This window comes from Enterococcus sp. DIV1314a, assembly GCF_051713805.1.
Lineage (GTDB): Bacteria > Bacillota > Bacilli > Lactobacillales > Enterococcaceae > Enterococcus_I > Enterococcus_I aquimarinus.
Genome location: NZ_JBIOQP010000001.1, coordinates 1,240,686 through 1,290,000, shown reverse-complemented (window position 1 = coordinate 1,290,000; position 49,315 = coordinate 1,240,686). Strand labels below are relative to the sequence as shown.

At 40.3% G+C, this 49,315-nt stretch carries 45 protein-coding genes and 2 rRNA genes (2 of these 47 only partly in view); 13 read left to right on the top strand and 34 right to left on the bottom strand.

The genetic code is table 11. The features are described from left to right. The 9 genes from IGI68_RS06150 to IGI68_RS06110 all read right to left on the bottom strand — a co-directional run. Window positions 1-1,894 (bottom strand): 23S ribosomal RNA (locus IGI68_RS06150) (it extends 1,021 nt beyond the left edge of the window). A 278-nt stretch (window positions 1,895-2,172) separates the two neighbouring features. Next, window positions 2,173-3,730, bottom strand: a 16S ribosomal RNA gene (locus tag IGI68_RS06145). The 16S and 23S rRNA genes sit together here, the layout of an rRNA operon. A gap of 623 nt (window positions 3,731-4,353) precedes the next feature. Beyond that, complete coding sequence (gene mutL / locus IGI68_RS06140) at window positions 4,354-6,306, bottom strand: DNA mismatch repair endonuclease MutL (protein ID WP_071875374.1); 1,953 nt, start codon at window positions 6,304-6,306, stop codon at window positions 4,354-4,356. A gap of 22 nt (window positions 6,307-6,328) precedes the next feature. Further along, on the bottom strand, window positions 6,329-8,872 hold the full coding sequence (gene mutS / locus IGI68_RS06135) for a DNA mismatch repair protein MutS (protein WP_438731405.1): 2,544 nt from the start codon (window positions 8,870-8,872) through the stop codon (window positions 6,329-6,331). Window position 8,873: 1 nt separating this feature from the next. After that, window positions 8,874-9,245 carry a YlbF family regulator gene (locus tag IGI68_RS06130; RefSeq protein WP_273229626.1) on the bottom strand — a complete coding sequence of 124 codons (372 nt, stop codon included), beginning with the start codon at window positions 9,243-9,245 and terminating at the stop codon, window positions 8,874-8,876. Between the two features lie 12 nt (window positions 9,246-9,257). Beyond that, window positions 9,258-10,055 (bottom strand): TIGR00282 family metallophosphoesterase, encoded by a 798-nt coding sequence (locus tag IGI68_RS06125; protein ID WP_273229624.1) that lies wholly within the window; start codon window positions 10,053-10,055, stop codon window positions 9,258-9,260. A gap of 181 nt (window positions 10,056-10,236) precedes the next feature. Then, window positions 10,237-10,659 carry a methylglyoxal synthase gene (mgsA, locus tag IGI68_RS06120; RefSeq protein WP_273229622.1) on the bottom strand — a complete coding sequence of 141 codons (423 nt, stop codon included), beginning with the start codon at window positions 10,657-10,659 and terminating at the stop codon, window positions 10,237-10,239. A gap of 19 nt (window positions 10,660-10,678) precedes the next feature. Next, window positions 10,679-11,458 (bottom strand): HAD family hydrolase, encoded by a 780-nt coding sequence (locus IGI68_RS06115; protein ID WP_071875434.1) that lies wholly within the window; start codon window positions 11,456-11,458, stop codon window positions 10,679-10,681. A 105-nt stretch (window positions 11,459-11,563) separates the two neighbouring features. Then, a complete protein-coding gene (locus IGI68_RS06110; RefSeq protein WP_438731400.1) occupies window positions 11,564-12,517 on the bottom strand; it encodes a Gfo/Idh/MocA family protein in 954 nt (317 codons plus the stop codon). 278 nt (window positions 12,518-12,795) lie between these two features. Between IGI68_RS06110 and IGI68_RS06105 the strand changes: the two genes are divergently transcribed. Continuing rightward, entirely contained in the window at window positions 12,796-13,764 is a 969-nt protein-coding gene (locus IGI68_RS06105) for a linear amide C-N hydrolase (protein ID WP_438731397.1), read from the top strand. A 274-nt stretch (window positions 13,765-14,038) separates the two neighbouring features. Here the strand turns inward: IGI68_RS06105 and udk are convergent, their stop codons facing one another. The 3 genes from udk to IGI68_RS06090 all read right to left on the bottom strand — a co-directional run bounded on the left by udk (window position 14,039) and on the right by IGI68_RS06090 (window position 16,185). Next, on the bottom strand, window positions 14,039-14,671 hold the full coding sequence (gene udk / locus IGI68_RS06100; RefSeq protein ID WP_071875381.1) for a uridine kinase: 633 nt from the start codon (window positions 14,669-14,671) through the stop codon (window positions 14,039-14,041). Between the two features lie 86 nt (window positions 14,672-14,757). After that, complete coding sequence (locus IGI68_RS06095; RefSeq protein WP_438731394.1) at window positions 14,758-15,441, bottom strand: YjjG family noncanonical pyrimidine nucleotidase; 684 nt, start codon at window positions 15,439-15,441, stop codon at window positions 14,758-14,760. 24 nt (window positions 15,442-15,465) lie between these two features. Then, window positions 15,466-16,185 (bottom strand): pseudouridine synthase, encoded by a 720-nt coding sequence (locus IGI68_RS06090; protein WP_438731391.1) that lies wholly within the window; start codon window positions 16,183-16,185, stop codon window positions 15,466-15,468. Between the two features lie 295 nt (window positions 16,186-16,480). On the opposite strand from IGI68_RS06090, the gene IGI68_RS06085 reads away from it, so the two are divergent. Beyond that, complete coding sequence (locus IGI68_RS06085) at window positions 16,481-17,068, top strand: 50S ribosomal protein L25/general stress protein Ctc (RefSeq protein WP_071875384.1); 588 nt, start codon at window positions 16,481-16,483, stop codon at window positions 17,066-17,068. A 66-nt stretch (window positions 17,069-17,134) separates the two neighbouring features. Here IGI68_RS06085 and IGI68_RS06080 read toward each other — a convergent pair whose 3' ends face one another. The 4 genes from IGI68_RS06080 to ispE form a co-directional block, all read right to left on the bottom strand. Continuing rightward, entirely contained in the window at window positions 17,135-17,473 is a 339-nt protein-coding gene (locus IGI68_RS06080) for a glycine cleavage system protein H (protein ID WP_071875385.1), read from the bottom strand. Beyond that, window positions 17,470-17,829: an arsenate reductase family protein gene (locus IGI68_RS06075; RefSeq protein WP_071875386.1), complete on the bottom strand. Its 360-nt coding sequence runs from the start codon at window positions 17,827-17,829 to the stop codon at window positions 17,470-17,472. Before IGI68_RS06075 ends, IGI68_RS06080 begins: the two co-directional genes overlap by 4 nt. Next, a complete protein-coding gene (locus tag IGI68_RS06070; protein ID WP_071875387.1) occupies window positions 17,826-19,031 on the bottom strand; it encodes an FtsW/RodA/SpoVE family cell cycle protein in 1,206 nt (401 codons plus the stop codon). Before IGI68_RS06070 ends, IGI68_RS06075 begins: the two co-directional genes overlap by 4 nt. Before the next feature lie 445 nt (window positions 19,032-19,476). Continuing rightward, on the bottom strand, window positions 19,477-20,334 hold the full coding sequence (gene ispE, locus IGI68_RS06065) for a 4-(cytidine 5'-diphospho)-2-C-methyl-D-erythritol kinase (protein ID WP_071875388.1): 858 nt from the start codon (window positions 20,332-20,334) through the stop codon (window positions 19,477-19,479). A 302-nt stretch (window positions 20,335-20,636) separates the two neighbouring features. On the opposite strand from ispE, the gene IGI68_RS06060 reads away from it, so the two are divergent. Continuing rightward, window positions 20,637-20,873 carry a hypothetical protein gene (locus tag IGI68_RS06060; RefSeq protein WP_071875389.1) on the top strand — a complete coding sequence of 79 codons (237 nt, stop codon included), beginning with the start codon at window positions 20,637-20,639 and terminating at the stop codon, window positions 20,871-20,873. Between the two features lie 33 nt (window positions 20,874-20,906). Here the strand turns inward: IGI68_RS06060 and upp are convergent, their stop codons facing one another. From upp to lepB, 9 genes are all read right to left on the bottom strand, one after another. Continuing rightward, window positions 20,907-21,536 carry a uracil phosphoribosyltransferase gene (gene upp, locus IGI68_RS06055; protein WP_071875390.1) on the bottom strand — a complete coding sequence of 210 codons (630 nt, stop codon included), beginning with the start codon at window positions 21,534-21,536 and terminating at the stop codon, window positions 20,907-20,909. A gap of 247 nt (window positions 21,537-21,783) precedes the next feature. Next, a complete protein-coding gene (glyA, locus tag IGI68_RS06050; RefSeq protein ID WP_071875391.1) occupies window positions 21,784-23,025 on the bottom strand; it encodes a serine hydroxymethyltransferase in 1,242 nt (413 codons plus the stop codon). Between the two features lie 152 nt (window positions 23,026-23,177). Beyond that, a complete protein-coding gene (locus tag IGI68_RS06045; RefSeq protein ID WP_438731383.1) occupies window positions 23,178-24,212 on the bottom strand; it encodes an L-threonylcarbamoyladenylate synthase in 1,035 nt (344 codons plus the stop codon). A gap of 203 nt (window positions 24,213-24,415) precedes the next feature. Next, window positions 24,416-25,246: a peptide chain release factor N(5)-glutamine methyltransferase gene (prmC, locus tag IGI68_RS06040; RefSeq protein WP_438731380.1), complete on the bottom strand. Its 831-nt coding sequence runs from the start codon at window positions 25,244-25,246 to the stop codon at window positions 24,416-24,418. Next, entirely contained in the window at window positions 25,239-26,312 is a 1,074-nt protein-coding gene (gene prfA, locus IGI68_RS06035; protein ID WP_071875394.1) for a peptide chain release factor 1, read from the bottom strand. The genes prmC and prfA overlap by 8 nt, the downstream gene beginning before the upstream one ends. 17 nt (window positions 26,313-26,329) lie before the next feature. Continuing rightward, complete coding sequence (locus tag IGI68_RS06030; protein WP_071875395.1) at window positions 26,330-26,908, bottom strand: thymidine kinase; 579 nt, start codon at window positions 26,906-26,908, stop codon at window positions 26,330-26,332. A gap of 233 nt (window positions 26,909-27,141) precedes the next feature. Next, window positions 27,142-27,708 (bottom strand): GNAT family N-acetyltransferase, encoded by a 567-nt coding sequence (locus IGI68_RS06025; protein ID WP_071875396.1) that lies wholly within the window; start codon window positions 27,706-27,708, stop codon window positions 27,142-27,144. Window positions 27,709-27,918: 210 nt separating this feature from the next. Then, window positions 27,919-28,311, bottom strand: coding sequence for an OsmC family protein (locus IGI68_RS06020; protein ID WP_071875397.1), 393 nt, complete (start codon window positions 28,309-28,311; stop codon window positions 27,919-27,921). Window positions 28,312-28,344: 33 nt separating this feature from the next. Next, window positions 28,345-28,914 carry a signal peptidase I gene (gene lepB / locus IGI68_RS06015; protein WP_071875398.1) on the bottom strand — a complete coding sequence of 190 codons (570 nt, stop codon included), beginning with the start codon at window positions 28,912-28,914 and terminating at the stop codon, window positions 28,345-28,347. A 174-nt stretch (window positions 28,915-29,088) separates the two neighbouring features. Here lepB and IGI68_RS06010 point away from each other — a divergent pair, with 174 nt between their 5' ends. From IGI68_RS06010 to IGI68_RS06000, 3 genes are all read left to right on the top strand, one after another. Then, the gene (locus IGI68_RS06010; protein ID WP_438731375.1) at window positions 29,089-30,498 is read left to right on the top strand and encodes a TrkH family potassium uptake protein; all 1,410 of its coding nucleotides are present in this window, start codon (window positions 29,089-29,091) and stop codon (window positions 30,496-30,498) included. 146 nt (window positions 30,499-30,644) lie between these two features. Next, window positions 30,645-31,988, top strand: coding sequence for a Mur ligase family protein (locus IGI68_RS06005; protein ID WP_071875400.1), 1,344 nt, complete (start codon window positions 30,645-30,647; stop codon window positions 31,986-31,988). A gap of 3 nt (window positions 31,989-31,991) precedes the next feature. Continuing rightward, window positions 31,992-32,669 (top strand): type 1 glutamine amidotransferase, encoded by a 678-nt coding sequence (locus IGI68_RS06000; RefSeq protein WP_071875401.1) that lies wholly within the window; start codon window positions 31,992-31,994, stop codon window positions 32,667-32,669. Between the two features lie 61 nt (window positions 32,670-32,730). On the opposite strand, the gene IGI68_RS05995 is transcribed toward IGI68_RS06000, so the two are convergent. Beyond that, the gene (locus IGI68_RS05995; protein WP_071875402.1) at window positions 32,731-33,546 is read right to left on the bottom strand and encodes an endonuclease/exonuclease/phosphatase family protein; all 816 of its coding nucleotides are present in this window, start codon (window positions 33,544-33,546) and stop codon (window positions 32,731-32,733) included. 267 nt (window positions 33,547-33,813) lie between these two features. Here IGI68_RS05995 and IGI68_RS05990 point away from each other — a divergent pair, with 267 nt between their 5' ends. Beyond that, on the top strand, window positions 33,814-34,851 hold the full coding sequence (locus tag IGI68_RS05990; protein WP_071875403.1) for a LacI family DNA-binding transcriptional regulator: 1,038 nt from the start codon (window positions 33,814-33,816) through the stop codon (window positions 34,849-34,851). A gap of 64 nt (window positions 34,852-34,915) precedes the next feature. On the opposite strand, the gene manA is transcribed toward IGI68_RS05990, so the two are convergent. After that, on the bottom strand, window positions 34,916-35,863 hold the full coding sequence (manA, locus tag IGI68_RS05985; protein WP_071875404.1) for a mannose-6-phosphate isomerase, class I: 948 nt from the start codon (window positions 35,861-35,863) through the stop codon (window positions 34,916-34,918). A gap of 148 nt (window positions 35,864-36,011) precedes the next feature. Continuing rightward, on the bottom strand, window positions 36,012-36,794 hold the full coding sequence (locus IGI68_RS05980; RefSeq protein ID WP_438731368.1) for a CppA C-terminal domain-containing protein: 783 nt from the start codon (window positions 36,792-36,794) through the stop codon (window positions 36,012-36,014). Between the two features lie 188 nt (window positions 36,795-36,982). Here IGI68_RS05980 and IGI68_RS05975 point away from each other — a divergent pair, with 188 nt between their 5' ends. The 5 genes from IGI68_RS05975 to IGI68_RS05955 all read left to right on the top strand — a co-directional run bounded on the left by IGI68_RS05975 (window position 36,983) and on the right by IGI68_RS05955 (window position 40,158). Beyond that, window positions 36,983-37,408 carry an HIT family protein gene (locus IGI68_RS05975; protein ID WP_438731366.1) on the top strand — a complete coding sequence of 142 codons (426 nt, stop codon included), beginning with the start codon at window positions 36,983-36,985 and terminating at the stop codon, window positions 37,406-37,408. Continuing rightward, complete coding sequence (locus tag IGI68_RS05970; protein WP_438731363.1) at window positions 37,409-37,762, top strand: YtxH domain-containing protein; 354 nt, start codon at window positions 37,409-37,411, stop codon at window positions 37,760-37,762. A 129-nt stretch (window positions 37,763-37,891) separates the two neighbouring features. Beyond that, entirely contained in the window at window positions 37,892-38,899 is a 1,008-nt protein-coding gene (locus IGI68_RS05965; RefSeq protein WP_438731360.1) for a peptidylprolyl isomerase, read from the top strand. A 282-nt stretch (window positions 38,900-39,181) separates the two neighbouring features. Continuing rightward, on the top strand, window positions 39,182-39,475 hold the full coding sequence (locus IGI68_RS05960; RefSeq protein WP_438731357.1) for a hypothetical protein: 294 nt from the start codon (window positions 39,182-39,184) through the stop codon (window positions 39,473-39,475). Beyond that, on the top strand, window positions 39,451-40,158 hold the full coding sequence (locus IGI68_RS05955) for a sensor domain-containing diguanylate cyclase (RefSeq protein WP_438731354.1): 708 nt from the start codon (window positions 39,451-39,453) through the stop codon (window positions 40,156-40,158). The genes IGI68_RS05960 and IGI68_RS05955 overlap by 25 nt, the downstream gene beginning before the upstream one ends. Before the next feature lie 209 nt (window positions 40,159-40,367). On the opposite strand, the gene IGI68_RS05950 is transcribed toward IGI68_RS05955, so the two are convergent. The 6 genes from IGI68_RS05950 to IGI68_RS05925 form a co-directional block, all read right to left on the bottom strand. Further along, a complete protein-coding gene (locus tag IGI68_RS05950) occupies window positions 40,368-41,309 on the bottom strand; it encodes an HD domain-containing protein (protein WP_273230263.1) in 942 nt (313 codons plus the stop codon). A gap of 41 nt (window positions 41,310-41,350) precedes the next feature. Further along, window positions 41,351-44,002 carry an AAA family ATPase gene (locus IGI68_RS05945; RefSeq protein WP_438731351.1) on the bottom strand — a complete coding sequence of 884 codons (2,652 nt, stop codon included), beginning with the start codon at window positions 44,000-44,002 and terminating at the stop codon, window positions 41,351-41,353. Next, a complete protein-coding gene (locus IGI68_RS05940; protein WP_438731348.1) occupies window positions 43,977-45,194 on the bottom strand; it encodes a metallophosphoesterase family protein in 1,218 nt (405 codons plus the stop codon). The genes IGI68_RS05945 and IGI68_RS05940 overlap by 26 nt, the downstream gene beginning before the upstream one ends. A 328-nt stretch (window positions 45,195-45,522) precedes the next feature. Then, on the bottom strand, window positions 45,523-46,188 hold the full coding sequence (locus tag IGI68_RS05935) for a non-canonical purine NTP pyrophosphatase (protein WP_438731345.1): 666 nt from the start codon (window positions 46,186-46,188) through the stop codon (window positions 45,523-45,525). Window positions 46,189-46,287: 99 nt separating this feature from the next. Further along, window positions 46,288-46,632: a YlbF family regulator gene (locus IGI68_RS05930; protein ID WP_071875412.1), complete on the bottom strand. Its 345-nt coding sequence runs from the start codon at window positions 46,630-46,632 to the stop codon at window positions 46,288-46,290. Between the two features lie 66 nt (window positions 46,633-46,698). After that, window positions 46,699-48,858 carry a PBP1A family penicillin-binding protein gene (locus IGI68_RS05925; protein WP_438731342.1) on the bottom strand — a complete coding sequence of 720 codons (2,160 nt, stop codon included), beginning with the start codon at window positions 48,856-48,858 and terminating at the stop codon, window positions 46,699-46,701. Window positions 48,859-49,047: 189 nt separating this feature from the next. Here IGI68_RS05925 and IGI68_RS05920 point away from each other — a divergent pair, with 189 nt between their 5' ends. Further along, window positions 49,048-49,315 carry the 5' end (the start) of an RluA family pseudouridine synthase gene (locus IGI68_RS05920; RefSeq protein ID WP_438731339.1) on the top strand. It continues 587 nt past the right edge of the window, so the window shows 268 of its 855 coding nt (coding positions 1-268); it begins with the start codon at window positions 49,048-49,050; its stop codon lies off the right edge, out of view.

Below are 49,315 nucleotides of genomic sequence, written 5' to 3'. Positions count from 1 at the left end.
CCTTCGCTTGCGCTAAGCACTCCTCTTAACCTTCCAGCACCGGGCAGGCGTCAGCCCCTATACTTCATCTTTCGATTTTGCAGAGACCTGTGTTTTTGATAAACAGTCGCTTGGGCCTATTCACTGCGGCTGTTCTTGCGAACAGCACCCCTTCTCCCGAAGTTACGGGGTCATTTTGCCGAGTTCCTTAACGAGAGTTCTCTCGCACACCTTAGGATACTCTCCTCGACTACCTGTGTCGGTTTACGGTACGGGCCGTTGTTTTCTAACTAGAAGCTTTTCTCGGCAGTGTGACATCAGAAACTTCGGTACTTAAATTTCCCTCCCCATCACAACTTGTCCTTAATGAATGAAAGCATTTGACTCTCACTCGGACTTATTGCTTGGACAGACATTTCCAATCGTCTGCATTTCTTAGCCTACTGCGTCCCTCCATCGCTCAAACAAAAACAACGGGTACAGGAATATCAACCTGTTGTCCATCGCCTACGCCTATCGGCCTCGGCTTAGGTCCCGACTAACCCTGGGCGGACGAGCCTTCCCCAGGAAACCTTAGTCATACGGTGGACAGGATTCTCACCTGTCTTTCGCTACTCATACCGGCATTCTCACTTCTAAGCGCTCCAGCAGTCCTCACGGTCTACCTTCGACGCCCTTAGAACGCTCTCCTACCAGTGTACATACGTACACTCCACAGCTTCGGTAATATGTTTAGCCCCGGTAAATTTTCGGCGCAGGGTCACTCGACTAGTGAGCTATTACGCACTCTTTAAATGATGGCTGCTTCTGAGCCAACATCCTAGTTGTCTGTGCAACCCCACATCCTTTTCCACTTAACATATATTTTGGGACCTTAGCTGGTGGTCTGGGCTGTTTCCCTTTCGACTATGGATCTTATCACTCACAGTCTGACTGCCAGATATAAATGTATGGCATTCGGAGTTTATCTGAATTCGGTAACCCTAGACGGGCCCCTAGTCCAAACAGTGCTCTACCTCCATCATTCTTAAAATCTGACGCTAGCCCTAAAGCTATTTCGGAGAGAACCAGCTATCTCCAAGTTCGTTTGGAATTTCTCCGCTACCCACACCTCATCCCCGCATTTTTCAACATACGTGGGTTCGGTCCTCCAGTGCGTTTTACCGCACCTTCAACCTGGACATGGGTAGATCACTTGGTTTCGGGTCTACGACCACCTACTCATTCGCCCTATTCAGACTCGCTTTCGCTACGGCTCCGTCTCTTCGACTTAACCTCGCAGATAATCGTAACTCGCCGGTTCATTCTACAAAAGGCACGCTATCACCCATTAACGGGCTCTAACTTGTTGTAGGCACATGGTTTCAGGATCTATTTCACTCCCCTTCCGGGGTGCTTTTCACCTTTCCCTCACGGTACTGGTTCACTATCGGTCACTAGAGAGTATTTAGCCTTGGGAGATGGTCCTCCCGGATTCCGACGGAATTCCTCGTGTTCCGCCGTACTCAGGATCCTCCTAGGTGCTTTTCAAATTTCGTCTACGGGGTTTTTACCCTCTTTGACGGACTTTTCCAAATCCTTCGACTATCTGAAAAAACTACCATATCGGAGTCCTACAACCCCAACAAGCAAGCTTGTTGGTTTGGGCTGTTCCCGTTTCGCTCGCCGCTACTAAGGGAATCGAATTTTCTTTCTCTTCCTGCAGGTACTTAGATGTTTCAGTTCTCTGCGTCTACCTCTAATCAGCTATGTATTCACTGAAAAGTAACATCCTATAAAAGATGTTGGGTTTCCCCATTCGGAAATCTCTGGATCAAAGCTTACGTACAGCTCCCCAAAGCATATCGGTGTTCGTCCCGTCCTTCATCGGCTTCTAGTGCCAAGGCATCCACCATGCGCCCTTATTCACTTAACCTTCTCAACCTTACGGTTGGGTTTTTGACTTTGTTTCTAGCGATAGAAACGCGATCAAAGATAAAATAAATAAAGTAATTGGAATCATGTAACAATCATCCAACACAATGTTCTTGGTTTGTTATATTTCTTTTCTTCAATATCCAGTTTTCAATGAGCAAAATACAATTAAATTGAGAGTAAACCTCTCAAAACTGAACAAAGAGCAAACGATGTGTAGTTTCCGTGATGTTTGATTGGCAAATGATGAAACATCATTGCGTCAAACAAATTCCTTAGAAAGGAGGTGATCCAGCCGCACCTTCCGATACGGCTACCTTGTTACGACTTCACCCCAATCATCTATCCCACCTTAGGCGACTGGCTCCAAAAAGGTTACCTCATCGACTTCGGGTGTTACAAACTTTCGTGGTGTGACGGGCGGTGTGTACAAGGCCCGGGAACGTATTCACCGCGGCATGCTGATCCGCGATTACTAGCGATTCCGGCTTCATGTAGGCGAGTTGCAGCCTACAATCCGAACTGAGAGAGGTTTTAAGAGATTAGCTCAGCCTCGCGGCTTGGCGACTCGTTGTACCTCCCATTGTAGCACGTGTGTAGCCCAGGTCATAAGGGGCATGATGATTTGACGTCATCCCCACCTTCCTCCGGTTTGTCACCGGCAGTCTCGCTAGAGTGCCCAACTAAATGATGGCAACTAACAATAAGGGTTGCGCTCGTTGCGGGACTTAACCCAACATCTCACGACACGAGCTGACGACAACCATGCACCACCTGTCACTTTGTCCCCGAAGGGAAAGCTCTATCTCTAGAGTGGTCAAAGGATGTCAAGACCTGGTAAGGTTCTTCGCGTTGCTTCGAATTAAACCACATGCTCCACCGCTTGTGCGGGCCCCCGTCAATTCCTTTGAGTTTCAGTCTTGCGACCGTACTCCCCAGGCGGAGTGCTTAATGCGTTAGCTGCAGCACTGAAGGGCGGAAACCCTCCAACACTTAGCACTCATCGTTTACGGCGTGGACTACCAGGGTATCTAATCCTGTTTGCTCCCCACGCTTTCGAGCCTCAGCGTCAGTTACAGACCAGAGAGTCGCCTTCGCCACTGGTGTTCCTCCATATATCTACGCATTTCACCGCTACACATGGAATTCCACTCTCCTCTTCTGCACTCAAGTTCCTCAGTTTCCAATGACCCTCCCCGGTTAAGCCGGGGGCTTTCACATCAGACTTAAGAAACCGCCTGCGCTCGCTTTACGCCCAATAAATCCGGACAACGCTTGCCACCTACGTATTACCGCGGCTGCTGGCACGTAGTTAGCCGTGGCTTTCTGGTTAGATACCGTCAAGGGATGAACTTTTTACTCTCATCCTTATTCTTCTCTAACAACAGAGTTTTACGATCCGAAAACCTTCTTCACTCACGCGGCGTTGCTCGGTCAGACTTTCGTCCATTGCCGAAGATTCCCTACTGCTGCCTCCCGTAGGAGTCTGGGCCGTGTCTCAGTCCCAGTGTGGCCGATCACCCTCTCAGGTCGGCTATGCATCGTGGCCTTGGTGAGCCGTTACCTCACCAACTAGCTAATGCAGCGCGGGTCCATCCATCAGTGACGCAAAAGCGCCTTTCACTTCCTCTCCAGGCGGAGAAAAAGATTATGCGGTATTAGCACCTGTTTCCAAGTGTTATCCCCCGCTGATGGGTAGGTTACCCACGTGTTACTCACCCGTTCGCCACTCTTCTTTTCCGGTGAACCGAAGTTCGATGAAAAAGAAGCGTTCGACTTGCATGTATTAGGCACGCCGCCAGCGTTCGTCCTGAGCCAGGATCAAACTCTCATTAAAAAGTTGAAACAATCTTTCGATTGTTAAGCTCAAAAATTTTGCTAGCTAAATTGCTTGCTTGTAATGTTCACTTCTATCGAATAGAAGTGTCCTACACTTTTGGTTCGTTTTGCTTGCTTTGTTCAGTTTTCAAAGGTCTACGTTTTTTCGTTTAAGTTGTAACTTTTATATCTTAACAAATTCACTGCTTCATGTCAATAACTTTTTTTATTTTTCTAAATTACTTAGAATTTATTATTTGTCATCGCCATTCGCAACTTAACCATCATAACAGACAACGTTGTTATTTGTCAACAACTTTTTGAGTTATTATTTCAAGCTTTTGAAAGTCATGTTTATTTATAATTTGTTATTTTATCGTTGAACTTCAAATGACTTTTTCAAAACCAACGTTAACTAATTTACCACTTAAAATTCACAATGTCTAGCTTATTTTCTTATTTTCCTTAATTTATTTTTAAACATTAGGAATAGTCGATATTCTTTCATTCCAAAAAAACGTTTCCCTCTTTTAGGTATTCCGTTTTTTTGGAAGAATGAATTCTAGCGGCAAGTACGCTACTTAAATAAAGCGACACTCATTAAACACTCTGCTACTTACTTTTCAGTAATCATAACTTTATTTAATGCGAATCTTGAATTCGTTTAAACATCCGCTCCATTTCACGATTGGTAAAATGAATGAGTACTGGTCGCCCATGCGGACAATTAAATGGATTCTCACACTGTGCTAGATCCGCTAACAGTGCTCTTCCTTGTTCCGGATTTAAATAGTGATTCGCTTTAATTGATTTTTTGCAACTCATCATAATAGCCGTGTCTTCTCGAAACTTGGCAAGATCAAATCGGCCGGTTTCTAAAACAATGGTGATTATTTCTTGGACAAGCTCTTCTTCTCTTCCTGCTTCGTACCAAGTAGGGTGCTCTCTGATGATGAAACTCTGTTGACCAAAATCTTCTAAATGAATCCCCACTTCGGCTAGTTGAGTTCGTTTTTCATTGATTTTCAGCCATTCATCTTGAGGGTATTCAAGGACTATTGGGACTAGTAAATGTTGCAAGTCGCCCGCGTCTTCTCCAATTTTACGTCGATAGTATTCATATTTAATCCGTTCTTGGGCAGCATGTTGATCAATAATGTATAATCCTTCTTCACTTTGGGCAAATAAATAGGTTCCGTGCATCTGACCAAAATAAGCTAATTGTGGAAACCCTTTTTGCGTTTCGTTCATATCGTCATTAGATTGCGACTCTTCTATTTGAGTTTTTTGCTCTGGTGGTATAGATTGTACTAATTTTGAGTCGCTCTGGTCGATCACGGTGGACATATTTGATACGTGACTTGTCGTCTCCTCAGTAACAGGTGGTTTACTATTTTGCGAGAGGGACTCTTGCTTCGTGTTTAACTCATCCGACTTTTCGCTAGGCGTCACTTCTTTGATATAAAATTGCCCGGTCGTTTGATCAAATGCTAAATCAGTATTGGTACGTGCAGGTTCCTTTAATGATAAGGCTAACTGTTCTGTTGGCTGAGTAAGATCTTTTTTCTTTTTAAACAATTGATTGTAGTCCACTTGAGGGATTAGACGCTCATCTTGTAAACTTTCTCGAATGGCTGTTGTAATTAAGGTGGAGAGTTCTGCTTCTTTTGATAATCGCACTTCTTGCTTTGTCGGATGAACGTTCACATCTAATAGAAGCGGATCCATATCGATCGTTAAAATCACAATAGGAAAACGCCCGACCATCAATTTTGAACCATACCCACTTATAATCGCTTTATTTAATAGAAAGTTTTTAATATACCGACCATTGATAATCAAAGACATGTAATTTCGGCTTGCTCTTGTCACTTCTGGTAACGAGATATACCCATGAATGTTAAAATCGAGGTCTTTTGCTGTCACTTCGCGCATTTTTTTCGCCAGCGCGACACCATAAATCCCTGCTATGCTTTGTTTAAGATCTCCATTCCCCGTCGTTTGCAACATCTTATTATGATCATGGACTAAGCGAAATGCCACTTCGGGATGACTTAGCGCGAGGCGATTAACGATATCTCCTATATTAGCGAGTTCTGTCTGTAAAGATTTGACATACTTCAAGCGGGCAGGCGTATTAAAAAATAGATTTTCTACGGTGATTTTCGTTCCGCGGCGAAGTGCACTCGGTTGTTCTTGTGTAATTTTACCGCCTGTTAAGACGAGTAAAGTCCCTTCTTCTTCGTCCTTGAGCGCGGTTTCGATTGTCACTTGAGAAACGGAGGCGATACTAGGTAGCGCCTCGCCTCTAAAACCAAGTGTTCTTATTCGAAATAAATCATGTTTGGTATGAATTTTACTTGTGGCATGTCGTTTAAAGGCATTTCTAGCATCTTCTCGGGACATCCCTTCCCCATTATCGATGATTTGGATCTTTTTCAACCCGGCTTCTTCAAGAAAGATATCGATTTGAGTGCTCCCGGCATCGAGAGCATTTTCGATCAATTCTTTGACAACAGAAGCAGGTCGCTCCACAACTTCTCCGGCGGCAATTTGGTTCGCTAAACTTTCCGATAGTTCTTGGATCTTCCCCATTTTCTGTTCCCTCTTTCTATTATCATTTTACTTTCTTTTGTAATTGGTGTAAGACATTCATCGCGTCTAACGGTGTCATCTCTAAAACGTTTAATCTTCTGAGTTCGTCAAGGACCCGTTGCTCTTCCTCATTCCCTTCGTGAAAAAGCGAGAGTTGTTCAACTGGCAATGGCGCTTTTTGTATCGGATGGCCATTTTCTAATTGAACTAACAAATCATCAGCCCGTTCCAACAGTCTTTTTGGTAATCCCGCAATTTTCGCCACATGTATCCCATAACTTTTATCAGCGGGACCAGGAAGCATTTTGTGTAAGAAAACGAGCTCCCCTTCTTTTTCTACTGCGCCAACGTGCACATTTTTTAGTTGCGAGAGTTCTTCTTCTAGCACGGTGAGTTCATGATAATGGGTTGAAAACAAGGTCTTACCCCGTACTTCGCGATGAATGTATTCAATAATGGCTTGTGCTAATGCCATGCCATCATAAGTGGCCGTTCCTCGCCCAAGTTCATCAAATAAAATCAAACTATTCGTTGTCGCATGTTGTAGCGCATGGTTCGCTTCAATCATTTCCACCATAAACGTACTTTGACCGGCAATTAAATCATCACTAGCACCAATTCGAGTAAAGATTTGATCGAAAAGAGGCATCTCGGCACTTTCGGCTGGAATAAAACAGCCAATTTGGGCCATAATTACCGTCAAAGCTAATTGTCGCATATACGTGCTTTTCCCGGACATATTTGGACCGGTAATTAATAAAATCAAACTATCTTGATCCATTTCAATTGAATTGGGAATGTATTCTTGATGACCTAACACTTTTTCTACCACCGGATGACGTCCGTCAATAATGCGTAAGCGCCCCTCTTGATTGAATGTCGGGCGAACATATTGATATTTTTCGCTGACTGTCGCAAAACTTTGCAAGACATCGATTTCACTGACTGCTTGGGCTAGTTGTTGCAAGGACGCAATACTTTTTTTGACTTCTTCCCGAATGGCTAAAAACAATTGGTATTCTAAGTCTACCGATTTTTCTTCTGCTTCTAAGATTAATGTTTCGATTTCTTTTAACTCTGGACTGATAAAGCGTTCTGCGTTGGCTAACGTTTGTTTTCGCTCATAGCGATTCTCAGGTAAATGAACCAGATTCGCTTTTGTGATTTCAATATAATAACCAAACACGCGATTAAAGCCGATTTTCAAGGTTTTAATGCCGGTTGCTTGGCGTTCTTTCGCTTCGAGCTCCGCTAACCATTTTTTCCCAGACGACATCGCTTCTCGATACTGATCAAGTTGCTCGTTAAAGCCTGTCTTAATGACTTTCCCTTCTGTTATTGCGAGGGGGGCATCTTCGCTAATCCCTGTTTCGATTAATTGTACGAGGTCTTCCATCGGTGACAAGCGTGAAAGTAATCCTTGCCACTCCCCTTGATCGATTCCTTGGAGAATATGACGCAATAGCGGAATTTGCTGCAAGGATGTTTTTAGTTGAATTAAATCACGACCATTGACATTTCCAAAGGCAACTCTTCCTGCTAGTCGTTCTAAATCATAGACTTTTTTTAGGGCTTCTTGTAAATCACCACGTTCAAAAAATGCGTGGACGAAGGAGGCAACTTGATTTTGGCGCGTCTCAATGGCTTGTTGCTGAATTAACGGTCGGTCAATCCATTGTTTTAGTAAGCGACCCCCCATTGCTGTTTTTGTTTCATCTAATAACCATAATAATGTTCCTTGTTTTTTTCCGGTACGAAGCGCTTGAATCAATTCCAAGTTCGCTTTTGAATGGTAATCTAATTTTAAAAAGTGATCGACTTGATACATCCGCGCTTGCTGCAGATGATCTAAACTTCTTTTTTGTGTTTCATTTAAATAAGTTAATAGTTTTAATGTAACCTCTTTTAATCCTTCATCCAGTTCATTCGTTAACGATTCAAAATGCGATGGACAAATCATCGTTTCTTGATAAGAAAAAACGAGTCCAAGTCTTTTTTCTAACAACTCTTTCGTCGATTCGGAGATGTCGTTGGTTAACAGTACTTCTTTGGCTTGTAGAACAGAGACCTCATTTAGGACGCCTTCTTCGTCTGCGATAAGGGCGACTTTGAGCTCACCGGTACTTAAGTCCACATAGGCGAGTTGAAAATCCGAGATCCCTTGCGCTAAAGCGACTAAGTAGTTATTATCTTTAGCGGAAAGGTTTTTTCCTTCCATCACCGTTCCGGGAGTGACTAATTGCACGACTTCCCGTTTGACCATCCCTTTGGCTGTTTTTGGATCTTCTACTTGTTCACAAATTGCGACTTTATACCCTTGTTCGACTAACGTATCAATATAAGCTGCCGCCGCGTGATAAGGCACGCCACACATTGGTACTGGATCCACTGCGTTTTTATTCCGACTGGTTAACGTCAATTCTAATAATTGCGAAACTTCAATGGCATCCGTATAAAAGAGTTCATAGAAATCACCTAAACGATAAAACAAAAAAGCATCGGGATAAGCCGCTTTAATCTTAAAATACTGTTCCATCATTGGGGTTAATTTGGTTTCTGGCGGCATGTTATTCCTCCTCTCCCTCAATTACTCGATTGACGTTTTTTTGAATCATCGTCGAGACATGTTGCAATAACTCATCCGCTTCAATTAAACTTTGACGATAACTTTCAACTAAAGGATGACTTTTATATTCTTTATTTAAGCGATTAATTTCAGCAACCGCCTGCCTTTGCGCTTCTGGTTTCCCATAATGTTCAAAATTCACGGCATCTTTTTGCGCTGCTTTAATTTGCGCTTCTAATTCTTTTAGTTTTGGATGGTTTTCGGCGCGATCACGCACCGTTTGGAACTGTTGCACACTTTCATGATTTTTTAATAAGTCTAACAATTTCTCGACTTCTTGTTCTAATTGTTTTTCTTCTTCTAAAAATGTCACAATTTTTCTCCTTTACTCCATGAATGGGCGATCTTCACTAATTTGAAAAGCTTGAATCGACTTCGCTTTCCCGGTCCGATCGTCTATTTCAATCACACATGCTGACACAATCATACGCCCACTTTCGACAACTTCAAAACGACGAGGTAAAGCCGTCAAGAATTTCTCGATGACTGCATCGCGCTTCATTCCTAAAATCCCATCGTAAGGACCTGTCATCCCAACATCCGTTAAGTAGGCTGTTCCTTGAGGTAAAATCCGCGCATCGTTTGTTTGAACATGGGTATGGGTACCAACGATGGCCGAAACCCGACCATCCAAATACCAGCCCAATGCTTGTTTTTCACTTGTCGCTTCGCCGTGAAAATCAACAAAAATAAAGGGCGTCCGTTCGCGAACCTCCGCTAACAACTGGTCCATGGTGGTAAATGGATCTTCAAGCGCCACCATAAACGTGCGCGCTTGTAAGTTAATGACGGCTAGTTCGACTTGATTGACTTTAATGTAGACGATTCCGACACCAGGCGTTCCCGCCGGAAAATTCACTGGTCGAACTAATTTTTTGGCATCTGCAATAAATTCAAAGATTTCGCGATTATCCCAGGCATGATTACCTAACGTGACGACATCCGCTCCGTCTTGTAAAAAGCCTTTATAAATTTTTTCCGTAATCCCGCGACCCGCTGCCGCATTTTCACCATTAATAATCGTCACTTGAGGGCGGTATTTTTTCTTTAATTTTGGGACATATTCTGTAATGGCCTCACGTCCTAGAGATCCTACGACATCGCCGATAAATAAAATTTTCATGTTTTTCCTCTTTCCTCACACACGTTCATTCGCTGCTTCTTCTATTATATCGGTTTTAAGGTGTAAAAAAAAGGTTTGCCGTCTTGCCTTATTCATAAAAAGTGATTGGGATTGCTCTTTTGAAGACGGAACAAAAGAAAAAAACTGTTGCCTAGTACGAAGCCAGGAACAGTTTGTGTTTTTATAAAGCAATTGGTCGGCGATCGCCTTCATGGATGACTTCACGAAAATCAGCAAAACCAGCATCGAGACCACGCAGTAATATTTCAGCCGTCCCGATATTCGTTGCCAAAGGAATTTCATAAACATCTGATAAGCGAATCAACGCCGTCACATCTGGTTCATGTGGTTGTGCTGCGAGTGGGTCTCTTAGAAAAATCACCATATCGAGATCATCTTCTGAAATCATCGCACCAATTTGTTGATCGCCACCTAAAGGGCCTGATTTAAAGCGATGAACCGGTAATTGCGTCGCTTCAGTAATTCTTGTTCCTGTCGTTCCTGTTGCATACAATTCATGTTTTTCTAAAATAAAACGATAAGCCGTCACTAATTTAACCATCAAATCTTTTTTTCGATCATGAGCAATTAACGCAATTTTCATTTTATCTCCTCCGCAACTTTTAATCGATTAAGTGTAATTCTTTTAATGCATGCCAAATTCCGTCATGATTGTGATCTTTGGTGACTAGATCTGCTTCTTGTTGTACGAGCAGCGAAGCATTACCCATTGCCACACCAATTCCTGATTCGCGCAACATCTCACGATCATTTAAGCCATCCCCAAAACCGATAATATCTGCCCGATCAATCCCTAAGCGTTCTGCTAGCGCTAAAAGCGTCCGGGCTTTTGACCCATTAGCTGGAATAACATCGACACATTTTTCATGCCAACGAACAAAATTAAAGGCTGGATGTTGACCTTCAAATAATGGATCGCAGTCTTTTTCGTAATAGGCCAATGCCTGATAAACTTCATCGTCATGAGAAAATCCGCCTAATTCAGAAGCCGTTGACCCAAATGATGTCATCGCGTCTTGCATTTTCTCCAAATCAAATGAGCTCAAACGTTTCGATTGATCGAGTTGCACGATGGCAGTATCAATCCCTCTTGCTTGGCACACTTCAATTAAAGTAGTTAGCGCCTTTTGATCCAGTGTTTCTTTAAATACTTGTTGGTGATTAAAAAAACCAGCCGCGCCATTACATAAAATATAATTTTCAAATTGTAACTCGCGAATAACGGATTCCGCTAAAAACCGACTTCTCCCCGTTGCTAAGGTAACAAAATGTCCGGCTTTTCGTAACGCATCTAACGCTTCTAACGTACTTGGCAACGGACGTTTATTCGAATCTAAAATTGTCCCATCAATATCAAATGCTAATAATTTTCGACTTCCCACTATTAAAAAGCTCACTTTCTTTGCATCATTTTTTTCATTCCTTCTTACTTAATCATAGAAAAGGAATTTTTTCAATTGTTTGTGCTCTGTTTATAAAGGCATTTCTTAAGATAACCATTGTTGGTACATTTTTTCGACTAACTCGACACATTGCATGGTCATATCAGGTGTCGCAATCGGACTTGCTTGTAACCCTTCTTGTAAACACTGATTGACATGCGCGATTTCAAACACAAATTCACTTTGGTGAGCATACGTGATTTCTTCTACTGATTGATCACGGATGATGGTTGCTGTTTGTTTTTTCCAAAAATCAGGAAGATGAATGCGCCCTTTCGTCCCATAAATCGTCAACTCACTTGGTCCTTCAAAGAGGGTTGAAATCAATAAATGACCTTGAAATCCTTCTTTAAATAAGATACTAACGTCACATTGACTATCAGACTCATCAGGCGAGAACATAGCCGTCCCTGCAACTTCTTCAATCTTGCCTTCTGTCACATACTGGAAATATTCAATAGGATAACTTCCTGAACCATATAACGCGCCACCTCCGGATGCTAAATCCTTAAACCAAGGAATGTGATCGGCGTTCGTATGCATCATACGACAATCCAAGTACTTGACTTCTCCAATTTCCCCATCTGCAATTAACGTTTTGATTGTTTGTGTTAAGGGATAAAATAAGGCTTTTTGCGCTTCCATCAAAAATACCCCTTGTGCTTGCGCAAGCGCAAATAAGTCTTCCGCTTCATCCAGCGTTAGTGTAAAGGGTTTTTCGAGTAATACCGATTTTCCAGCTAGCAAGGCTTCTTTTGCAACAGCATAATGGGCTCGATTATAGGTAGCAATGTAAATGACATCAATTTCTTCGTCTAAAAATAATTCAGCATAACTCGCATAAACGTGTGGAATCTTTAAAGCGTCCGCCATTTTTTGAGCTTTTTTTTGCTCACGTGCCGCAATTGCCCAAACTTCTGCGTCAGCGCATTCAACAATTCCTGCGACAAAACGCGGAACGATGGTTGCAGTACTGATAATGCCATATTTAATCGTCATGTTTTTTCCTTCTCTCCTAAGGTTGTGAAATCGCATCACTTTTTTAGGTGCTCTTTCTTTCTTTTTATACTAGCATATTCTGCTAATGGATTCATTATAATCTGTGCCGATTGCTCAAACTCGTGACTTTTTCTCTAAATGTTCCCCAATACTTCTTACGTCCTTCTTCCTCTGATGAAGAAGGACTCGTCGTATAACGGTTCATGGCAATCGAAGTTTTATCGCTATGTTATACTAAAGTCATTAGGTGAAACAAAGAAAAGAAAGGGGAAAAAAAGATGTGTACAACCATTGGATTTCATTACAAAGAGGGACACGTATTTGGTCGAACGTTAGAAATCACGCAAGCGTTAACGCACCAAATTCTCTATGTTCCAAAAAACACGCAAGATTTTTTTAAAACGAGTGAGGGACGCACGTACGAAACGCGTTTTTCAACAATCGGGACAGGCTTTTTTGACCAGCCTTCCTTTGGAGATGGGATTAACGAAAAAGGGCTGATGGGTTCAAATAATTTCTTTCCTGCTTATGCGACTTTTGCCAAAGAGTGTAGCGAGGATCGGATTAATCTAATCAGTTCAGAAGCGTTTGATTTTTTATTGACCCGTTGTCAAGATGTCGAAGAAGTAAAAGCGACGGCTGCCACAATCAATCTACTCGCGCAAAACGCAGCCGGCGTCAAATCGATGAGTATGCACTTCTTTTTTATGGATCAACAAGGTGCGACTGTTGTCTTAGAACCAAGAGAGGGTTCCCTCATTGCACATGACAATCCTTATGGCGTTTTAACCAATGCGCCAGATTTTTCATGGCACGCGACCAATTTGAAGAATTATTTGCATCTAAAACCTGAAAATATTGAATCTAGCCATTTCAACGACGTCACCCTTACAAAATTGGGCGAAGGCAATGGACTGGTGGGGCTTCCTGGAGATTTCACACCGCCTTCACGCTTTATTCGTGCCGCTTACTTTGTCGCACAAACACCAAAAGACCTCGATCGTCAAGCAGCTATCCGACAAGCTTTTCGAATTTTAGGGCAATTTGATATTCCTACAGGTGCAGTGGGCGACGCTACGAATGGTCATTGCGATGAAACGTTATACACGAGTGTCATGGATACGAAACAAAAAGCCTATTTCATCAAAGGACACAATCATTCTTTTATTCAAGCCTTCCAACTTGAGGATTATCTCACTGAAACGGACATTCAATTTGTTCCTCTTCAACAGGAGAAAAACCTCTAGGTCAAAAAAAGAACCCACGATTCTTTCATTTTCATTTTAGCTAGACCCTCATAAGGATAAAAAAAAAGGAGTTAAGACAAATGAATGTCTTAACTCCTTTTTTATCCAGTACTATTGCTAGTAGAATCTCTCTTCTCCACAAAAAAAGATTCCGACACCCTACAAATCCGGTAGGTGAATCACTTCATGTGCCTCTGTTTGAGTTAACTAGACGAACTAGTTCTCCTCGGCTCTGTCGCATAAAATAGATAGTAACATATTCTTTGACAAATAACTAGGCTTTGCTCTCAAAAATTGATTGGATTTTCGTATTAATTAAATCAATCGCTACGTAATTTGCCCCACCCTCCGGCACAATCACATCGGCATAACGCTTTGTGGGTTCGATAAATTGGTGATACATTGGCTTAACGACTGATAAATATTGATCAATCACGGAGTCCAAAGTCCGACCACGTTCTTCCATATCACGCTTAATCCGACGAATAATCCGAATATCGTCATCGGTTTCGACGTAGATTTTAATATCCATTAAATTCCGTAAACGTTCATCTTCTAAGATTAAAATCCCTTCAAGAATAATGACTTCTTTTGGCTCTTGTAAAATGACTTCAGCGCTTCTTGTATGTCTGACATAATCATATACCGGTTTTTCAATCGTTTCAAAGCGGCGCAGTTGTTCTAAGTGTTCGATCAATAAATCGGTATCAAAGGCAAAAGGGTGATCATAATTCGTATTTAAACGTTCTTCAAAGACTAGGTGATCTTGATTCTTGTAATAAGAATCATGTTCTAGCATCATAATCGAATGATTCGGAAACTGATCCAAAATCGCACGACTAATACTTGTCTTCCCACTCCCGGATCCACCCGTCACGCCAATAATGATTGGTCTGTTATTTGTCATTTTAAAAAGCTCCTTCTTTCCCTTGTTTCGTTATCCTTTTTTATTATAGCCAAATTCAATAAAAATTCTAGCGATTTCGCCATTTTCTAAGAAAGTAGCGAATAAAGGTCTTCTAATTGACGAATTTGATGGGTCGGTTCAATCGCAAGTGGTGTTTTCGGTGTATCTGGCCGCAACCAAATGGTATCAATTTCGGCATTGATGCCCCCTTGAATATCAGACGATAAAGAATCACCAATAATGACGGTTTGTGCTTTGTTCAAATTCGGAATTTTCGCAAATGTATACTCAAAAAATTCAATCATTGGTTTTTGGTAGCCCGTATCTTCAGAGACAATGACTTCTTTAAAATAAGGAAGTAATTTTGAGTCTTCCAACCGTTTAAATTGTGTTTTAGAGACGCCATTCGTCACAATATATAAATCAGCTTTTTCGGCAAAATGCTGCACGACTTCTAAGCTGTTCCCTAACAGTTGATGGCCTTCATTTAAGAATTCACGGTACGCTTGTTCCATCGCGAGACTATCGACTTCATGATTCAGTAGTTGAAAAAAGGCTCCAAAACGACCATTGACAACTTCATCGCGACTCATTTCTCCCGTTTCGAAGGCGCGCCAGCGTGCTTCGTTGACTTCTTTATAAAGCTTTTCTTTATCTGAAGTAAAATTAAGGCCTTCTTTTTCAAATAACGCTTTTAACGCTTGGCTTTCAGCTGCTTGAAAATCAAGCAATGTATCATCGACATCAAATAATAGTGTGGTATAACACATGAACATTCTCCTTTTTTGTAAACCTTAACGAAAATAAGGTTTGAGTTGTTGTAATTCTGTTAAACTGAGCGCTCGATATTGACCTTCCGGAAGCGTCCCTAATTCAAGTGGCCCCATCGCGACCCGTTTTAAGGCAACGACTTTTTTACCACGAGCTAAAAACATTTTTTTCACTTGATGAAATTTTCCTTCTTGAATCTGCAAGCGAACATCACTCGTTTGACTTTGTACGTCATAACTGACGATCGTAAGTGGCGCACTTTGACAAACCGTTCCATCTAAAAAGACAATCCCATCGGCAAAAGCGGCAATATCTTCTTGCGTTACCTCTTCGTTAATGCACGCTTCATACGTTTTGATCACTTTTTTCGTTGGATGAAGCAAATCATAGACTAATTGGCCGTTACTTGTTAGGAGTAATAACCCTTTTGTGTCTCGATCTAAACGACCGGCGGCAACTAAATCTGAGCGAAAATCAGCCAGATGCAAGAGATCAAACACTGTCAGATGCTCCTGATCTACGTTCGCTGTCACCACACCTTTAGGTTTATTTAATAAATAATAAACGTCGTGCGTCTGAAGAACTTGATCAGCTACCGTGATTTCGTGCAAAAAGCTATCAACATTTTTGTTTTGTTGGAAGCAAACTTCCCCGTCAACCCTCACTTGACGCGTACGAAAGAGTTGCTTCATTTCTTTTCGCGAAGTTTGTAATTGTTGTTCTATTAACTTGTCTAAACGCATCGAATCCCTTTCTTTCTTTTTCTATTATAGCGTACTTTTTCGAGTGGAAAAAGGAGAAAACTTGACAGATGAAGGAATTCGTCCTATGGTTATAGAGTAAAGTAAATATTTGTTTCTAACTACACACAGTGTTATGAACTGGTGGAGAAAGTGACTAAACCCTTTCTAGGTAATGTTTTTTATTACCTTATCACGTACATGTCTTGTACGCACCCTTAACCTTTAAATGTGAAAGAGTAACACGATTTACTTCGAAATGACTGTCTCAGACAGAAAAATTAGGAGGAATTTAGTTATGTCAGTATCATTAGAAGTCAGCAAAAGAGCGCTCCGTCCCCGTGCCAACCGCAACAAGTTACGTCACGAAGGTCAAATCCCTGGAATCATCAATGGGTATCAAATTGAAAGTACCCCGATTTCGGTCGCTACTTCCGCTTTCAAACGCATTTTAAAAGACGAAGGATTAAACGCAGTTGTTCGTGTATCAATTGAAGGTAAAGAGTATAATACCTTAATTCATCAAATCACGACAGAAACATTTACCAAAGAAATCAACCATATCGAATTGTTATCAGTGAACATGTCCGAAGAAACAGAAGTAGAAGCTGAGATTGTTTTAGTTGGAGAAGCACCTGGCGTAAAACTTGGTGGAGCCTTAACACAAAACTTATACAGCGTGATTGTTTCAGCAACACCTGATAAATTACCAGAGAAAATCGAAGTCGATATTTCTGAATTAAGCATCGGTCAATCGATTACAGTAGCTGACTTAGAAACTACAACAGATTTCACGATCGTGACTGACGGCGTAGAACAAATTTGTGCGATTTCTGAAGCTCGTGCAGCAGAAGAAACAGTAGAAGAAGCTCCAGCAGCTGAATAATATATAAAACGCAAAAGCTCGAAATCTTGATTGATTTCGAGCTTTTTTTGATTGATTCAATTTGATTTATAAGGCATGAAACTCTTCAGCTGAGACATTTTTATAGCTCAGAATCCAAGCACACAATTCGTCTTGGTCATTCAAGACGGTAATATCTTGATCAATTTTTTCATTTATCGAAGAAATCACACCCGTTAAAGGACTTGAAAACTCACTCACGGCTTTTTCTGCTTCAACTTCAAGCAACGTTTCACCTTGTTTTAACTCTTGGCCTTCTCCTGGCAAGTCAATAAATGTGATTTCACCTAATTCTTCTTGCGCTTCACTTGTTAACCCAACAACATATTCCGATCCATTAAACAAAATCCATAAATTATCTTTTTTCTTTAAACATGGTGTTTTCATTTTAACAAAATCCTTTCATATGCATCTGCTTTAAAGCCATTCGCTAAAAATTGGTGGTCTTTGACTAAAATCGGTCGTTTTAACAACATCCCATCACTGTTTAACTGTTGACTGGCCTCTTCTATTGTATAGTCATTCACCAAATCTTTCAAGCCTAGTTCCCGATACTTCATCCCACTTGTATTAAAAAAACGACGAATAGGCAACTCACTTTGGGTCATCCACTGGGTTAATAACGTGACACTTGGCGGCTCTTTCACTAAGTCAATCGTCTCAACTTCAAATCCAGCTTCTTCTAACCATTTTTTTGCATCTTTACACGTACTACATTTTGGATACCAATACAGTGTAATCATCGATTTCGCTTCCTTTTTTCATTCATTTCTACTTCTGGTGTCGCTTGATATCGCATCGATAAAATCAAGCCAATCCCAATCATATTACTAAGCAAGGCCGATCCCCCTTGACTGATAAACGGTAAGGGAATTCCGGTTAACGGTAGCAAACCAATATTTGCCCCAATATTTTCAAAAACGTGAAATAAAATCATCATAATAATCCCTGTGGCAATGTAGGCATAAAATTCATTGTTCGTGTCAAAACAAACGCGAATCATCCGATAAATCAAGACAAAATACAGCAAAATAACGAGGGTACTTCCAACAAAGCCAAAATTTTCGCCAATGACGGAAAAAATCATATCCGATTCTCTTACTTGGACGTAAACATCGCTCACATTGAAGCCCTTACCGAGCATGCCACCTGAGCCAATCGCCATCATTGAATTGGCGACTTGCATCGAACTACCTTGCATATCATGGAAAGGATCAATCCATGCATCAATCCGCGCGAACTGATAAGCGGAGAATCCAAATTTGGATAATATCTCTCGGCCCGTATCACTCAATACGAGAAAAATCATGGTCACTCCAAGTAATAACATCACCACAACTGTCGGCACGATAATCTCCCAAGAAATTCCTGACATTAAGAAGATCCCACCAAAAATAGCTAAAAAGACTAACATAGACCCAAAGTCATCTTGTAACATAATTAAGACAATCACCGGTAGCATCACTGCTAACATCTTGGCAATCAATAAGCCATCTGTCTTTAAGGTGGCCACTTTGCGATAAGTCGCATTATGTTTGGTAACGACGAGCGCCAACATTAAAATCACCGCGATTTTCATCAATTCCGCCGGTTGCACACTAAAGCCACCTAAGCGGAACCAGTTGCGCGACCCCGTTGCTTCAAATGTTGCTTGGTCATAAAACTTTAAAAGTAACCCCATGACAATTAAGCCTAACCCATAAATAAAGGGAGTGAGTTTCCAAAGCCATTTTGATTTCATATGCATAATAATGACGACGGCTACGATACCAATGACATACCATAATACTTGACGCCACACTTCTATGGCTGGATTCCCAGTAAAAATAGGACTTTGATCATACGCCACATAAACAGCGGCTAAACCAAATAAACACAAAATAAAGACGGGCAAAATCACCCCGTAGTCAATTCGATTATCATTTCTAAATATATTTTTATTCATCGCTTCGCTCTTTTCTTAAGAAATACTTCTCCTATTATAGAGGGCTTTTCTAATAATTGAAAGAGAAGGGAACGACATTCAGTAAATTTTTAAGTTTTTAACAACAATAACCAATCATTTAAATAAGTTAGTGCTTTATTTTTTTAACTATTCTCTTCTTTTTCAACCATCTAATCAAATGCACCTTAGGAAATGAGGTTGTCTGAATGGATAACGGACTCTGAGCCTTGATGCCCCGGTGAACTTACAGAACTTTTGAGCAACTAAGCGTACAAAAAAAGCAAATTGAAACTTTCTATGCAAGTCAACAATTTGCTAATTCCTTCAATTCGTCGAATCAAGTGTCCGAAACATACCCGACGGACAAAATAAGTCCTAGTTGGTTACCAAAATACGAGAAGAAGCCTTCGTTTTCGTCCGCTCTCACCAAGAGGTTTGTCTCTTATTATTTGAGCGTTCGAACCAAATAAACTTCTTCGCAAAAACCTTTTAACCCATTATAGATGCGTTGCGCGCGCGAATGTTGTCGACACAAAGCAAAAACGGTCGGGCCACTCCCACTCATTAAAGCGATATCGGCACCATACTTGATCATCCGATCTTTAATTTGTTGCACAACCGGGTATTTAGGAATCGTAATATCTTCTAGACTATTCCCCATGTGACAAAGCATCTCTTCATAGTCTTGCGCTAAAATCGCTTGTGATAAGCTCGCCATATCCGGATGACTCAATTCGTCAATCTTTGAGACTTGTTGAAAAATTTTCCTAGTTGAAACACTAATACGCGGTTTCACTAACACAACCCAACATTGAGGCATCGGGACAAGTGGTTGAACAATCTCTCCCTTACCTGCAATAAAAGCCGTTGTACCATATAAGCAATACGGGACGTCTGTTCCAATCGTGACCCCAATTTCAATGAGTTCTTCCATGGAAAGATTCAAATTCCATAAGCGATTCATCCCACGCAAAGCTGCGGCACAATCAGAACTTCCCCCACCAAGTCCAGCAGCGACAGGAATGTTCTTTTCGATTGAAATTTTTAAGCCTTTCGTGATGCCGTAACGTTGTTTGATGATCGAGGCAGCCTGGTACACATTATTTCGTTTATCAATGGGTAAAAAAGCTTTATTCGTCTCAATCAGAATCTTGTTTTCTGGAATTTCTTCGAAAATTAAGCGATCGGCTAAATCGACACTCGACATCACCATCTCCAATTCGTGATAGCCGTCTATTTCCCGCTTATACAACACATCTAAGCCTAAGTTGATTTTCGCTGGTGCTTTTTCTATAATTTCCATTTCATCACCCACCACTTAAAATCATTTGATTCATTCTATCATAGTAAAAAAAAACTGTATAGTTCGTCCGTTTAGAATACCGTCTATATTTTTCGACTTTGACAATTGACCTTGCAAAATCTCATCCAATCTTATCATGCGCAATATCTGGCAAGAATCGAAACGGAGCACGGGATAAGGTCGTTTTTTTTCTACCTATTATTTTTAAAATAACATAATATATTCTTTGTTTTCTCGTAGATTTCTCATTTTATTAAAAGTGTGCTATAATAAGATTATAGAAAAGGGAGGTTTTTTAGAACATGGCAACATTTGGCAAGTTTGAAACTACTATTGTCCCGTCGGAATTTGGTTTAGAGTTTGAAGTCGATACCCCTGTTCGTTTTAGCTTTCAAGATCAAGCAGAAACAGGCGAAGTCGTGAAACAATTGCGTAACTCGGCAATTATTAAAATTAAGGAAACACAAGAAAATAGTGATCTTATGAGAAGAAGCAATGGTGTAATCATTATTAACTATAAACAGTTACAAAAAATTTAAGCAAAAAGGCTATCCAATTGGACAGCCTTTTTTTTATTTTGTACCGAATAAACGATCGCCGGCATCCCCTAGACCAGGAACGATGTAGCCATTTTCATTTAAGCGATCATCTAATGCTGCCGTATAAATATCAACATCCGGATGTGCTTCTTGTAATACTTTGACTCCTTCAGGTGCCGCTACTAAACAAACAAATTTAATGTTTGATGCGCCACGTTTTTTCAAAGCGTCAATTGCCATCACTGCGGATCCACCTGTTGCTAACATCGGATCGACCACTAATAATTGGCGGCTCGTAATGTCATCTGGTAATTTCACAAAGTACTCATGTGGTTCAAGTGTTTCTTCGTCACGGTATAATCCAACGTGTCCGACTTTAGCAGCTGGAATCAATTGTAAAATCCCATCAACCATGCCTAATCCCGCACGTAAAATTGGAATAATCGCAACTTTTTTCCCTGCTAATTGTTTTTGAACACTCTTCATCATTGGTGTTTCAATTTCAACTTCTTCTACTGGTAAGTCGCGTGAAATTTCATACGCCATTAGCATCGCAATTTCATCAACGACCTCACGAAAGACTTTAGTCCCACTATTTTTATCACGGATAATTGTTAACTTGTGTTGAATTAATGGATGATCAATTACTTGAAATTTTCCCATTTTAATCGCTCCTTTTCGTTGTTGCTATTATTGTAAAACAAATTCCATTTTCAAACAAGGAATCTTATAAGACTTTCGTATATTTCCTATAAAATCAGGTCTTGTTCTCATTTTTTTTGAAGGATTCGCTGCTACAAGATCAATAAAAAAGAAGAGGTGACCGACATTTCCTGTCATTCCCTCTTCTTAGACTTTATTCATTGAATGCCGTTAGCGAATCCCCGCTGCTAGCATCGTCTCTTCATCATTATTTGATTTTTAAAGGATGAGCATCGGTCAAAGCAATAACTTCTTCTTTTACTTGTGCCAATATTTCTGCGTCGTCTTTATTTTCTAAGACTTTCAGAATTAGTTTTGCTACTTCAACGGCGCTTTCTTCTTTAAAACCACGACTCGTAATCGCTGGTGTTCCGATACGAATACCACTTGTTTGGAACGGACTTAATTTCTCGAAAGGAATCGAATTTTTGTTCACGGTAATGCTAACGGTGTCTAACAACTGTTCCGCTTGTTTACCTGTCATTCCAAATCCTGTTACTTCAATTAATAACAAATGATTATCCGTCGCACCAGAAACAAGACGTGCTTTACCTGATTGATTAAAGACTTTTGCCATTGCCTGCGCATTTTTAATTACTTGAGCAGAGTATTCTTTAAATTCTGGTTGTAATGCTTCTTTGAAGGCAATCGCTTTTCCGGCAATCACGTGTTCTAATGGGCCACCTTGAATTCCAGGGAAGACGGCGCTATTGATTTTTTTCGCTAGGGCTTCATCATTCGTTAAAATTAACCCACCACGCGGACCACGCAACGTTTTGTGAGTCGTTGATGTCACAATATCAGCGTAAGGGACTGGATTCGGATGTGCACCGGTAGCCACAAGTCCCGCAATATGAGCCATATCCACCATTAATTTTGCGCCAACTTCATCCGCAATTTCTTTAAAGCGTGCAAAATCAATCGTTCTTGAGTAAGCACTCGCTCCAGCTACAATTAATTTTGGTTGATGTTTGCGTGCTAAAATACGGACAACGTCATAATCAAGAACTTCCGTCGCTGGATCAACACCGTAAGCCACAAAGTTATAGGTTTTCCCACTAAAGTTAACCGGAGAGCCGTGCGTTAAATGGCCACCAGCCGATAAATCCATTCCTAAAACGGTATCACCAGCTTCAATTAGAGAAAGATAAGCTGCTGTATTGGCTTGTGAACCAGAGTGTGCTTGAACGTTGGCAAATTTTGCCCCAAAAATTTCTTTTGCTCGTTCAATCGCTAAATCTTCCACCACATCCACAAACTCACAACCGCCATAGTAACGACGACCTGGATAACCTTCTGCGTATTTATTCGTTAAGATACTTCCTTGAGCAGCCATAACGCCCTCAGAAACAATATTTTCTGATGCAATTAATTCAATATTATTTTGTTGACGAATCCCCTCATTCTTGATTGCTTCCCATAATTCTTGGTCAAATTGCTTATAATCCATCTAACACAAACATCCCTTCAAAATAAGATAATCCGATTGTATCACAAAGCGAATAGACTTTGAAATGCTTTCCCTTAATAAACCTTGTTTTTTAAATGATTTCCTTGAAATTATCGATTAAAGACGAACGTTAATCTAAATAAAACGAAATATTATTCAGATGTTAGCTGTTCTAGAAAATTCAGTTGATTCGTTGCTTTTTTCAAACGATTCATATAAGCCACACCTAAGCCTTCTTCAGGGAAGGTTGGGACTAAGATGACGTCGATTGCTGCTTCATCTAAGGCGCGTAAGCCCGCAAACAAGCCTTTCGCTGCTGCTTCCACGCCTTCGCCTTCATAGGCAAACGTCGCTTGCGCTGACGCTTGGTATCGTTCAATCATTTGAGGACTTCCTAATAATCCCAGGCGGATCTCTTTGGCTATGACTAAAGCCATAACCGCTTCCCACTCATCAGGATTGACCATCAATGCAGGCGTTTTAGGGGCGTAATGCTTATATTTCATGCCAGGAGACTTCGGTGCTTGTTCTTCATGGGCTAGATGGGGATCTACTAAGATTTCAATTCCTAGAATCGTTTCTAACGCTTCTTTTGTAACAGCACCTGGACGTAAAATCATCGGGGGTTTCGTTGGATCGCTTAAATCAAGCACCGTCGACTCAACACCAATTGCTGTCGCGCCCCCTTCAAGTATGCCGGCAATTTTCCCTTGTAAATCATGATAGACATGTTGACTATTGGTCGGACTCGGTCGTCCAGAAGTGTTCGCACTGGGACCGACAATCGGAACACCGGCTTCTTTGATCAGTTCTAACGTTAGCGGATGATTGGGCATCCGAAATGAAACGGTCGGTAAGCCGGCCGAAACAACGCTTGGTAATGCCCCGGGTTTGATCGTAAAGATTAAGGTTAATGGCCCTGGCCAAAACGCGTCAACAATTTCTTGCGTCAACGGATGGAAGACCTCGACATAATCTTTTACTTGTTCAAAACTTTCGACGTGAACAATCAGTGGATTGTCACTTGGACGACCTTTCACCGTAAAGACCGATTGAACGGCATCGGCTATTTGGGCATTGGCTCCCAAACCATAGACCGTTTCTGTGGGAAACGCCACAATTTCACCCTCTCGGAGTAACCGGGCCGCTTCTGTTAAGTCTATTTTATTAAATATTTTTGTTTCCACAAGTTATACACATCCTTTTTCAAAAAAGTTGGCGAGTTATCAACATTCCTTGCGTTGTTATCCCCATTCTGTGGACAACTTATCCGTCAAGAGGGGATAACTCTGTGGGTAATCGAATAAAAGGCTCCCATTGTCACTCTATCAAGGATTCATTCACTTATTAAAAGTAAAAAATAAATAGTTATGCACAAAGCTGTGTATAACTATTCCACGACAATCATCCGATCTCGCCCACTTAAATCTGGATAAATCGTTACTTTTTTATGTGGAAAAGCCGTTTGAAAAAGTGTTTGTACTGCTTTTCCTTGTTGAAAACCAATTTCTAAAAAAATTTTTCCAGAAGGTTTCAACTTTTCCTTTGCTTGCTGTGCTAATTTTTGATAGATCGCCAGGCCCTCTTCTTCTGCAAACAAGGCCATTTTCGGCTCAAAGGTGCGCACACTTTCGTCCATGACAGACCACTCATCAGCCGCAATATAAGGGGGGTTCGAAATTAAGATATCGATTGGTTGGTTAATGGGCGCTAACGTATCTCCTTCATAAAACGATAATGGGGCGTTTAACGTCTCGGCATTTTCTTGTGCGACTTTAAGCGCGGCTGGCGATAAATCGACAACGGCTACTTCCCAAGTGGGCCGCTCCAATTTTAATGAAATCCCGATTGCACCTGTCCCTGTCCCGACATCGACCACGTACAGTGGCTCATCTGGACATGTTTCTAAACAAAGAGCCACTAATTCTTCCGTTTCAGGACGAGGAATCAAGGTGGCTTCCGTAACTTTCAAACGATGACCATAAAATTCTTCAAATCCAAGAATATACTGCGCAGGATAATGCGCGGCTAGTTGTTTTAAATCTTGCTGAAGTTGCTGTTGTTCCGATTCCGGCATCTCTTTGTGCCAATTCAGCAACCAATCCGTCTTCCGCCAATTCTTACGGCCAAGTAAGACATATAAAATGCTGTGTCCTTCTACCCCTTGTTCTTCTAAAAAAGAAGAAGCCCAGGAAAGGACTTCTCGATACGTTTTAGCCATTTTGGAGCTCTTCTAATTTCGATGTTTGGTCGTAAATGATTAAAGAATCGACAATTTCATCTAATTTTCCGGCTAAGATTTGGTCTAGCTTTTGAATCGTTAACCCAATCCGGTGATCGGTGACGCGATTTTGTGGGAAGTTATAGGTCCGAATCCGCTCTGAACGATCGCCCGTTCCAACAGCCGATTTACGTTCGGAATCATAGGCACTTTGCGCTTCTTGTTGCAATTTGTCATAGACACGCGCGCGTAACACTTTCATCGCTTTCTCACGGTTTTTAATTTGGGAGCGTTCATCTTGCATTGCGACTGCAATGCCAGTTGGTATATGCGTCAAACGTACAGCTGAAGCGGTTTTGTTGACGTGCTGACCACCGGCACCAGAGGCATGATAAATATCAATTCGGATATCTTTATCTGCCAAGTCAATTTCGACTTCTTCTGCTTCTGGTAAGACGACAACCGTTGCCGTTGACGTGTGAATACGCCCTTGCGATTCGGTTGAAGGCACACGTTGTACTCGGTGAGCACCACTTTCATATTTTAATTTTGAAAAGACGCTTTCGCCGGTAATCATCATGATTACTTCCTTGTAACCACCAATCCCCGTTACGTTCGCATCCATCACTTCGACTTTCCAACCTTGTGCATCGGCATAACGTTGGTACATTTCGAATAAGTCACCGGCAAATAGCGCGGCTTCATCGCCACCTGCTGCGCCACGAATCTCCATAATGATATTTTTATCATCATTCGGATCTTTTGGTAAAAGCAAAATTTTAATTTGTTCTTCTAAATCAATTTTTTCTTTTTTCAGTTCACTGAGTTCTTCTTTTGCCATCTCAGCCATGTCTGCATCGAGGTTTTCACCAAGCAGTTCTTCTGTTTCTTCGATGCCGCTTACCACGACTTTATAACGACGGTAAACAGCAACTGTTTCACGTGTATTGGCTTCTTCTCTAGACAAAGCCATAAAGCGTTTCGTATCGGAAACGACAGCGGGGTCACTTAATAATTCCCCTAACTCTTCATAACGGTCTTCAATCGATTGTAACTGATCGTACATAGGTATGCTCCTTTTCTTTAATTGCTCTTCATTTTTGGATTAACATAGTGTTGTCGACAAACAGGGTAATACGTTTCATTTCCCCCAATTTGGACTTGCTCCCCTTCGTAAACTGGAACGTGATTCACATAACGTAAATTCATGATTGCTTTTTTATGACAAAACCAACAAATGGTCTTCATTTCTTCAATCTTGTCCGCGTATAACAAGAGGGATTTTGACCCTTCAAACAGTTCGTTGCGAAAATCATTTTTCAGCCCAAAGGCCATCACAGGAATCTTTAATTCATCGACAATTTTCGTTAAGTCTAAGACGTGACGCGCACTTAAAAATTGCGCCTCATCAATTAAGACACAATACGGCGTGTAGCCCAACGTTTGCACGACAGAAAAAATATCCGTTTCTTCAAAAATTGGTAGTGCTTCTTTTGAAATCCCAATGCGACTTTTCACTTGACCTAAGCCTGAACGCGTATCGATTCCGCTCGTCATCAAGACAACCGGCTTGTTTTGTTCTTCATAGTTATGGGCAACTTTCAAAATTTCAATTGATTTCCCACTATTCATCGCGCCATATTTAAAAAATAATTGTGCCATCTCTCATCCTCCACTTACTCCTTTGGTATTATACTTGAAAAAGCAAAAATTTTACAGTAAAAGAAAAGAGAAAACGTATTTTCCATTAAAACGCTCACCAGACGGTCTCGTCTCGTTAAGATTTCAAGCGCTAACAATCTCCGCGCATCTTTTGCCGCTAAAAAAAGCGATGTCAGAACCTTAAAGGAACGGACTCGCTTTCAATCGAACGTTTGATTTATTTCAGTCGTTACTTACCTTGCTTCATGCTTAAAGCGGCTGACTTTTGTTTCTTCTAGTAACCTCCATTCGCTTTGTAAAAATCCAAAATCTAATTGATCGTACCACTTACCACTTTGATACACACTTTCGCGATTGATCCCTTCTTGCACAAAGCCGAGACTGCGATACATCTCAATCGCGTTTTGATTAAAACTATGAACATGTAGTCGCACTTTATGTAAGCCTAAATGATCAAAGGCATACGCGAGTAGCAAGGAAACAGCTTCTTTTCCATAACCTTTTCCCCGGTAAGATTCATGGGGAATGCCAATCCCAATCACGGCTAAACGGTTTTTCATCATCACACCGGTTAACGAAATAAACCCGACTAAGGCATCATCTTTTATTTGACGAATCGTAAAGAAAAATGCTTCGTTACTATCCGGGTCGCCAAACATATCTTCCCAATCATCCACACCAAAAGGATGAAACACATCGTCACTAATTCCGCGCATAAACTGAGGATCCCATTGCCACTCCGCAAATAACTCTGTGTCCCCCTCTCTCAACTCCGCCAAATACACTTTTTTCCCACGCATGATGTTAACTCCTTTTCATTTTTTGTTTCTTTTGAATACGCTCGTTCCCACACGAGCCTACTGCTTTCATCGCAATATTTTCTACCCTTGCAACTAATACTCTCCAAATTGCAGCACGCAAAGTGGCGTCATACAGCGACGATTTAACCTAAACGCTTGAAAAAACTCACACGAGTCACGTTCATCTCGGACCTAGTGTGAGCTTAGGATTTACAAAAAGACAACTTGTTCGACAACCTCAATGTTAGGGTCTAGCGACTGGATGACCGGACAATTCGGTGAAATCAATTTGACACAACGTTGTGCTTTCTCGTGGTATTCGGTCGCAATCTCCGCATAAATTGTCACGTTGATTGACTGAATCGGATTGGTTTTTTTCGCCATATCCCGCGTATAACTCACCGTGACCTTTTCAATTTCATGCGGAACGTTCGAATTGTTCAACACCGAAATATAGACATATCCCGCACAGGCAGCAGCGGCTGTCACAAGTGATTGCACAGGAGAATAGCCTTCTCCTCTGAGTAAAATCCAAGGTTCTTCAGGTGTATCGAGTGTAAATGCTGGTCCTACTTTATTTAATGTAAATGTTTCAATTGACATGTTAAACAACCTTTCTGTGTTCCCTTATTGATGTTAAAAAAAAGACATATCTGGAATTGGCCAGTAACGCCAAATGACTTTTCCTTCAACAGCCGTTTGCGCTACAAAACCGAAACTACGGCTATCTTTTGAAACTAAGCGATTATCGCCTAATACAAAATAATATCCCTCTGGCACAACCACACTAAAATCATCGGTAAAATTCGTTGCTTCACGAGCAATTTCTTGAAAAAGTTCGTTATAGCTATACGTTTCAACGAGTTGGTCTTGAGCAAACAAGGCTTGAAATTCAGCAAGATACGTTTCTTCTAAGGGATCGCCATTAATCGTTAATTGATCATTGCGCATTTCTACCGTTTCACCTGGTAAGCCAATGACCCGTTTTACCGCTAGTTTATCGGGATCGTCTGGTTCTTGCAACGTAATAATATCAAGACGGGAAATACTGTCCGTTTTGAGTGTTAATAATTTTTGTCCATCTGCCAACGTTGGATCCATTGAGTGTCCCTTCACCGAAACAGGCGTCACAAAATAAAAACGAACAATAGCAAATACGGCGATAATGACTAAAAATGCACCCCAGTTTTTGATAAATTCTTTCACATGATCCCTCCTTTTTCATAATACTTCGAACTAAAATTAGTATAACATAGCTCTCTCAGCAAAGTCCTATCCTGATCCTGAATTTTTTAGGAATTTTCCTATCGAATTAAAGGCATTTCTCACTTGATTATTTGGTATACTAGAGATGAAATCTATTTTAAGGAGGGTGTCTTCATGTCTTGGGACCGAAAATTAAGTCTTTTTTTCCGACGTAATCGTATTTTTTTATACCAACATGTTTCATCAATTCAAATTATTGTGATTTATTATTTACTCGTCACTCTTCTTTCTTTGGGACTTTTTTACTTACCGTTTTTCCGACAAACCGGCAGTGACGCGTCCTTTATTGATTTGTTATTTATGGCGGTCAGTACAATTAGTGTGACCGGGTTAACGACGTTTCCTATTAACAAAATTTTCAACCAAAACGGTGTGATTTTGTTGACGATTTTATTTCAAGTCGGTGGATTAGGGATTATGATGATTTCGACTTTCTTTTTCATTCTCTCTAACAAACGGATTTCCTTAAAACAGCGGCAACTGATTATGACCGATATGAACCAGCCTCGTTTAAGTGGGATTGTTAATTTAATTCGTACCACTTTTTTGATTTTAATTAGTTTACAAGCGCTTGGTGGCTTACTCTTTAGTTTCTATTTTAAAGTCACTGGTTACTACGATCGTTGGTCAGATGCCTTCTTCAACGGTTTTTATCAAGCGATTTCGGCAGTCACTAATTCTGGCTTTGATGTTACAGGCCATTCGATTCTCCCGTATTCAACGGATTATCCTTTTTTATTTGGGATTATGTTTTTAATTTTTATTGGAGGAATTGGGTTTCCAGTTATCATGGACTTTCGCTCTTGGCTCATCGATAAATTAACGAAGAAAAAATTGCATCAAATCCCGTATCGCTTTTCATTATTTACGAAAATTGCTTTTTTCTCGTTCCTGATCTTGTTTGTGACTGGAACGATTACGATTTTCTTATTGGAAAGAAACCATTTATTCCAAGGAGCGTCCCTTTTAAACCAGGGCGTTACGAGTATGTTTTATTCTGTGACAACGAGAAATGCTGGTCTACAAATCCATGATTTAAATGATTTTCAAACAACGACCTTGCTCGTTTTTTCGTTATTAATGTTTATCGGTTGTAGTCCGAGCTCTGTTGGTGGTGGTGTGCGAACCACAACCATTGCCATTATCGGTCTTTATTTATTTTCTTTCTTAAAAAGCGAAAGCCGCGTCAATGTCTTTGGACGTCAAATTGACGATGATGATTTACAAAAATCAATTGTAGTCTTTATGTTGTCGTTATTTATGTGCTTTAGTAGCGTGATTTTTTTGACGGCGACAGAAGATTTTCCGTTGATTTCCATTGTCGTGGAAGTTGCTTCGGCCTTTGGAACCACAGGAATGTCACTGGGTATTACTGCTGCCCTTTCGCCAATTGGAAAAATCGTCATTATTGCATTAATGTTTATTGGTCGCATCGGGATGCTTTACACATTGTTACTCTTTGTTCCAAAAGAAACACGCGACTTAGGTTACGAATACCCAACTGAAAAAATCATCATTGGATAGCTATTCACGGTTGACTAACTCTTAAAAAAAGGCATAAAATCAGACAAGGATTTCTGCTCTTCACCTGATTTTATGGTATGATTAATTGAATTTGACTACTGCCAAAAAGAGAAAAAAGTAGTCCTTTAGATAGATGGAGGTTTTATATGAAAATTCGTCATTATTTTGCGACAGCTGTCGGCAAAACATCCCAATGGCTTTTACAAACATTTTTCAAAGGTGGTTCCAGTTATCCTGGAAAAATTGCCTTAACACTTGATCCCAATATTTTAGATTATTTAGCCAAAGACTATGAAGTCATTGTGGTTACTGGCACGAATGGTAAAACCTTAACCACGGCCCTGATTGTCAAAATCTTACAACAAGAATTTGATGATGTCTTAACCAATCCAACCGGTGCTAATATGGTGCAAGGGATTGTTTCGACTTTTTTATCGGCTCATGGCAAAAAAGGACGCAAAAAATTTGCGGTTCTTGAAATTGATGAGGCGAGCTTAAGTAAAGTGACGCGATACATTAAACCAAAATTGTTTGTTTTCACGAATATTTTCCGTGATCAAATGGATCGTTACGGTGAAATCTATACAACGTATCAAATGATTTTAGACGGTGCAGCCCAAGCACCAGAAGCTACGATTTTAGCTAATGGCGATTCGCCAATCTTCAACTCAAAAGATACGCCAAATCCTCGTATTTATTATGGCTTTAATCATCAAGCAGATCATGAGCAATTCGCGCATCCAAATACTGATGGCGTCTTATGTCCGCATTGTCAACATATTTTGCATTACAAGATGATTACGTATGCGAACTTAGGCAAATATTACTGTCCAAATTGTGATTTTAAACGACCAGAACTGGCATACCAACTCACTCAACTCGGTGAGATGACCAATGTTTCTTCTGTTTTTACGGTCGATGAAGAATCTTACAAAATTGAAGTCGGCGGTCTTTATAATATCTACAATGCTCTGACCGCTGCAGCAGTTGGCCAGCATTATGGTGTTTCGCCTGAAAAAATCCGTCTTGGACTTGGTTATGACGAAAAAGTCTTTGGCCGTCAAGAAGTCATTACGATTGGCTCGAAAAAATGTACACTGGTCCTCGTTAAAAACCCTGTTGGTCTAAATCAAGTCATTGATACGATTACCTTATCGCCAAATGATTTTTCACTTGTCTGCTTGCTGAACGCCAATTATGCAGATGGCATTGATGTGAGTTGGATTTGGGATGGTTCCTATGAGCACTTAACAAAACGTGCCATTCCCCAAGTCCTAACAGGCGGTGATCGTCGAGAAGATATGACTTTCCGCTTGCAGGTTGCCGGAATTGCTGAAGAAACGATCCACGAATGTGCGAATTTAGATGACGTCATTGCCCAAATTCCACAGCTTCCGACAGAAGAAGTCTATATTTTAGCAACTTATACGGCAGTGCTTCAATTGCGCCAAAAATTAACAGAAAAAGGAATTCTAAAAGGAGGGAACTAAACCATGGCCAACTATCAATTACGTGTCGCCCACCTTTATGGGAATTTACTAAACACCTATGGAGATAACGGCAATCTCCTTGTACTCGATTATTTAGCGAAAAAGATGGATGTTGAAATGACGACGACGATTGTGAGTCTTTATGAACCTTTTGTGGCGGACGAGTACGATCTAGTCTTTTTCGGTGGCGGACAAGATTATGAACAAAAAATCGTCGCCCACGATTTACAAAGTAAAAAAGAAGCCCTCACTTCCTATATTGAAAACGATGGCGTTCTCTTAGCGATTTGCGGAGGGTATCAGTTGCTGGGGCATTATTACGTGACCGCAAATGATGAAAAAATCATGGGAATTGGCGCGCTTGATCATTACACGACGCGGCAAGAAAATCACCGTTTTATTGGGGATATCAAAATCGTCAATGAAACGTTTAATGAAACCTATATCGGATTTGAAAACCATAACGGCCGGACGTTCTTAGGCAAAGGCGAGCGTCCATTAGGGATTGTCGTTGATGGACATGGTAATAATGGCGAAGATCAAACCGAAGGCGTGATTTATCGCAATGTGTTTGGTTCGTATTTCCACGGTCCCTTGCTAGCACGCAATACAAATTTAGCCAAACGAATTTTGAATCTCGCTTTAGCTAAAAAATATGGATCCGATTTTTTAATAAAGTAATCCATACTAAAAGTTAGACAACTAAAAAAAGGCTGACGCATCAGACGTCAGCCTTTTTTTGTTACTCTGCCAATCGAATTCGAACGCCAAAGTGATCGCTCACGACAGGTTCTGTGTGCCCGTCAAACATGACGTCATGTTGCGTGACACGAAGACCGTCGCTCACAAACAGATAATCAATGCGTAACGATCCTTGTTGATCTTGCCAACCGTCAATCGGCCCTTCGATCGTCGCTTCTCCCCTTCTTTTTTCGGCTACTAAAAAGCTATCTTGAAGTGCTAAGGGACTGTCGAGTACTCGCTGATGGCCGATCGTTCCCGCAATCTGGTTAAAATCACCACCTAAAATAATCGGGTATCGCGTGTCTGATAACAGTTCTTCTGCTCTCGCCCATTCCGTCTCAAACGCACCGCCTTCCCACCAGGAATGATGGACATTGCCAATTGTATACAGATTACCCGCACTTTCTGTGACGCCACTTAATAAAATACGGCGCGCGGCCTCTTGAATATCATCACACGTCGACATTAATGAAACCTTAGCTAACAAGGGTTCTTTGGATAAAATGGCCAGCCCTTCTTCGTACTTCCCATAGCCAATATGACTAAATCCCCACGTCCAGTAGTAGGGTTCATCCTTTATTTGAAGCGCTTGGGATAAAACAAGCGCAAAATTATCAGCTAATATCGGCCAAGGGTCATTATTGAAACAATACCATTCATCTAAAATTGCGGGTTCACTACCGATTCGTTGATTCACTTCTTGTAACAAAACGACATCAAATTTTTCTTTTACGATTGTATCGACGAGCTGTTGTAATTTCTCGAGACTATTTTCTTCTACCCAACTGTGGCAGTTCAGGGTTAATACATGCATTTAGAAACTCCTTTTATTTCATTTTTTACTTTATTATAACATAATTTGATTCTTCGCTGATTCGCTCTTGACGATGCAACCGATTGCGTCTATGATAGAGCTAGCATCTACTAGTGCTAGCATACGACTATAATGAAAGCGATTTACTAATTAATCGTTCTTGATTTTTCTTACAAATTTAATCAACGAATCCCCTTTTTACTTGTATGCTAGTATTTACTAGTTGATTATGATACGATATTTTTCGTTAAAGGAGTTGAACGTCCAATGAGTATTACAGTGAAAGATGTTGCAAAAAAAGCAGGGGTTGCTACATCCACTGTTTCACGAGTGATTAATAATCACTCCAGCATATCAGAAGAAACAAAAAAGAAAGTCCGAAAAGTAATGGACGAACTAGGGTACACTCCGAATCTGGCGGCTCGCAATTTAGGGAAACGAAGTGCTAGTGCGATTGGTGTTATTTTGCCACCCTTAAATTCGAAGGAGCGTTTAGGCAATCCTTTTTATTTAGAGACGATCGAAACAATTAATGAGGAAGCGCGTAAATCAAATATGTCGGTCGCCGTAGCTTCTGCTAGAGATTTTGAGACCTTATTAGCCAATGTTGAACGTATGCATCGGCAAAAACAAGTTGATGGCTTTATTCTTACTTATTCCGATAAATATGATCCAATTATTACCTATTTAGTTGAAGAAAACATTCCTTTCACGTTAATTGGACAACCTTATCAACAAGAAGAAAAAATCATTTATGTCGATAACGACAATCAACTATTAGGTAAACAAGCCACCGAGCATTTGATTGAAAAAGGACATCAAAAGATTTTATTCATCACGAATACAACGCATGAAAATTTATATTATGAACGCTTTTTTGGCTATCAAAAAGCGTTAATGATGACAGGATTACCTGTTTTCCCAGCAGTTTCCTTTGAAAAAACAGAAGATTATCCGAATTTCGCGGAAGTTTTAAAAGAAACGCAAGCAACGGCTCTCGTCGTTATCGATGATTTGTTTGCCGTTCGTATTATGCAGCTTGCGACGCTCTTAGGGTACAAGGTCCCCGACGATTTATCGGTCATTAGTTTTAATAATTCAATTTTTACAACGTTAATTCATCCTTACTTAACGAGTATCGATATTGATGTTGCTTCCTTAGGTGAGATTGCGACGCAACAATTAATGACGCAACTCACTAAAACCGAAGCACAAAGCAGTCTACGAGTTGTTGTACCGCATGAATTGATTCAGCGTGAAACCGTCTTAAATAAGCACAATATGAATAAAACCTATCCTCTCTAAACTGAAAGGATAGGTTTTTTCGTATTCGTAAAATAATCAATTCGTTACAGAAGATTAGCTAAACTTATTTCCCAGGTTCAGAGGCAATCAGTTTGAGTTCCCCTTTTATTTCCCAACGCTCAATTTGGTTTGGTAAAATGAAACTCGTTCCCATTGTTAATGGATACGTCTTTTCATCCACGATTAATTCCCCTTCACCCGTAATCACAGTCACTAAGGTATAAGGAGCCGCTTTTTCCATGCTCAAAAGACCGTTAACTTGCCATTCATACACATTAAAAAAGTCAGTTTTTAAGTACGTAACGACGGTCGAGTCACCGATTTTTTCTTCCACAATCGCATTTTCAGGGCGATTTGATGGGACCGTTGTGACATCGATTGATTGTTGAATATGTAGTTCACGGGTTTGTCCCGCATCATCTTTACGATCATAGTCGTATACGCGATAAGTTGTATCAGAACTCTGTTGCGTTTCTAAAATCATAATCCCTTTGCCAATCGCATGAATTGTCCCACTTGGAACAAAGAAAAAATCACCTTTTTTTACCGGTACGCGGGTTAATAAGTCTTCCCAACGACCTTCTTGAATCATCGTTGTTAATTCTTCTTTGGTTTGTGCATTGTGTCCATAAATAATTTCAGCTCCTGGTTGAGCATCAATAATATACCAGCATTCTGTCTTCCCTAATTCACCCTCGTGTTTCAAGCCATAGGTATCGTCTGGATGAACTTGTACCGATAAATCGTCTTCGGCATCTAAAATTTTAATTAATAATGGAAAAACGTCTTCCGTTGGTTGACCAAAAAGCGCCTTCTCGTTTGCCCATAATTGATCTAATGTTTGGCCTTTGTAGGGACCGTTTTCAATCATACTCACGCCATTAGGATGCGCACTAATTGCCCAGTCTTCCCCGATTTTATCACTTGGAATGTCATAGCCAAATACCGTCTTTAACCGGCTACCACCCCATATTTTTTCTTGGAATACTGGCTTCATAAATAATGGTTGCATACTCACACTCTTCTCCTTTTGATTGCGTATTTCTTGGTTATTATAACATGGTTCACTAATTTATTTCAGCTAAATAAAGGGTTTTTATAAAAGAGAGTCGAATAACTGGGCTCTTAAAAAAAGAAGAAGCATGCTTCTTCTTTTAAAGTTATTTATTCTTTTTGAGGATAAACCACCATTCAATCCCCATTGGATCAAAAATCGTTAAAATTTGTTTCTTTTTATCGATGTAAAAGTCTTGTTCTTTTTCGATTAAATGCTGTTCTAAGGCAAGTAAGTCTGCTTCTTCAATCGTAAATTTCAAGAAATCCAGTCCTAAGACTTCATCTTCAGCTGTCATAAATTGCTTCCCAGCCGTATCAGTCAATGTTAATAATGGCACTGTCGCAGCTACCCCTAAAATATCATTGAAAAAAAGTTGCGCTTTTGCTTGATTCGGAACATTCAAATGAATCCCCGTAATCTCAGTTTCTGCCGTTAACAAGGTTGTTTCATCGCCTTGTTTTAATAATTCTTCAGAAGTGGCTACTGCTTCATTTGTGGGTTCAAAATAGATGACTAATTGATTTCCTTCTGGATCTTCGATGATTAATTGAATAGAATCTTCCTTCAGTGTCAATCCGATAACAGGACTTTCATGTTTTAAGACACGAGAATAAATACTCGCAATTTCTGCTAAACTTGCTACTTTTAACGTATAATGTTGTAATTTTTTGATTTCTCCAAAATGAGGATACGCTCGTGGACTTTCTTCTAACCATAGATGTTCTTTGTTACTTCCCTTAATCCCCATCATTGCTAAGGCATTCTCTTCTTGTATTAGAGAAAAACCGACGATTCCTTGATAGAAAGCAATCATTTTGTCGCGATCTTTCACCCGAATCGTAATTGTTTCTAATGTAGCCGTTTCTCCTAATGTAAAACTCGACATCGCAAACTTCCTCTCTTTAACTTCTTTGACTATTGTACTGTTGAACGCTTTATTAGGCAACTAAAAACCTAACACTTTTTGATAGAAAATAAACAACAATCGCCGGCAAAAAGGAAAAATTCGCATCTTTATCTCTTTTTAGTCAATCTATGATAAAGTAGTAGAAAGAGGAAAAGGAGGAATTCCCTGTGGAAAATTGTATTTTTTGTAAAATTATCGCGAAAGAAATCCCGAGTTACCCGATTTACGAAGACGAGGACGTCTATGCTTTCTTAGATATTTCTCAAACAACTCCTGGCCATACGCTACTCGTGCCTAAAAAACATGTATCTGATATTTTTGATTATGATGAGACACTCGCTAGCGCTACATTTTCTCGTCTACCAAAAGTAGCACGCGCAATCGAGTCCGCTTTTCCTGAGTTAGCAGGATTAAACATTATTAATAACAATAAAGAACTGGCTTACCAAACTGTTTTTCATTCACATATCCACTTGGTTCCACGCTTCACGAGAGCAGACGATTTTGCGATTCACTTTGGTAACCATACTGGAAAAGCGACTGCGCAAGAAATGACGGACTTAGCTCAAAAAATTGCAGAGCAGGTGAAATAAATGATGAAACAATTTATCAAAGGACTTTTTGTCGGCGGAACAATTGGCGGTGTCGGTGGTTTATTATTTGCCCCACGTAAAGGATCAGAAACGCTTAAAATATGGGAAGAACCGATTAAAGAAACGGCGGCAACCATTCAAACCGTCAAAGAAGATTACGAAACGGTGAATGACAATCTCGCTAAGACTCAAGAAATCGCGAAGACAAGTTTACCAGCCTTTCAGAAATCATTAGAAGAAGATCTGAGAGCGTTCCAATTTCAAGCAACGCCTCGTATTAATCGGATTAATGAACAGTTAACTTTACTCCAACAACACCTAGAAAACTCGCCTTTGAATAAAACGACGAAATAAGAAGTTTCTTTGAATTTCCAGAGTTTTTTTTTTGAATGCGTTCTTTTCTAAAATAGAGTGTGGTATAGTAGGAACTGTTAATCGTACCGTAACGAAAATAGAATTTAGATAACAGGAGTGCAACTATCCATGACAAAGAAAAAAATTATTTTAGCATTAGCAACATCAATGAGTATCCTGGCCTTAGCAGCTTGCTCTAGCGAGACTAAAAACACTGAAATCGCAACAATGAAAGGCGGTACTATTACTGCACTTGATTTTTACGATAATGCTCGTACGCAACAAAGTAGTCAACAAATCGTATTTGACATGATTTTATCGAAAGTCTTCACGAAACACTATGGCGAAGACATTACGGATAAAGAAATTGAAGAAGAATTAAAAGCGGTATTCGGCGATGCTGATATCGATGAGCAGTTAAAACAAGCTAACATGACACGTGAAGAAGCGAATAAATTAATGCGCGATCGTCTTTCTTTTGACAAAGGTTTACGTTCACATGTTGAATTAACCGATGCGGACTTAAAAGCAGCTTGGGAAGCTTTCCATCCTGAAGTTGAAGCACAAATCATTCTAGTGACTTCTGAAGAAGAAGCAACTGATTTGTTAAAACAAGTGAATGAAAAAGATGCGAACTTTGGCGAAATTGCAAAAGAAAATTCATTGGATGCGTCAAGCGCCGAAGAAGGAGCTGTAACATTTAGCTCTGCAACGGATACCACAACGATTCCTGCTGAAGTAAAGCAAGCAGCATTTGCTTTAAAAGATGGCGAAATCTCTGAGATTATCCCGGTTCAATCTGCTTATGGCACACCAACTTACTACATTGTGAAAATGGTGAAAAATACACCAAAAGGCAATGACATGAGTAAATTTGAAGATGAAGTGAAAGAAGCGGCAACGAATGCAAAACTAGCCGATCAAACATTCATCAATCAAGTGATTGGTGAAGAATTAATTAAAGCCAACGTAAAAATTAAAGATGATGCTTTTGCAACTATCTTAACAACATTCATTGATGCAGCAACACCAACGGAAGAAACAGAAGCAACCGATGACACGACAGATACTAAAGCAACAGAAGACAAGGAAACAGAAACTTCTGAATCCGTAACGACTGAAACAGAATCTAAATAACTACATTTTTAAACCGTCAATAATTGGTGGGTTTGCCTACCACTATTCGGAATACAAAAACTAAAAAATAACAAAAAGACTAATCAATGAAAGGATTTCCCATTACATTGATTAGTTTTTTGTCGTATACTTAACATGAATATTCCTATAAAATGTTCATCACTTTTTTCTGAGATATGATAACATCCCCTTGATTGTATCACTGATTAATATTTATGTGAAAAAATCACATAAATTAATACTTAGCTTTTTATTAAAAATGAATCCGAGGAGGTAGCGATGATGGACGAACGCTATGAAGCATTATTAAAAGAAAATGCGGCATTAAAACGCCTTAATAAAGAACTATCCGCACAAATTTATAAAGAAGATGTCACTCAATATCCTTGGATGGGAAATTTAGGACACTGGTACTGGGATTTTCCTGAAAATAAAGTTACCTTTAATCCATTAAAAGCTGAAGCCATTGGATATAGAAAAGAACATTTACCAGAAGAAGTTGGTTTTGAATTTTTCACAGAAAAAATCATCCAGAAGACTATGAAGATGTTATGGACCAAATGCGTGCGCACTTAAGAGGTGAAGTACCTGTTTGGGAAGTAAAATATCGAATCCAAGCTAAAGATGGAACTTGGAAAACATTCTATGATCGAGGAAAAGTGACTCAACGTAATGCCGAAAACAAACCACTCTTTCTCTCTGGAATTGTCTTTGATATCACAGAAAGCGAACGGAGTCTACAAGAAGAAATCAAAAAATCTAGGTATTGGCAAAATCAAGCACAATACGATCACTTGACCCAACTCTATTCTCGTTATGAGTTAGAACGACAAATCAAAATACTTGATGAAAGCACACGTAAGTCAGATTCATTTTATACCTTTTTATTATTTGATGTTGATTGTTTCAAAAATATCAATGATACTCATGGTCATTTAATGGGCGATTATGTGTTAAGTCAAATGGGGGTTGTGATTACGAATGCTTGTCGTTCTTCTGATATTACTGGTCGCTATGGTGGCGATGAATTCTTAATCGCACTCCCGGAAACAACAAAAGAACAAGCGTTGAACATTGCTCGACGAATTCAAAGCGAACTCAGGAACATTCCATTTCCATCCGGATTAAAACCTTCAATTAGTGGAGGGATCGCAACGAGCGCAGAAGCCTCTGAAATCCAAAAATTAATTTCTTTAGCAGATGAAAGACTCTATTTAGCAAAGAAAAATGGGCGTAGTCAAATTTCAATAGCTTCATAAACCTATTACTCCCTATCTAATTGAATGAATACCTAAAAAAAACCGTATTTCCTTTATTCGTTTGAATAAAGAGAATACGGTTTTTCGTCTAAGATTAGCTTAATATTTTTTAGTAAAGTCATGAACTGCTAGCAATTCACGGCATCCAAACAATCGTTTTTCCCAATTAAAACCATTGTCCGCACGTCAACAAGTATGTACCTTAGCTATTAAACATCTTTTGGGACATAAAAACTACGATTATCCATACCAAAAATCCGATCCGTATATTCCCCTGGTGTTGTTTGGCGAATAGAGGTTAACATCATTTGCATGGAAGCATCGAGATTATCAATTTGATGCAAGATTTCTGCTTCTAAAAGACGCGGTCGCACCGGTGAACCATATTCTAATAAACCGTGGTGGGATAAGACCATGTGTCGCAAAATCACGACATCTTCTACTGTATCATCAATTTTTAAAGCGAGACAAGCTTTCGTAATTTCTTCATCCACCAAGACCAAATGTCCTACGAGATTCCCGATTAACGTATATTCCGTCGTCATTGCCCCACTAAGTTCAATTACTTTCCCGAGATCATGTAAAATAATCCCTGCATAAAGGAGCGAAGCATTCAGTTCTGGGTACTCACTCACGATTGCCTTGCCTAAACGCAACATGGTCGTTGTATGATGTGCCAGACCACTCGCATAGGCGTGATGATTGCGCTTAGCTGCTGGATATTCAAAGAATTCTTTTTGGTATTTTGTTAATAAATAACGAACAATCCGGTTCCAATGTGGATTGGTAATTTCAAACAACGTCTGGCTAATTTCAGCTTCCATCGCTTCTTTTTTAATCGGTGCCCGTTCCATATAAAGTGTTGGATCCGCGGCTTCTTCGGTTGCTAATCGTAGTTGCATAATTTTCACTTGGGGCGTCCCTTGATAGAGCTCACGTTTGCCACTTAACATCACCACTCGCCCTGCTTGGAAACGCTCGACTTCTTCTTCAGAAGCATCCCAAAACTTGCCGTCAATCGTACCGGAAGTATCTTGAAAGGTAAACGCGATAAACGTCTTACCATTTTTAGCTTTTCGAATATCGGCATTTTTGATTAAAGTGTACATTTGAAACTCTTCATCGACTACTAATTCACGTATTTTCTTCATATCGTTTGTTTTTGTTCAACCAAAAACATTCGTCACATCCTTTATTCCATCATTTTTACCGCTTGCTGACACTCTTGATAATAGCTTACCATTTCTTGGTCGGAAGACAAACAAATGATTTGATAGTCTTGACCAAATTCCGCTAATAAACGTGCCAATTTGCGTTTGCGTGTTCCATCATAATGCAACCATCCATCATCAATGATGACGGGGGAAAGAATTTTTTCCCGTTGTAAGGCTAAGTAGGCAAAACGTAATGCCATAATCAGTTGATCTTTCGTACCTGTCGATAATTGATAAATCGGTTGGGTACCGTTGCTCGCAACAACGGTGAGGATGCCTTCGTCTAATTTTACTTGCTGGTAAGATTGATTGGTTAACAAGGAAAAATAATGCGAGGCTTGCTGGAGTAATTGAGGCAATTGTTGATCGGATAAGGCTGTTGCCAAATCAGCTAGGAAAGTACTTAACAGACGATTTTTCCCCCAAAGAATCATTCCTTCTTCGATTTCACTTCTCAATTCCATTTCTTGTTGGTAACAATGATCGAGCGTGCCATCACTTTGCAATTGCTCTAACTGTAATTGGAGTCGTTGTTTTTCTTCCAAGTCCAAACTCAAAGCCGCATAAAGTTCTTCTTGCTGCTCTTTGATGCGTTGTTTTTCCTCGGCTAATTCATTTTTCGTTATTTTCTTTTTAAATAACGGCGATAGTAATTCGCTGAGTTCTTTCTTACGAGCGAGCTGTTTTTCTTTTGCAGCCCACTGTTTACTCCATAAAGGAATTTCAGTCGGATGGGTTAACCCAAATTCCGCAAGCAATCCTTCATACGTCACAAATAATTCTTCTCGATTTGTCTTTAGGCGACGTAATTGTTGGGCAAGGAGCGTGCTTGGTTGTTGCAAACGTTCCATCTTGATGGCTTGCATCTCTATATGAAAATCTTCTAAACACGTCATTTTTTCATTGAGATTTTTATTTTCTAGCGGCAACCAATCATAAAAGTCAGAAAACAGTTCCTCATACAGCGCGAACTGTTGTTGATTCTCACTTTCTTTGGGCTTTAGCGTGGCTAACTGCTGCAAATGGGCTTCATACAACGCCACTTCACGGTTATATTCATCGACTAATTGGAGCCACTTCGCGGTTTCTAACTCTTGACCAAAAAAAGGTTGTAATTCTTTTTTGCGCTGCGCAACTTGCTGTTTTAATTGGTGAATTTGTTGTTCTTGCTGTTCTCGATTATCGAGCCATTCGTTCTTTTTCTGCATCTTCTCTTGCCAAAGTGGCTTGCTTTGTTTGACTTTTATTTGTTGAACTTGCAAATAAATACCGGCTAAAGCTATCCCAATACCTAAGGCAATGAATAGACCTTGGATAGGTCCACTCCATAAAAAGGCTGCAGCAAAAGCTCCTACGCTACCGACTAGTAAAGCGAGTCGCAAAGCACCCGACTTTTTCGGTGCAAATAACTGCGGCGTTTGTTTTTCGAGCGTTGTAATCTCGGTTTCCAGACTCGCAAGTTGTTCATTTAGCCAATTGAATCGTAAGCTTTCTTCCTTTAATTGAGCCTCATCTGCTTGTATCTGATGAATCACTGCTGGAATAGTCGGATCACTTTTTTCCGGGAGTTGACGCCAACCACGTTTTTGTTGGAGCGCTGCGAGTTCTTGACGGATTTGCTGTATTTGAGCATTGACGCGTTGATTGTCATCCAGTAAACGACTGACCGTCACTTTCTCTCGTAAGATTTGTTGAATATTCGCTTCTTGATCGAGATAAAAGAAATATCTTTCTGAAGTTTGACCACTTTCTAATTGCGCAAGTTCGGCTTCTTTATTTTGAATTTCTTCTGAAAGTTGTTGGTATCGTTGATGAAATTGTTGCAATTTACGTGTTTTTTCTTCTGAGACCACGGATTCTTTGACGTTTTCTAGCTCACACCATTCCTCGTAAAGCGGCCAATGCAGTTGTTGTTGCTCTAACAATTGACTTCGTTGTTGTAAGATTTTTGCTTGTCGGTTACTTGTTTGTGCTTGCGTCTCATAGTAAGCCAGTTTTTGATAGGCTTGTTGCACTTGGGCTTCTTGTTGCTCTTTCTGGTGAATCGTTTCCTTGAGTTTTTGCCACTGTTTTAACTTTTGGTTGAGTGGTAATTTTTGGCCTTTCAACTTATACATTTGGTGATTATTCTTTTCATATTGTTGCATTTGGTTCATCACTTGCGCACTACCACTAATTCCTAAAGAAATTAAGGCTTCATGTAACTCCTTTTCTTGTAAACGATCGAGCTCTGATAATTGTTCTTGTTGGAACGTAAAGACTTCTTGGAACGTTTCTAACGTTAAAGGGGCAAGTATCTCATTTAAAAAAGCCTCATCCCCTACGACGTCTCCTATTTGAATCTTCGCTTTTCCACGATTGAGTTGACGGAATCGTTCAATCAAAATCTCGCCATAAAGCGGATGCCAGATCCAAAGTTTGCCTCCAAACGCCGCCCCATCACTAGGCCGATAATCACGTTTTTTGGCACTTTTTTTCGCAAAACCAAATAACATCGTTTGAATAAAATGGTATAAAGTTGATTTTCCCGTCTCGTTTTCACCAAAAAATAATTGATTTCCTGCAGAAAAATCAATTATTTTTTGACGGTAATGACCGAAGCCACTAATCTCTGCTCGAATCAGTTTCATTGTCAGACCCTTTCCAAACGTATTCTTGTTCGATTTCTTTACTTGCTACTTCAAAGACACCTTGCTGAAAAGCTTCCATCTTCATCACTTTACTCGCAATTGGGTGTTGCAAGAGTTCCGCCATCACTTCACGAAAGACATCGGCGTCTTGATACTGTTGGAACAGCGCTCGTTTTAAAGCCGGACTCGCATTCAACTGAACTTGTTGCTCAAAAACGACCTGAATTTCTTCCATTTGATAGATTCGTTGCGCAAAGCCCTGCAGTTGCAACTCATGATTTAAATAAGCAATTAATTCCTTTTTTTCTTTTGCATTTAACCAATTTTTGGGTAAATCAGCGGTTTCACTCAAAACGAGGCGAATCAGTGCTTTTTGAGAGACCGTAAAGAGACGCTGAATTTTTTCCAACGCCATTCTTTGGTTGGAGACGCCAGCCAGCGAAAGTGTGATTTCTTGCCACGATAACTGATGAACAGGGATCGCTTCCCACGTTGCTTCCCCTTGCGTCAGTGTCACCAATAGAATACCCGGCGTTTCTTTTTCTTTTTGCGTATGACCTTGGGGTGTCCCCGGATAGATAATCGGTGGTTGCGTTGATAACTCCGTTGCCACATGAATATGACCTAATGCCCAATAATCATAACCTTTTTGTTTCATTTCTTGGACGACAAACGGCGCGTAGTGTTCGCCTTGTGGATCTCCATGATACATGCCGATATGATAGGTCCCTTGACGTCTTGGAAATTGCGCTACTTTCGATTCGTCTAGCCAAGGTTTTTGATAACTAAAACCACTAATACAATAAGAAACACCTTGTTTCGTTTCACCTGTGATCGTTTGGACTGTTTCTTCCGTAAACAGATGAACATTTTTGGGGAAATCAAACCAATAACGTGCTTCTTCATAATAATCATGATTGCCAAAACTCAAATAAACCGGAATATGGGCGACTTCAAGCCGACTCATTTGAGTGAAAAATTGATGTTGTGTTTTTAAACTCGGACGATTTTGGTGAAACGTGTCTCCAACAAGAAGGACAAAATCGACTGCCTCTTGAATTGCCACGGATACGATAGATTCTAGCACTTTCTCGTTGATTTCAAGTAATTCATCGACAGACTCATTCATTAAATAGAGGCCTTCAAAGGAGCGGTCCAAATGTAAGTCCGCACAATGGATAAATCGTAACATGAAAAAACCTCCTCTTTTTCCTTATATTTTACCATTTCAGCAAAAAAAAGCCAGACGAACACGAAAGTTTGTTCGGTAATCAGAGGTTGTTACAAAAAGCGCTTTGACTTGAGAAAAATGAAAAAAGAGACGAAAATCGGTTTATTGATTTTCAGTCGCTTTGGCTTTTTTTCCGAGAGTCAGCTTTTTTAACACCGTTTCCTATCAGAGGTTGTTACAAAAAGCGCTTTGACTCGAGAAAAAAGAAAAAAGAGACGGAAATCAGTTTATTGATTTTCAGTCGCTTTGGCTTTTTTTCCGAGAGTCAGCTTTTTAACACCGTTTCCTATCAGAGGTTGTTACAAAAAGCGCTTTGACTTTTTTCTTTTTGTGCTGTTTCAATCGATTCTCTGATTTCTTCTAATACTTGCGATAAAAAATCAAAAATCGGCTGCTGTTCGATATCCATCGTAATGGCTTCTTCTTCTCTCGTTAGTTCAGATTTGAATTTATTAACGGGTGCCACAATTTGAATCGACGCTAGCGGATAGCCCTCATCGATGATTTCACTTTGTCGATTCACAAACAGACGGGGTGAATCATTTTCAAAAGTCGTCATTGAATTTCCGGTAGCCACCGCGATTCCTTTTTTAAAATAGCCAGTCAATTGGCCATTTTTGCCATATTTTTCGACTAAGTGAAGATAATGCTCGATCATTTCCTGATCGTTTAAGCGTCGGCCGTTCACTCGTCTGACATGGACACCAGGTTGTTGCTCAGGTGATAACCCATTCAAATATAAGCCTTCATCTATCGCTATCGTGGGAATTTGTGCTTGCTGAGCATAACTCGTCGCTTTGATGATCGCATTTTCTGTCGGGGTCTTCCCTGTCTCTTCAACTTCTTGCGTAATCCCTAAGTCTGATAATGTGACAATATCAAATCCTTTTTCTTGCAAACGTGTCGCATAATAACGAACTTTTGCTTGATTGGTTGTCGCAAATAATATTTTCATTGTAATCCTCACCTCTTCTTTTGGTCATTTCTCGTCTCTTTACAGACAAAAGCAACTGAAAGAAGGATCTTCTTTCAGTTGCTTTATTTTTTATTACGATTATCCTTCGTATAGTTCTCTTAAAGGGTTCATGATAATTCGATTTAGGTCGTTTACAACAACGCTGAAGGCTTGTTCTGTTTGCATTAAATGGCTAATAACGGGTTCGCTTTGCACTTTTTCAGCTAATGCTTGTGCTTTTTCTGCATCTTCATCCGTCATTTCTTCGCCAGCCATCATTTTTTGGTGCATTTCTTGTTGGAAAGCTTGAAACTCTTTGAAAATCCCATAAGCCTCTTCATTTTGTTTTAAACGATTAAACGATGCACTTAACGTTTGGAAGGCTTCGTCTTGACGAATCTCACGTTCTAATTGGTTTGCTGTATCATATAAATTTGATGACATATTATTTCCTCCTAGAAATTATTTACTTCCTAATTGTACCATGCTTTCACTTTCTAAGCGATTATTTTAAGGGAGTAGATCTATTAATCCACGTAAGACTTCTTTTCCTTTTTCAATCGCTTTGCCACCGACTTCTTTGGCTTTAACTTTCGCTCGTTCTGCAAGGTCATCCACTTCTTCTTTCCATTTTTCCACCTCTTCATTTTTGGTGGCAGGATCGACCGCATCCTCGGCAGCCACTACTTGACCGCCCGTCCAGTACGCATTGCCTACCGTAAAGGGTGTTTGCGACGTGTAAGGTAAAATACTTTCCGCTTGCGCTTTAAAGAGTGCACCCATATTTTCGCCACCGGTGCCGCTCAGTACATTTTCCTTACTCGCCGTTTCAAAGCCAATCCAAGTCGAGATGACAACATCTGGGGTATACGCAATCATCCATTGATCATTACTTTTCGTCGTATCATAACTACTCTCTGTCGTACCGGTTTTTCCGGCAATTGTATAATTGTAAGGATCAGCACTCATCCCTGTTCCATTTGAAAAAGTTCCCAAAAGCATACTTGTCATTTCTTCACTGGTTTCTTTGGAAATCACTCGTTTCCCTTTAGGTTGGGTTTTGTCCACAATAACCGCACCCGTGGAATCAATAATTTTTGTAATTAAGTGAGGCGAATACAGTGTGCCGCCATTTGCAAAAACACCATAAGCACTGGCCATAACCGCAGGCGATGTTCCATGTTCGAGTCCGCCAAGCGCTAAACCATAATATTTATCTGCTTCCGTTAGTGGTAAGCCAAATTCTTTTGCTTTATTAAATCCTTTGTTTAATCCAATTTCGTTTAGCAACCAGACGGCTGGTAAATTCAAACTTTGCGCCACGGCTTCATACATTGGGACTTCCCCTTGATAGGTCCCATCAAAGTTTTTCGCCTCATAATACGATTGTGGCTCATCCTTTAGAATACTATCCGGTTTATACCCCGCTTCTAAAGCGGGTGCGTAAACACTAATTGGTTTAATGGTTGAGCCGGGCGAGCGTTGCATGCTAATAGCGAAGTTGAAGCCACGGAATGTATACTCACCACGTCGGCCAATTAGCCCTTGAATGCCGCCCGTGTTTGGATCGAGCGCAACAGAAGCTGATTGGACAATCTCACCGGTCGAACTATTTGGTGGGAAATATCCGTCTTGCGCATAGAGTTCTTGCATATTGCTTTGATAATTTTGATCCAGCGCCGTATAGATTTTATATCCTCGCTTCATGACGTCATCGCCATCGAGTCCATATAGACGCACCGCCTCATCGATGACCGCATCAAAATAATACGGATACTGATAGCCTGAACCTTCTGGATTGTAGGCATCATAAAGTTGATCGCCTAGTGCCACTTGCTGTTGTTCAGTGGCTTGTTCTGGGGTGATTTTGCCTGTTTCAGCCATCACACTTAACACCGTATCTCGACGGTTGGTTGCGGCTTCTAAGTCATCAATCGGATTATAAATCGAAGGTCCTTTTAACAATCCAACTAAGGTCGCGGCTTGTCCGACTGACAAATCAATTGCATCCACACCAAAATATTTTTTAGAGGCATCTTGAATCCCCCATACCCCATTCCCAAAATAAGAATTATTGAGGTACATTGCTAAAATTTCATCTTTGCTATATTGCTTTTCAATTTCAATTGCAAGAAAAAGTTCTTTGGCTTTACGGGTAAATGTTTGATCAAGCGTCAGATAGGCATTTTTAGCAAGCTGCTGGGTGATCGTACTCCCCCCACCGCCAGCTGTACTGCGATTAATCAATAGCCGTGACGCCGCCCGTGCAATTCCTTTTAAGTCAAAGCCATGATGTTCATAAAAACGCCGATCTTCTGTGGCGATCAATGCCTCAACCACATAAGGCGAAATCTCCGTTAAATCGACATAACTATTACTTTTCTCAGCACGAAATTGGCCGGCTTCCTCGCCATTTCGATCATAAATAATAGTCGATTCTTTCAGACCAGAAGATAAATCGGCGACATTTGTCGTTTTCGCTACGTAAAATAAATAAGTGCTAGTCACTAAAATTCCTGTTAACGCCATTAAAATAATAATTTTTGTCAGATGATATTTCTTCCAGACTCTTGATAGCCACTGGGAAAACTGTTTTAGATAGGGCTTGATCCATTGCCAAAAACGAATCAAGTGTTCCTTGATTTTTTGTATGATTGCTCTAAAATCCATTGGCACTCCTCCTCATTCAACCCCTAGTTTAGCAGACCCCTTACCGTCTTTCCTAGGGCGAAAGTTGTACTTTTTCTGAAAAGTCTCCCTATTTTACCATCCATGCGTTAAAAAGAATGGTTTTTTTCATTAAGAAAGCTTTAAATCTGTTATAATAAGCGTGAAATGAATCAAAGGAGCCTGTCAAACATGGATTTTACCATCACTTTACCTCATACCCAAAAAACAATGACTATTCGTGAGCTATTAGAAAAAGAGTGGCTTGTTCCACGCAAAGTCAGACATTTTCTACGCACTAGAAAAGATGTCAAATGCAACGGCGAAGTCGCCATGTTCCACCAAGAAGTTCAGGCAGGCGATCAGATTTCCCTCCATTTAGAAGAAAGTGATTATGCTTATCAAGAGATTCACTTAGGGCTTGCCAAATTCATTGATGTTCTCTATGAAGATGAGCATG

What these genes read in the sequence shown, in the direction of transcription:
- IGI68_RS06005 (WP_071875400.1), top strand. Translation starts at nt 30,645, where the DNA reads ATGAAAATTCGTCATTATTTTGCGACAGCTGTCGGCAAAACATCCCAA.
- IGI68_RS06070 (WP_071875387.1), bottom strand. Translation starts at nt 19,031, where the DNA reads ATGAATAAAAATATATTTAGAAATGATAATCGAATTGACTACGGGGTG.
- IGI68_RS05970 (WP_438731363.1), top strand. Translation starts at nt 37,409, where the DNA reads ATGATGAAACAATTTATCAAAGGACTTTTTGTCGGCGGAACAATTGGC.
- IGI68_RS06090 (WP_438731391.1), bottom strand. Translation starts at nt 16,185, where the DNA reads ATGCGTTTAGACAAGTTAATAGAACAACAATTACAAACTTCGCGAAAA.
- IGI68_RS06025 (WP_071875396.1), bottom strand. Translation starts at nt 27,708, where the DNA reads ATGCGTGGGAAAAAAGTGTATTTGGCGGAGTTGAGAGAGGGGGACACA.
- IGI68_RS05950 (WP_273230263.1), bottom strand. Translation starts at nt 41,309, where the DNA reads ATGAAGAAAATACGTGAATTAGTAGTCGATGAAGAGTTTCAAATGTAC.
- IGI68_RS06060 (WP_071875389.1), top strand. Translation starts at nt 20,637, where the DNA reads ATGGCAACATTTGGCAAGTTTGAAACTACTATTGTCCCGTCGGAATTT.
- IGI68_RS05990 (WP_071875403.1), top strand. Translation starts at nt 33,814, where the DNA reads ATGAGTATTACAGTGAAAGATGTTGCAAAAAAAGCAGGGGTTGCTACA.
- IGI68_RS05955 (WP_438731354.1), top strand. Translation starts at nt 39,451, where the DNA reads ATGGACCAAATGCGTGCGCACTTAAGAGGTGAAGTACCTGTTTGGGAA.
- prmC (WP_438731380.1), bottom strand. Translation starts at nt 25,246, where the DNA reads ATGGCTAAAACGTATCGAGAAGTCCTTTCCTGGGCTTCTTCTTTTTTA.
- IGI68_RS06020 (WP_071875397.1), bottom strand. Translation starts at nt 28,311, where the DNA reads ATGTCAATTGAAACATTTACATTAAATAAAGTAGGACCAGCATTTACA.
- glyA (WP_071875391.1), bottom strand. Translation starts at nt 23,025, where the DNA reads ATGGATTATAAGCAATTTGACCAAGAATTATGGGAAGCAATCAAGAAT.
- IGI68_RS05930 (WP_071875412.1), bottom strand. Translation starts at nt 46,632, where the DNA reads ATGTCATCAAATTTATATGATACAGCAAACCAATTAGAACGTGAGATT.
- mgsA (WP_273229622.1), bottom strand. Translation starts at nt 10,659, where the DNA reads ATGAAAATTGCGTTAATTGCTCATGATCGAAAAAAAGATTTGATGGTT.
- IGI68_RS06105 (WP_438731397.1), top strand. Translation starts at nt 12,796, where the DNA reads ATGTGTACAACCATTGGATTTCATTACAAAGAGGGACACGTATTTGGT.
- IGI68_RS05965 (WP_438731360.1), top strand. Translation starts at nt 37,892, where the DNA reads ATGACAAAGAAAAAAATTATTTTAGCATTAGCAACATCAATGAGTATC.
- upp (WP_071875390.1), bottom strand. Translation starts at nt 21,536, where the DNA reads ATGGGAAAATTTCAAGTAATTGATCATCCATTAATTCAACACAAGTTA.
- IGI68_RS05935 (WP_438731345.1), bottom strand. Translation starts at nt 46,188, where the DNA reads ATGAAAATATTATTTGCGACAACCAATCAAGCAAAAGTTCGTTATTAT.
- mutL (WP_071875374.1), bottom strand. Translation starts at nt 6,306, where the DNA reads ATGGGGAAGATCCAAGAACTATCGGAAAGTTTAGCGAACCAAATTGCC.
- IGI68_RS05945 (WP_438731351.1), bottom strand. Translation starts at nt 44,002, where the DNA reads ATGAAACTGATTCGAGCAGAGATTAGTGGCTTCGGTCATTACCGTCAA.
- IGI68_RS06110 (WP_438731400.1), bottom strand. Translation starts at nt 12,517, where the DNA reads ATGACGATTAAATATGGCATTATCAGTACTGCAACCATCGTTCCGCGT.
- IGI68_RS06010 (WP_438731375.1), top strand. Translation starts at nt 29,089, where the DNA reads ATGTCTTGGGACCGAAAATTAAGTCTTTTTTTCCGACGTAATCGTATT.
- IGI68_RS06000 (WP_071875401.1), top strand. Translation starts at nt 31,992, where the DNA reads ATGGCCAACTATCAATTACGTGTCGCCCACCTTTATGGGAATTTACTA.
- IGI68_RS05980 (WP_438731368.1), bottom strand. Translation starts at nt 36,794, where the DNA reads ATGTCGAGTTTTACATTAGGAGAAACGGCTACATTAGAAACAATTACG.
- IGI68_RS06085 (WP_071875384.1), top strand. Translation starts at nt 16,481, where the DNA reads ATGTCAGTATCATTAGAAGTCAGCAAAAGAGCGCTCCGTCCCCGTGCC.
- IGI68_RS05925 (WP_438731342.1), bottom strand. Translation starts at nt 48,858, where the DNA reads ATGGATTTTAGAGCAATCATACAAAAAATCAAGGAACACTTGATTCGT.
- IGI68_RS06095 (WP_438731394.1), bottom strand. Translation starts at nt 15,441, where the DNA reads ATGTGTTATACCACACTATTATTTGATGTCGATGATACATTGCTTGAT.
- IGI68_RS06125 (WP_273229624.1), bottom strand. Translation starts at nt 10,055, where the DNA reads ATGAAAATTTTATTTATCGGCGATGTCGTAGGATCTCTAGGACGTGAG.
- udk (WP_071875381.1), bottom strand. Translation starts at nt 14,671, where the DNA reads ATGACAAATAACAGACCAATCATTATTGGCGTGACGGGTGGATCCGGG.
- manA (WP_071875404.1), bottom strand. Translation starts at nt 35,863, where the DNA reads ATGCAACCATTATTTATGAAGCCAGTATTCCAAGAAAAAATATGGGGT.
- IGI68_RS05960 (WP_438731357.1), top strand. Translation starts at nt 39,182, where the DNA reads ATGGACGAACGCTATGAAGCATTATTAAAAGAAAATGCGGCATTAAAA.
- prfA (WP_071875394.1), bottom strand. Translation starts at nt 26,312, where the DNA reads ATGTACGATCAGTTACAATCGATTGAAGACCGTTATGAAGAGTTAGGG.
- IGI68_RS06030 (WP_071875395.1), bottom strand. Translation starts at nt 26,908, where the DNA reads ATGGCACAATTATTTTTTAAATATGGCGCGATGAATAGTGGGAAATCA.
- IGI68_RS06080 (WP_071875385.1), bottom strand. Translation starts at nt 17,473, where the DNA reads ATGAAAACACCATGTTTAAAGAAAAAAGATAATTTATGGATTTTGTTT.
- IGI68_RS06075 (WP_071875386.1), bottom strand. Translation starts at nt 17,829, where the DNA reads ATGATTACACTGTATTGGTATCCAAAATGTAGTACGTGTAAAGATGCA.
- ispE (WP_071875388.1), bottom strand. Translation starts at nt 20,334, where the DNA reads ATGGAAATTATAGAAAAAGCACCAGCGAAAATCAACTTAGGCTTAGAT.
- IGI68_RS05940 (WP_438731348.1), bottom strand. Translation starts at nt 45,194, where the DNA reads ATGTTACGATTTATCCATTGTGCGGACTTACATTTGGACCGCTCCTTT.
- mutS (WP_438731405.1), bottom strand. Translation starts at nt 8,872, where the DNA reads ATGCCGCCAGAAACCAAATTAACCCCAATGATGGAACAGTATTTTAAG.
- IGI68_RS05995 (WP_071875402.1), bottom strand. Translation starts at nt 33,546, where the DNA reads ATGCATGTATTAACCCTGAACTGCCACAGTTGGGTAGAAGAAAATAGT.